Origin of the sequence: Nocardia sp. NPDC004568 (genome assembly GCF_040609955.1) — a bacterium.
Lineage (GTDB): Bacteria > Actinomycetota > Actinomycetes > Mycobacteriales > Mycobacteriaceae > Nocardia.
Window position 1 is genome coordinate 57,672 of record NZ_JBEXLL010000011.1, and the last position, 52,623, is coordinate 110,294.

49 protein-coding genes and 2 pseudogenes (1 of these 51 cut by a window edge) are annotated in these 52,623 nt (G+C 70.3%); 24 read left to right on the top strand and 27 right to left on the bottom strand.

Annotated features, from left to right (window positions below):
- Together ABZV91_RS08450 and ABZV91_RS08455 are read left to right on the top strand one after the other, a co-directional pair.
- Window positions 1–1,007, top strand: the 3' portion of a protein-coding gene (locus ABZV91_RS08450; RefSeq protein WP_355237439.1) for an MFS transporter. Its footprint begins 925 nt before the window's first position; only the last 1,007 of its 1,932 coding nucleotides appear in the window; its start codon lies off the left edge, out of view; the stop codon is at window positions 1,005–1,007.
- Window positions 1,004–1,606 carry a TetR family transcriptional regulator gene (locus tag ABZV91_RS08455; RefSeq protein WP_355237441.1) on the top strand — a complete coding sequence of 201 codons (603 nt, stop codon included), beginning with the start codon at window positions 1,004–1,006 and terminating at the stop codon, window positions 1,604–1,606. The genes ABZV91_RS08450 and ABZV91_RS08455 overlap by 4 nt, the downstream gene beginning before the upstream one ends.
- 169 nt (window positions 1,607–1,775) lie before the next feature.
- On the opposite strand, the gene ABZV91_RS08460 is transcribed toward ABZV91_RS08455, so the two are convergent.
- Genes ABZV91_RS08460 through ABZV91_RS08485 form a run of 6 tightly spaced genes read right to left on the bottom strand, consistent with a single transcriptional unit; the run spans window position 1,776 to window position 8,509 of the window.
- The gene (locus tag ABZV91_RS08460; protein WP_355237444.1) at window positions 1,776–2,951 is read right to left on the bottom strand and encodes a fumarylacetoacetate hydrolase family protein; all 1,176 of its coding nucleotides are present in this window, start codon (window positions 2,949–2,951) and stop codon (window positions 1,776–1,778) included.
- Window positions 2,948–4,075 carry a hypothetical protein gene (locus tag ABZV91_RS08465; protein WP_355237446.1) on the bottom strand — a complete coding sequence of 376 codons (1,128 nt, stop codon included), beginning with the start codon at window positions 4,073–4,075 and terminating at the stop codon, window positions 2,948–2,950. Before ABZV91_RS08465 ends, ABZV91_RS08460 begins: the two co-directional genes overlap by 4 nt.
- Window positions 4,072–5,460 carry an aldehyde dehydrogenase (NADP(+)) gene (locus tag ABZV91_RS08470; protein ID WP_355237449.1) on the bottom strand — a complete coding sequence of 463 codons (1,389 nt, stop codon included), beginning with the start codon at window positions 5,458–5,460 and terminating at the stop codon, window positions 4,072–4,074. The genes ABZV91_RS08465 and ABZV91_RS08470 overlap by 4 nt, the downstream gene beginning before the upstream one ends.
- On the bottom strand, window positions 5,457–5,924 hold the full coding sequence (locus ABZV91_RS08475; RefSeq protein WP_355237452.1) for a MaoC family dehydratase: 468 nt from the start codon (window positions 5,922–5,924) through the stop codon (window positions 5,457–5,459). The genes ABZV91_RS08470 and ABZV91_RS08475 overlap by 4 nt, the downstream gene beginning before the upstream one ends.
- Window positions 5,921–7,270, bottom strand: a complete 1,350-nt coding sequence (locus ABZV91_RS08480; protein ID WP_355237456.1) for an MFS transporter — start codon at window positions 7,268–7,270, stop codon at window positions 5,921–5,923. Before ABZV91_RS08480 ends, ABZV91_RS08475 begins: the two co-directional genes overlap by 4 nt.
- Window positions 7,271–7,294: 24 nt before the next feature.
- Window positions 7,295–8,509, bottom strand: a complete 1,215-nt coding sequence (locus tag ABZV91_RS08485; protein ID WP_355237459.1) for a CoA transferase — start codon at window positions 8,507–8,509, stop codon at window positions 7,295–7,297.
- Window positions 8,510–8,717: 208 nt separating this feature from the next.
- Here ABZV91_RS08485 and ABZV91_RS08490 point away from each other — a divergent pair, with 208 nt between their 5' ends.
- Complete coding sequence (locus ABZV91_RS08490) at window positions 8,718–9,767, top strand: LacI family DNA-binding transcriptional regulator (RefSeq protein WP_355237462.1); 1,050 nt, start codon at window positions 8,718–8,720, stop codon at window positions 9,765–9,767.
- A 248-nt stretch (window positions 9,768–10,015) separates the two neighbouring features.
- On the opposite strand, the gene ABZV91_RS08495 is transcribed toward ABZV91_RS08490, so the two are convergent.
- From ABZV91_RS08495 to ABZV91_RS08515, 5 genes are all read right to left on the bottom strand, one after another.
- The gene (locus tag ABZV91_RS08495) at window positions 10,016–10,945 is read right to left on the bottom strand and encodes a TauD/TfdA family dioxygenase (RefSeq protein WP_355237465.1); all 930 of its coding nucleotides are present in this window, start codon (window positions 10,943–10,945) and stop codon (window positions 10,016–10,018) included.
- Between the two features lie 65 nt (window positions 10,946–11,010).
- A complete protein-coding gene (locus ABZV91_RS08500) occupies window positions 11,011–12,675 on the bottom strand; it encodes an ABC transporter ATP-binding protein (RefSeq protein ID WP_355237467.1) in 1,665 nt (554 codons plus the stop codon).
- Between the two features lies 1 nt (window position 12,676).
- Window positions 12,677–13,387: an ABC transporter permease gene (locus ABZV91_RS08505; protein ID WP_355237470.1), complete on the bottom strand. Its 711-nt coding sequence runs from the start codon at window positions 13,385–13,387 to the stop codon at window positions 12,677–12,679.
- A complete protein-coding gene (locus ABZV91_RS08510) occupies window positions 13,384–14,343 on the bottom strand; it encodes an ABC transporter permease (RefSeq protein ID WP_355237473.1) in 960 nt (319 codons plus the stop codon). The genes ABZV91_RS08505 and ABZV91_RS08510 overlap by 4 nt, the downstream gene beginning before the upstream one ends.
- Window positions 14,344–14,395: 52 nt before the next feature.
- Window positions 14,396–16,027 (bottom strand): ABC transporter substrate-binding protein, encoded by a 1,632-nt coding sequence (locus tag ABZV91_RS08515; RefSeq protein ID WP_355237476.1) that lies wholly within the window; start codon window positions 16,025–16,027, stop codon window positions 14,396–14,398.
- A 636-nt stretch (window positions 16,028–16,663) separates the two neighbouring features.
- Here ABZV91_RS08515 and ABZV91_RS08520 point away from each other — a divergent pair.
- The gene (locus ABZV91_RS08520; protein ID WP_355237479.1) at window positions 16,664–18,040 is read left to right on the top strand and encodes an NAD-dependent succinate-semialdehyde dehydrogenase; all 1,377 of its coding nucleotides are present in this window, start codon (window positions 16,664–16,666) and stop codon (window positions 18,038–18,040) included.
- Between the two features lie 176 nt (window positions 18,041–18,216).
- On the opposite strand, the gene ABZV91_RS08525 is transcribed toward ABZV91_RS08520, so the two are convergent.
- Entirely contained in the window at window positions 18,217–18,870 is a 654-nt protein-coding gene (locus tag ABZV91_RS08525; protein ID WP_355237481.1) for a hypothetical protein, read from the bottom strand.
- Between the two features lie 279 nt (window positions 18,871–19,149).
- Complete coding sequence (locus ABZV91_RS08530; RefSeq protein WP_355237484.1) at window positions 19,150–19,956, bottom strand: SDR family oxidoreductase; 807 nt, start codon at window positions 19,954–19,956, stop codon at window positions 19,150–19,152.
- A 244-nt stretch (window positions 19,957–20,200) separates the two neighbouring features.
- Here ABZV91_RS08530 and ABZV91_RS08535 point away from each other — a divergent pair, with 244 nt between their 5' ends.
- Complete coding sequence (locus tag ABZV91_RS08535) at window positions 20,201–21,022, top strand: maleylpyruvate isomerase family mycothiol-dependent enzyme (protein WP_355237487.1); 822 nt, start codon at window positions 20,201–20,203, stop codon at window positions 21,020–21,022.
- 138 nt (window positions 21,023–21,160) lie between these two features.
- Here the strand turns inward: ABZV91_RS08535 and ABZV91_RS08540 are convergent, their stop codons facing one another.
- Window positions 21,161–21,643 (bottom strand): NUDIX domain-containing protein, encoded by a 483-nt coding sequence (locus ABZV91_RS08540; RefSeq protein ID WP_355237490.1) that lies wholly within the window; start codon window positions 21,641–21,643, stop codon window positions 21,161–21,163.
- 226 nt (window positions 21,644–21,869) lie between these two features.
- On the opposite strand from ABZV91_RS08540, the gene ABZV91_RS08545 reads away from it, so the two are divergent.
- Window positions 21,870–22,076, top strand: coding sequence for a hypothetical protein (locus ABZV91_RS08545; RefSeq protein ID WP_355237576.1), 207 nt, complete (start codon window positions 21,870–21,872; stop codon window positions 22,074–22,076).
- Window positions 22,077–22,142: 66 nt separating this feature from the next.
- On the opposite strand, the gene ABZV91_RS08550 is transcribed toward ABZV91_RS08545, so the two are convergent.
- Window positions 22,143–22,544: a metalloregulator ArsR/SmtB family transcription factor gene (locus tag ABZV91_RS08550; RefSeq protein ID WP_355237492.1), complete on the bottom strand. Its 402-nt coding sequence runs from the start codon at window positions 22,542–22,544 to the stop codon at window positions 22,143–22,145.
- An 83-nt stretch (window positions 22,545–22,627) separates the two neighbouring features.
- On the opposite strand from ABZV91_RS08550, the gene ABZV91_RS08555 reads away from it, so the two are divergent.
- Window positions 22,628–23,509, top strand: a complete 882-nt coding sequence (locus ABZV91_RS08555; RefSeq protein ID WP_355237494.1) for an NAD(P)-binding domain-containing protein — start codon at window positions 22,628–22,630, stop codon at window positions 23,507–23,509.
- 347 nt (window positions 23,510–23,856) lie between these two features.
- On the opposite strand, the pseudogene ABZV91_RS08560 reads toward ABZV91_RS08555, so the two are convergent.
- Window positions 23,857–25,146, bottom strand: a pseudogene (locus ABZV91_RS08560) (helix-turn-helix domain-containing protein); the annotation flags it as partial.
- Between the two features lie 122 nt (window positions 25,147–25,268).
- Between ABZV91_RS08560 and ABZV91_RS08565 the strand changes: the two are divergent.
- Together ABZV91_RS08565 and ABZV91_RS08570 are read left to right on the top strand one after the other, a co-directional pair.
- Entirely contained in the window at window positions 25,269–25,991 is a 723-nt protein-coding gene (locus ABZV91_RS08565; protein ID WP_355237497.1) for a MerR family transcriptional regulator, read from the top strand.
- Between the two features lie 47 nt (window positions 25,992–26,038).
- Window positions 26,039–26,824: an adenylate/guanylate cyclase domain-containing protein gene (locus tag ABZV91_RS08570; RefSeq protein WP_355237499.1), complete on the top strand. Its 786-nt coding sequence runs from the start codon at window positions 26,039–26,041 to the stop codon at window positions 26,822–26,824.
- A gap of 33 nt (window positions 26,825–26,857) precedes the next feature.
- On the opposite strand, the gene ABZV91_RS08575 is transcribed toward ABZV91_RS08570, so the two are convergent.
- The 4 genes from ABZV91_RS08575 to ABZV91_RS08590 form a co-directional block, all read right to left on the bottom strand.
- Window positions 26,858–27,310, bottom strand: a complete 453-nt coding sequence (locus tag ABZV91_RS08575) for a CBS domain-containing protein (protein WP_355237502.1) — start codon at window positions 27,308–27,310, stop codon at window positions 26,858–26,860.
- Between the two features lie 67 nt (window positions 27,311–27,377).
- On the bottom strand, window positions 27,378–27,689 hold the full coding sequence (locus ABZV91_RS08580; protein ID WP_355237504.1) for a DUF3303 family protein: 312 nt from the start codon (window positions 27,687–27,689) through the stop codon (window positions 27,378–27,380).
- A 108-nt stretch (window positions 27,690–27,797) separates the two neighbouring features.
- Complete coding sequence (locus ABZV91_RS08585) at window positions 27,798–29,855, bottom strand: serine protease (RefSeq protein ID WP_355237507.1); 2,058 nt, start codon at window positions 29,853–29,855, stop codon at window positions 27,798–27,800.
- Window positions 29,852–30,697: a BTAD domain-containing putative transcriptional regulator gene (locus ABZV91_RS08590; protein ID WP_355237509.1), complete on the bottom strand. Its 846-nt coding sequence runs from the start codon at window positions 30,695–30,697 to the stop codon at window positions 29,852–29,854. The genes ABZV91_RS08585 and ABZV91_RS08590 overlap by 4 nt, the downstream gene beginning before the upstream one ends.
- A gap of 186 nt (window positions 30,698–30,883) precedes the next feature.
- Between ABZV91_RS08590 and ABZV91_RS08595 the strand changes: the two genes are divergently transcribed.
- Window positions 30,884–31,084 (top strand): hypothetical protein, encoded by a 201-nt coding sequence (locus ABZV91_RS08595; RefSeq protein ID WP_355237512.1) that lies wholly within the window; start codon window positions 30,884–30,886, stop codon window positions 31,082–31,084.
- 204 nt (window positions 31,085–31,288) lie between these two features.
- The gene (locus ABZV91_RS08600) at window positions 31,289–31,948 is read left to right on the top strand and encodes an endonuclease/exonuclease/phosphatase family protein (protein ID WP_355237515.1); all 660 of its coding nucleotides are present in this window, start codon (window positions 31,289–31,291) and stop codon (window positions 31,946–31,948) included.
- A gap of 44 nt (window positions 31,949–31,992) precedes the next feature.
- On the opposite strand, the gene ABZV91_RS08605 is transcribed toward ABZV91_RS08600, so the two are convergent.
- A complete protein-coding gene (locus ABZV91_RS08605; protein ID WP_355237518.1) occupies window positions 31,993–32,193 on the bottom strand; it encodes a hypothetical protein in 201 nt (66 codons plus the stop codon).
- 265 nt (window positions 32,194–32,458) lie between these two features.
- Between ABZV91_RS08605 and ABZV91_RS08610 the strand changes: the two genes are divergently transcribed.
- Window positions 32,459–33,982, top strand: a complete 1,524-nt coding sequence (locus ABZV91_RS08610) for a phosphatase PAP2 family protein (RefSeq protein ID WP_355237521.1) — start codon at window positions 32,459–32,461, stop codon at window positions 33,980–33,982.
- On the opposite strand, the gene ABZV91_RS08615 is transcribed toward ABZV91_RS08610, so the two are convergent.
- Entirely contained in the window at window positions 33,930–34,460 is a 531-nt protein-coding gene (locus ABZV91_RS08615) for an NUDIX hydrolase (protein WP_355237524.1), read from the bottom strand. The two genes, ABZV91_RS08610 and ABZV91_RS08615, sit on opposite strands and share 53 nt — an antisense overlap.
- Before the next feature lie 133 nt (window positions 34,461–34,593).
- A complete protein-coding gene (locus tag ABZV91_RS08620; RefSeq protein WP_355237526.1) occupies window positions 34,594–34,848 on the bottom strand; it encodes a hypothetical protein in 255 nt (84 codons plus the stop codon).
- Between the two features lie 180 nt (window positions 34,849–35,028).
- On the opposite strand from ABZV91_RS08620, the pseudogene ABZV91_RS08625 reads away from it, so the two are divergent.
- Window positions 35,029–35,903 (top strand): annotated as a pseudogene (locus ABZV91_RS08625) (SAM-dependent methyltransferase).
- A gap of 19 nt (window positions 35,904–35,922) precedes the next feature.
- Here the strand turns inward: ABZV91_RS08625 and ABZV91_RS08630 are convergent.
- Genes ABZV91_RS08630 through ABZV91_RS08645 form a run of 4 tightly spaced genes read right to left on the bottom strand, consistent with a single transcriptional unit; the run spans window position 35,923 to window position 40,055 of the window.
- Entirely contained in the window at window positions 35,923–36,819 is an 897-nt protein-coding gene (locus ABZV91_RS08630; protein WP_355237529.1) for a glycosyltransferase, read from the bottom strand.
- Between the two features lie 4 nt (window positions 36,820–36,823).
- Complete coding sequence (locus tag ABZV91_RS08635; protein ID WP_355237531.1) at window positions 36,824–37,711, bottom strand: glycosyltransferase family 2 protein; 888 nt, start codon at window positions 37,709–37,711, stop codon at window positions 36,824–36,826.
- Entirely contained in the window at window positions 37,708–38,658 is a 951-nt protein-coding gene (locus tag ABZV91_RS08640; RefSeq protein ID WP_355237534.1) for a polysaccharide pyruvyl transferase family protein, read from the bottom strand. Before ABZV91_RS08640 ends, ABZV91_RS08635 begins: the two co-directional genes overlap by 4 nt.
- A gap of 5 nt (window positions 38,659–38,663) precedes the next feature.
- Entirely contained in the window at window positions 38,664–40,055 is a 1,392-nt protein-coding gene (locus tag ABZV91_RS08645) for an aldehyde dehydrogenase family protein (RefSeq protein WP_355237537.1), read from the bottom strand.
- Between the two features lie 129 nt (window positions 40,056–40,184).
- Between ABZV91_RS08645 and ABZV91_RS08650 the strand changes: the two genes are divergently transcribed.
- The 11 genes from ABZV91_RS08650 to ABZV91_RS08700 are packed head-to-tail and all read left to right on the top strand — an operon-like array spanning window position 40,185 to window position 52,550.
- The gene (locus ABZV91_RS08650) at window positions 40,185–41,162 is read left to right on the top strand and encodes a glycosyltransferase (protein WP_355237539.1); all 978 of its coding nucleotides are present in this window, start codon (window positions 40,185–40,187) and stop codon (window positions 41,160–41,162) included.
- Between the two features lie 29 nt (window positions 41,163–41,191).
- Window positions 41,192–42,412 (top strand): glycosyltransferase, encoded by a 1,221-nt coding sequence (locus tag ABZV91_RS08655; RefSeq protein ID WP_355237542.1) that lies wholly within the window; start codon window positions 41,192–41,194, stop codon window positions 42,410–42,412.
- Entirely contained in the window at window positions 42,409–43,473 is a 1,065-nt protein-coding gene (locus ABZV91_RS08660) for a UDP-glucuronic acid decarboxylase family protein (protein ID WP_355237545.1), read from the top strand. Before ABZV91_RS08655 ends, ABZV91_RS08660 begins: the two co-directional genes overlap by 4 nt.
- 46 nt (window positions 43,474–43,519) lie before the next feature.
- Window positions 43,520–45,142 carry a carbamoyltransferase C-terminal domain-containing protein gene (locus ABZV91_RS08665; RefSeq protein WP_355237548.1) on the top strand — a complete coding sequence of 541 codons (1,623 nt, stop codon included), beginning with the start codon at window positions 43,520–43,522 and terminating at the stop codon, window positions 45,140–45,142.
- Window positions 45,139–46,632, top strand: coding sequence for an HAD-IIIA family hydrolase (locus tag ABZV91_RS08670; RefSeq protein ID WP_355237551.1), 1,494 nt, complete (start codon window positions 45,139–45,141; stop codon window positions 46,630–46,632). The genes ABZV91_RS08665 and ABZV91_RS08670 overlap by 4 nt, the downstream gene beginning before the upstream one ends.
- Window positions 46,629–47,672, top strand: coding sequence for a glycosyltransferase family 9 protein (locus ABZV91_RS08675; protein WP_355237553.1), 1,044 nt, complete (start codon window positions 46,629–46,631; stop codon window positions 47,670–47,672). The genes ABZV91_RS08670 and ABZV91_RS08675 overlap by 4 nt, the downstream gene beginning before the upstream one ends.
- Window positions 47,669–48,232, top strand: a complete 564-nt coding sequence (locus ABZV91_RS08680) for an SIS domain-containing protein (RefSeq protein ID WP_355237556.1) — start codon at window positions 47,669–47,671, stop codon at window positions 48,230–48,232. The genes ABZV91_RS08675 and ABZV91_RS08680 overlap by 4 nt, the downstream gene beginning before the upstream one ends.
- Window positions 48,229–49,602, top strand: a complete 1,374-nt coding sequence (locus ABZV91_RS08685) for a PfkB family carbohydrate kinase (RefSeq protein WP_355237559.1) — start codon at window positions 48,229–48,231, stop codon at window positions 49,600–49,602. The genes ABZV91_RS08680 and ABZV91_RS08685 overlap by 4 nt, the downstream gene beginning before the upstream one ends.
- A 20-nt stretch (window positions 49,603–49,622) precedes the next feature.
- A complete protein-coding gene (locus ABZV91_RS08690) occupies window positions 49,623–50,312 on the top strand; it encodes an SDR family oxidoreductase (protein WP_355237562.1) in 690 nt (229 codons plus the stop codon).
- A complete protein-coding gene (locus tag ABZV91_RS08695) occupies window positions 50,303–51,253 on the top strand; it encodes a glycosyltransferase family 9 protein (RefSeq protein ID WP_355237565.1) in 951 nt (316 codons plus the stop codon). Before ABZV91_RS08690 ends, ABZV91_RS08695 begins: the two co-directional genes overlap by 10 nt.
- Entirely contained in the window at window positions 51,246–52,550 is a 1,305-nt protein-coding gene (locus ABZV91_RS08700; protein WP_355237568.1) for a UDP-glucose/GDP-mannose dehydrogenase family protein, read from the top strand. Before ABZV91_RS08695 ends, ABZV91_RS08700 begins: the two co-directional genes overlap by 8 nt.
- The last annotated feature ends 73 nt before the right edge of the window (window positions 52,551–52,623 follow it).

Below are 52,623 nucleotides of genomic sequence, written 5' to 3' on the forward strand. Positions count from 1 at the left end.
CACCGGTATCGGCGAAGATTCTCCGCCGATACGGCCCCGTGGCGACCCTGCTCACCGGAACGCTCGTCATGGCCGGTTCTTATGTGGGTCGCGTATTCCTCAGCGCCGATCTCTGGCAGATAGTCGCCGGCTCGGTGCTGGTGGCCGCCGGGACATCGATGACCTACGCCGCCCTTCCCACGCTGATCATGCGCGCCGTTCCGCTGACCGAATCGGCGTCCGCGAACGGCCTGAACACCCTGCTGCGGTACATCGGCACAGCCCTGTCCAGCGCGGTCATGGCCGCGGTGGCCACCATGAGCACGATCCGGGTCGCCGACGAGGTCTTTCCCAGCTTTCGGGCCTTCACCGTACTTTTCTGGGTTTCCGCTGGTGCCTGCGTCGTCACCGCGGTCATCGCGTTGGCCATGACCAGGCTTCGGGAAACGCCGGACGAGAACAACGAGGAACTCGACACATCCGAACATGCGCACGAGGCGGTGGCCGGCGGACGAGTACTCAACCCGTCGAAACGCCCGATCGGCCACGCGGTCGTCACCGTGTTCACACCATCGGCGGAACACGTGGATTGGAGTCAGGTGGACTCCGCGGGCCACTTCTCGGTCGCCCTTCCCGGGCCCGGCCGCTACCTGCTGGTCACCGCAGCCGACGGGTGGACGCCGGACTCCCGTCTGGTGGACGTCGACACCGGTGGCAGAATCGACGCGATCGTGCTGAAGGAACGTTTGATGATGGCGGGCACTGTGGTCGATGCGAGCGGGCCGGTGAGCGGTGCCCATGTGGTCCTCACCCGGCAGACGGGCGAAGCCGTCGGAACGACCCGGACCGGTGCGATCGGAGACTACCAACTGCCCCTTCCGCAGAACGGGAGATACATCATCACCGCGTTCACGAGTTCCTCCTCCACCGCACGCGCGATTACAATCGGGGGCTCGGGCCGTCGGTTCGATATCGAACTTCTCGGACCCTCCGCCCACGTGCGCGCCGACACGGTATCGGCGCGGTGACCCGAGCCAGAGATGCCGCGCTCGCCGCGGCGTCGAAACTGTTCGCGGAGCGTGGGTACCGACAGGTGACCATCCGCGATATCGCGCTGGCCGCGGGGCTGTCGCCCGCGATGGTGATGAAAGCGGTGGGAAGCAAGGAGAAACTCTTCCACGAGGTCGCCGAGGTACAGCCACTCGAACTCGACGGAATACCGCACGAAGAACTCGGCCGGACCCTGGTCCGCAACATCATCGACCGCATGCGAGCCGACGCGGTGGAACCGCTGGGACGCGCGATCATGCTGCGACTCACCGCCCCCGATCCCGAGACGATCCAAGAGAAGTTCACCAGTGGCTACTTCGACGCACTGGCCGAACGGCTCGGCGGCGGCGACGACGCCGAGCTGAGGTCCGAGTTGGCAGTCGGTGCGCTGATGGGCCTCGCCGCCGCGCTGCGAATCTTCGAAGCCCCCCACTCGGCCGCACGTTCCGAACAGGTGGTGCTGCGCTTCGGCGATATGGTGCAGGACCTGCTGGACGGAGACCACGAAGGCAGAACATCACCGCCACATACCCGTCCGGCGGACTCCCGGAGGTCACCGAATCCCTCGCCGCCGTGATCGCCGGCGGTCTGTGGTGGACCGAAGAGCACATCGATCGCTCGGCCCCGGGGTTCACCGACACCGTGGCAGCTGTGGATGTCATCGCCCCGACCGACTCGGCCCGGGACAGTCTCGACCCGGTACGCGGCAATCCCTCCAGGAGTAGGCCGGGCTCGATGCCGGCGTACTACAGCAGCCCCCGGGCGGCCAGACTGCGGAACAGGTCGGCGGTGCCGAACCGCCATGGCTCGCAGTCGTCGCTGGTGCGGACCCGGTTGATCAGGCTCCCCAGGGCCGGCGTGCCGATGGCGACCAGATCGTCGAGGTGATGGGTGAATCCGAGTCCCGGTTCGGCACGGTCCTGAACGGGGGCGAACATGGTGCCGAGGAAGAGCACCACGCCGTCCGGATACTGGTGGTGGCGGCCCATGAGTTGCCGGATGAGGTCCTCCGGGTCGCGGCTGATCTCGGCCATGGACGATTCGGCGCACAGCGTGAATCCGTCGGCACCCCGCACCCGCAGCGTCACCGTCAACTTGCGCACCGTGTCGAGATCGAAGGTCTCGTCGAACAACCGGACGAACGGCCCGACGGCGGCGGAGGCGTTGTTGTCCTTGGCCGCGGTGAGCAACAGTGCCGATCGGCCCTCGAAATCGCGCAAGTTGACATCGTTGCCGAGGCAGGCGCCGACGGCCCGGCCGGCGGACGAGATGACCAGCACCACTTCGGGTTCCGGGTTGTTCCAGGTGGAACGCGGATGAACACCGATATCGGTGGCCGTCCCGACACCGGCCATCGGCGCGGATTTGGTGAAGATCTCGGCGTCGGGGCCCAGCCCGACCTCCAGGTACTGACTCCACCAGCCCTCGGCGACCAATAGCTCCTTGAGCCGGGCGGTTTCGGCGGAGCCCGGGGTCAGCGCGGACAGGTCGGTGCCGACGTGTTCGGTGATCTGCTCGCGCACCCGGTCGGCCAGGGTGGCGTCACCGCGGCAGCGTTCCTCGATGACGCGTTCCATCAGGGAGACCACGAAGGTGACACCCGCGGCCTTGATCGGTTGCAGGTCGATCGGGCCGAGCAGCCACGGGATCCCGGGCCGCCGGAATTCCGGCGGGGTGTGGGCGACGGCTTCGGCGAGCGATCCGAGGTCCGGGCCGTCGCAGCCACGGACGAACGCGGCGGGATCGTCGTATTCGGCCAGATCCCGCACGGTGGCCACCCGCGCCGTGAGATCGATCAGGCGGCCCTCGCGCACCGTGACCACGCAGGGGCCGTCGGCGCACATCACCCGCCCGACGAGAACGGCGCGGTCGTGGTCGGCCGGGAGCAGGGTGTCGGCGGCCGGCGGCCAGGCGATGGTCACGATACGGTCCTCGGGGTCGGGGCCGGCCCGAGGCTGCGCTCGAAACTCTCGTTCACCTCGCGGGTGAGCCGGCCGATGTCGCGGTGGTCGAACAGGCAGGCCCGCACTGCCGCGGCGCCCGCGTTCTGGAAAGCGATGGCGCCCGCGTGCCGGGGCCGGACCCAGGCGTCCTCGATGGTCGCCCGGGTCGCCCGGTAGAAGTCGCGGCTGCCGGCGTTGGCGACGTCGTCGTCCCAGGCGGCGGCGAGCCCCGGCTGTCCCTCTTCGGCGGGAACGAACCGGCGCTGAGCGTCGGCGGACATGAGCCAGCGCACATGGTCGAGCAGCGCGCCGTCCGGGGTGCAGCGGCTACTGAAGGCGATACCCGTGCCGCCCAGGACCGATCCGCGCCGCCCGGCCCGGCCCCGCGGTGCGTCTCCGAAGAACAAGGGGCGCGGGCGACGGGTGTAGTTCACATAGCCGTAGACGTGTGGGCAGAAGTCCGGACCGTCTCCGGCGGCCATACGCTCCAGCAGGGCGATGGGGTTGTCGCTACCCGTGGCGGGCCGGTCCGCGACGAAATGCCGCAGTGTATCGATCGCCTCGTCGAATTCGGACTCGTCGAGGAATATGTCGTTGTCTCCGGGACGGGCTCCGTGGGCCACGGCTATGCCGCACAGGGTGAGGAACAGATGCGGCCCGGAGGTCGGGACCGCCGACTCCACCTGCCCGGCCAGTTCCACGGCCTGCGACCAGGTGTCGGGCACCGGGATCCCGCCGTCCCGGCGCACGCAGACCTGGGTGGCGGCATCCAGCGGCACCGCCCACAGCCGGCCCGCCATCTCGTAGGACCGCAGCGACGGCCCGACGCTCGCGGCCCGCCAGGCGGCCAGTTCGGCGGGTGCGAAAAGCCCTTCGAGCGGTTGCAGCGCGCCGGTCTCGATCGCCTCCCCGACGTGCGGATGATCCAGGACCACCAGGTCGTAGCGTTGCGCGGTCTCCGCGATGGGCGCCGATTCGAACCCCTCGAGCGCCTGGATGTCCCAGCGGATCGCACAGGCGGGGGCGTCCGGGTGCCCGGCCGCCGCCCGCAACGCCCGATAGCCGCGCGGATGATCCCAGGTGAGGCCCGCCCACTCTGTCATCGGCGCAACTCCGCGGGCAGCGTTGCGGCGGGCAGGTTCTGGTAGGCGACCGGCCGCGCGAACCGCAGCGCGGCCGCGGTGCCGACCGAGGTCGAGACGGGCGCGGTGGTGGCGGGCCACGGGCCGCCGTGCTGCTGGGCGTCGCTCACCGTCACCCCCGTGGGCCACTGGTTCCAGATGATCCGGCCCGCGCGTTCGGCGAGCACATCCATGGCGTCGGCGGCCTGCTCGTCGGATTCCTCGGCGCCCTGGACGGTCGCGGTGAGGGTGCCCGCCACGAGTTCCAGTACCGCCAAGGCCTGCGCCGGGTCGGCGTATTCGACGAGCACCGCGGCCGGCCCGAAGATCTCGGTGGTGACGAGCGCCGGATCGGCCAGCACGGCGGGCGCGGTGGTGGTGAGTATCTCGGCGCTCGGCGCATCGGGCGTGGCCGGCCCGGTACGCGCGGTCTCGACCTCCGGATGCCGCGCCACCGCCGCGAGCGCCGCGCCGAATCCGTCGGCGATCCGCGCGTTGAGCATGGGGCCCACGGCGGGCAGGGTCAGCCGGTCGAGGAAACCGCCCAGGTCCGGCACCAGTACGACGCCGGGCTTGGTGCAGAACTGTCCGGAGCCGAGGGCGGCGGAACCGGCGAATCCGGTGACGATCTCGTCGGCGCGGGCAGCCCACCCCGCGCGGGTCACCAGGACCGGGTTGGTGCTGCCGAGTTCGCCGTAGAACGGAATGGGATCCGGACGCGAGACCGCCAGGTCGAAGAGCGCGCGTCCCCCGGCCTCGGAGCCGGTGAAGCCGACCGCGCGGATCCGCCGGTCCCCGATGGCCTCGACCCCGGCCTGTTTTCCTTCGATCAGGCCGAAGAGTCCCTCGGGCGCGCCGGCGTCGCGCAGCCGGTCGGTGACCAGCCGGGCCGTCACCCGGGACAGTTCCGGATGACCCTCGTGGGCCTTGACCACGACCGGGCAGCCCGCCGCCAGCGCACTGACGGTATCGCCACCGGCGACGGAGAAGGCGAACGGGAAGTTACTGGCCGCGAAGACCAGCACCGGGCCGATCGGCACATAGCCGCGCCGGATGTCGGGGCGTGCGCCCATGGGCCAGTCCGGGTCGGCCGGATCCACCCGCGTCTCGAACAGGGTGCCCTGCTCGAGACGGTCGGCGAAGAGGCGGGCCTGGAAGGCGGTGCGCACCAGTTCGTTGCGCAGTCGCGGCAGCGGCAGCGCGGTCTCCCGGTGGGCGAGGTCGGCGAGGTTGCCGGCCTCGGCGTCGAGCCCCCGGGCGATCGAACGCAGCCAGGCCGCGCGCTCGCCCGCCGCCGCGCGCCGGGCCGGACGGCGGGCCAGATGCGCTGCGGCGAGGATCTTCTCGACCTCCGCGATATCGGTCATTCGTTCGGCTCCTCGGTGTGCGGCATACGGTCGACGGCGAGTACGTGTGTGCAGGCCAGCACCGTGTCACCGCGCTGGTTGACGCCGGTGTACTGCTTGGTGACCAGGCCGATCCCGGGGTTGCGGTGTTCGGCGAGATCGACGACCTCGGCGGTCGCCCGCACGGTGTCGCCGGGCCGGACCGGCCGGGGGAAACGGATCCGGTCGTAGCCGTAGGCGACGGCGCGGCCGTTGTATTCGACGGTGAGCCCGACGACCACCCCGAAGGTGAGTACACCGTGGGCGATCACGCTGCCGAACTTCGGCTCGGCGTAGCCGGGATCGGTATGGGCCGGGTGGTGGTCTCCGGTGAGGTCGGCGAACCGGGCGATATCGGCGGTTTCGATGACGCGGGTGCCCCCGTTCGCCGTCTCACCCAGTACGTACTCCTCGAAATACCGGTCCCGGAATTCGGGGGTGGTCATACGTTCGCTCCTTGGAACACCGTGCCGCTCGGGCGGTCTGTCACATGGTTGAAGTGGTCGTCGCTGCTCTGGTCGGCGTCGCTGCGGTAGCGCTTCGACAGGTAGACGGAGATGAACGCGACGGTCGCCATGCACACCATCCACACCGCCACCGGCCACCAGTGCCCGAAGCCGGCGAACATGGCGGTGGCGATCAGCGGGGTGGTGCCTCCCAGCAGCGCGCCACTCACCTCGCGAGCGAAGGCCACCCCCGAATAGCGCATGGCCGGCGGGAACATCTCGGCCAGGAACGCGGCCTGGGCCGCGTAGCAGGTGGCCACCGCGCCGACGAAACACACGACCAGGGCGAGGATGATCAGCGCGGGGACGCGGGTGTCGATGAGGGCGAACATCGGGAACGCCCAGACGATGCCGAACGCGGCGCCGAACAGGAACAGTCGGCGCCGGCCGAACCGGTCCCCTATCCGGCCGAACACCGGCATGAACACCGCACCCGCCACCAGGACCACCGCATTGATACCGAGCCCGGCCATGGCCGCGAGGCCGATATCGTTGGTCAGGTAGCTCAGCGCCCAGACCTGCGGGATGTAGGAGAACCCGGAGAGCATGAAGTTCGAGCCGAGGCTCAGGGCCAGGCGGCCCTTGGCCGTGCGGAACAGTTCCAGCAGCGGGATCTTCGTCTCGTCGGTCTTCGCCTTTTCGAAGCTCTCGGTCTCGGTGACCCGGCGCCGGATGTACAGGCTGATCACCAGCATGACCAGGCTCAGCAGGAACGGAATGCGCCAGCCCCACCGATCGAAATCGTCCCCGGTCAGCCACAGCACGACCTGGAAAGTGCCCAGGCCCAGGGCCGAACCGAGCCAGACGCCCCCGCCCGACCACGAGGCATAGAAACCACGGTGACCGCGCGGCGCCGCCTCCGACGACAGCACGACCGCCCCGGCATACTCCGCGCCGGCCCCGAGCCCCTGCACGATGCGCAGCAGGACCAGCAGAATCGGGGCGGCGAGGCCGATCGAGTGATAGCTCGGCAACAGACCGATGAGGGCAGTCGAGACGCCCATGATGCCGAGCGTCACGATCATGACCGGTTTGCGGCCGATCTTGTCGCCGAGATGCCCGAACACCACACCGCCGAACGGACGGGCGAAATAGCCCACCGCGAAGGTGGCGAACGAGGCCAGCAGACCCGTGGTGGGGCTGGCGTCGACGAAGAAATAGGTGTTGAAGACCAGGGCCGCGGCCGCGCCGTAGAGCGCGAAGTCGTACCACTCGACGAGGCTGCCGACCGCGGAGGCCGCGGCCGCGCGGCGCGCCTGCTGAACCGGTGGGGCGGTTGTAGTCATGAGAGATCTTTCGGTGATGCGTGGTCAGGAGATCCGGGAGACGGCCGGCGACCGGTAGCGATGGACGGTGCCGGCGGATTCGAGCTCGTCGATCCGTTCGGTGCTCACGCCGAGTTCCAGCAGAACTTCCTGGGTGTGCTGGCCGTTGAGCGGCGCCGGCCGGTAGACCTTCTGGGTCTGGTTGCGCAGCCGGAACGCGAAACCGGGGGTCACCACGGTGCCCTCGGTGGGGTGGTCGTATTCGACGAAGGATCGGTTGTGGCGGACCTGCGGGTCCGCCTGCAGTTGGGTGTAGTCGTACACCGGACCCACCCACACTCCGGCGCGGCCGAGCGCGTCCAGCCAGTGCGCGGTGGTGTCCGCCGCGAGGTTCTCGGTGACGAGCGCGGAGATCTCGTCACGATGGGTGAACCCGTCCCGCTCGGCGTCGTACCGCCGGAACCGGTCGTCACCGAACACCTCGGCCAGGGCGTCCATCTCCGCGAAAGAGAGCGCGAGATGACCGTCCGAGGTGGGAAAGACACCGTAGGGCGCCCGGATATAGGAATGCGCGTGGATCTGGTCGCTGGGCTCCTGCGCGACCCCGCCGACGGTGGCCACGCTGATCTCCTGCATCTGGGCCGCGATGATCGAGTCGAGCATATTGATCTCCACGAGCTGGCCCTCGCCGGTGCGTTCCCGATGGAACAGTGCCGCCAGCGCGCCTTCGCACGCCGAGTAGGCGGTGATGGCGTCCGCCAGGAAGAACGGTGCCGGGCGCGGCGCTTCGCCGGTGCGCCGCGCACTCGCCAGCCCGCCGCTCATCGCCTGGAGCAGGACATCCTGCCCGGGCCGGTCGGCATAGGGACCGGTCGCTCCGTAGCCCGACATCGAGACGTAGACCAGATCGGGTTTGAGCGCCCGCAGGGTCTCGTAGTCCACGCCGAGCCGGTCCGCGACGCCCGGGCGGTAGTTCTGCAGGAAGACATCCGCGCCGCGCACCAGCTCGTACAGCAGTTCACGCCCTGCCGGATCCTTCAGGTTCATCGATAGCGAACGCTTATTGCGATTGAGCGAGAGGAACGAGGCATTCACCTCGTTGCCCCGCGCTCCGCCGGCCGAGACGTGGCGTTGCCATTCGCCGCTCACCGGCTCGACCTTGATCACATCGGCTCCGAGATCAGCCAGTTTCTGCGCGGCGAACGGTCCGGCCATGGCGATCGACAGATCCAGTACCCGGATACCGTCCAGCACATTCATCCTGCTTCTCCCTACTTCGGGACCACTGTACGGGTGGTCACACAGTGTTCTGCGCCACGAATGTTAGCGGTAACGTTAGCGGTAACGCAAGGACTTCGGGTGAGCTGGGAGCCGCACGGCTACGAGCCGGTGAATGCGCCGCACCCGAGCGGCCACACCCGGACGGGTATGCTCCGCACACGGCGAGAGACAGGTTTCGGGAGGTGGCGTGGCCGGAGTGGAGCGGCGCCGGCGCGTACGCGCCAAATCGTCCACGAAGTCGGTCACCATGCAGGATGTCGGCCGCGCCGCCGGCGTCTCCGCGCAAACCGTCTCCCGGGCACTGAGTTTCCCCGATCAGGTCTCCGAGGAGACGCGGCAACGAGTCGAACGTGCCGTCGCCGACACCGGCTACCTGCCGAATCTGGCCGCGAGCAGCCTGGCCTCCAACCGCAGCCGCACCATTGCCGCGATCCTGCCGGTCATCTCCACCTCGATCTTCTCCGACACCCTGCGCGCCGCCGCCACCCGGCTGGGCCCCGCCGGGTACCAGTTGATCGTCGGCTACACCGACTATCACCCCGAACGCGAAGAAGACCTGGTGCGCGGGTTCATCCAGCGCCGCCCCGACGGATTCTTCATCGTCGGTACGCTGCACACCCCGGAAACGTTGCGGCTCCTGCGGAGCTACGGTGCGCCGGTCGTGGAGACCTGGGATTGGATCGACGACCCCCTGGACACCCTCGTCGGCTTCTCCAACGAATCGGCCACCGGCGACCTGGTGCGCCACCTCGTCGCCCGCGGTCACCGCAAGCTGGTCTTCGCGGGCACGATCAGCTCCGGAGACGCCCGCGCGGTGCGCCGCCGCGACGGGTTCACCCGCGCGGTCGGCGAACTCCTCCCCGGGGAACCCGTCCGGATCGTGGAACTCCCCGATCGCGATATCTCCATGGACACCGGCGTCGCGCTGCTCGACACCACCCTCGAACGCTTCCCGGAGGCGACCGCGGTCCTGTTCGCCACCGATGTCTTCGCCGTCGCGGCCGTACTCGCCGCGCAACGTCGCGGTATCGCGGTCCCGGAGCGGCTGGCCATCACCGGATTCGGCGATTTCGAGATGTCCCGTCATCTCAATCCGGCCCTCACCACGGTCAGCGTGGATATCGACGCCATCGGCACCCGGGCCGCGGATCTGTTGCTGACCCGGCTCGCCGGCACCGCTGTCGAGTCGGCCATGGTGGACGTCGGGTACCGCATCGTCGCCCGCGAGAGCGCCTGACCCACACCGGCACTTCTTGTCCGCGGTGTGGTGCCGGAAATCGTCATGAAGGGTGGTGCCGCGGTACTCGCGCCGATGGACGCCGCGCTCCGGTAGCAGCGGCACGATGTGCTCGGCGCACTGCGGCAGCGACTCCACGAACACCGTGCAGCCGTCCGCGGCCCCGCGGTACACCCGGCCGGTCAGTTCCTCCGCGACGGACGCGGGGGTACCCCGGGATCAGGTCGGCCGTGATTCGGAGATTCGGCTCATGCGCCGTAGAAGGGCTGCCCCGAGACCGACTCCGACTCGCGTCCGTCGACGCCCTTGGGCACCTCGCCCTCGAGAGTGACCCGGTAGAGCACCCGATCGTGGCCGAGGTGGCCGGCGTCCCCGATCGCCAGATGCGCGGTGGCGCGGTTGTCCCAGAACGCGATACTGCCCGGCTCCCAGCGGAAACGGACCGTGTACTCGGTCTTGGTCGCCTCGGCCCACAGCAGCTTCAGCAGTCGTTCGCTCTGCTCGGGAGTGAAACCGCGGATCTCCCGCGCCCCGCGAGTGAACCCGGGGCTGACGAACAAGGCGCGCTCACCGGTGCGCGGATGAACCCGGACCGCCGGATGGTAGGTGACGAGGTTCGCCTCCTTGATCTTCCGGTCCCGCTGGCTGCCCTCGGCCGCCCGGGCCTGGAACCGATGCTTGATATCCAGCGTGTCGACGAAGTCGCGCAATTCCTTCGGCAGGTTCCGGTAGGCGACGACGAGGTTGGTCCAGGCGGTGTCACCACCGTAGGGCGGCAGGATATCGGCCCGCAGGATCGAAGCGGCCGGCGGATTCACCAGGGCCGTGACGTCGGTGTGCCAGCTGTGGTCGTAGGACGTCCGCTGGCGGCCGAGGTTCTGCTCGTACCGGCGGCTGTCGATGGGCAGGATCTCCGGGAAGCCCTCCGGCGGGTTCTCCTCGTGCGGATGCGCCGGGGTGACCTTGCCGAAGCGCCGGGCGAACGCGACCTGCTCCGCGTGCCCGATCTCCTGGTCGCGGAAGAACACGACCTTGTATTCGTCCAGTGCCCGCTGGATCTCGGCGACGGTCGCGTCGTCGAGGTCCTCGCGCAGGTCGACGCCGGTGATCTGGGCACCGATGTAACCGGCGACCGGAACGACGTCCAGCACCGACGCGGAATCGGGTACAGCCGTCATGACTTGCCTCCTTGGTGTCGAGCGCGGCCGGGACGGACACGCACTGTTTCCTCCGCTGCGAGCTTTCAGCGGAAAGCGCTCTGTGCCAACGGCTTCGGGATGGAATCGATCAAACGCCCGGTGTACTCGGTGGCCGGATTCGAGAACACGTCCTCGGTGGCGCCGTGCTCCTGCACTTCGCCGCGCCGCAGCACGGTCACGGTGTCGGCCACCTGCCGCACCACGCTCAGATCGTGGGAGATGAACAGATAGCTCACCCCCAGTTCGACCTGGAGGTCGACCAGCACCTGCAGGATCTGGGCCTGCACCGTCACATCGAGGGCCGAGGTCGGCTCGTCGAGGACGAGCACCTTCGGACTCGGACTCAGTGCCCGCGCGATGGCCACACGCTGCCGCTGGCCGCCGGAGAGCCGGCGGATTCCACGGGTCAGCAACGACTCGTCGAGTCCGACGAGTCCCAGGACCTCACGCACTCGTGCCTGCCGCTGTGAGCGCGACCCTACCCGGTAGCGCACCAGCGGCTCACCGATCAACTGGGCGACCGAATAGGTGGGGTCCAGCGAATGAAACGGATTCTGGTACACCAGTTGCAGGTCGCGCCGCGCGGTGCGGAGTTGCCGCCGGCCCAGGTGCGAGATGTCCTGACCGGCCACCACCACCCGCCCGGCGTCGGGTTTCTGCAACCGCAATACGATCCGGGCGAGGGTGGACTTTCCCGAGCCCGATTCTCCGACGAGAGCATGGGTCCGGCCGGCCGGGATATCGAAGGACACACCCTTGAGCGCTTCGGTCCGGTGCTTGCCGACCTCGAACGTTTTGCGGATGCCGGACACCGTCAACGCCGTCTCGCCGCCCGGTTGCGCCCGGCGGGCCTTGGCATCGGCGAAGCGGTCGGGGTCGAGGCTCGGGATATCACCGATGAGTGCGCGCGCGTACTGCGATTTCGGGTCACGCAGGACTTGCGCGGACGTCCCCGTCTCCTCGATCCGGCCGGAGTTCAGCACGACGACCTGATCCGCGCGCTCGGCGGCGAGGGACAGATCATGGGTGATCAGCAGTACGGACAGGCTGTGCTCGGCCTTCAGCCGGTCGATGAGGTCGAGGATGGTCTTCTGAATGGTCACATCGAGCGCGGAGGTCGGTTCGTCGGCGACGACGAGGGCGGGTCGCTGCGCGATCGCGATACCGATCAGCACCCGCTGGAGCTGGCCGCCGGAGAGCTGATGCGGGTACGAGTGCAGGGCTCGTCCGGGGTGTGCGATCCCCACCGAGTCCAGCAGTTCGACCGCCCGGTCGTGGAACTCTCCCGGATGCGCGTATTCGGGCCGGCCGGAGGTGCGGAATGCCTCGAAGATCTGGTGGTCGATCCGGCGGACCGGGTTCAGCGAGGAGGTCGGGTCCTGCGGGACGAAGCCGATCTCGCGGCCGCGGATGCGCCGAACCTCGCGTTCACGCAGCCGCAGGACATCGCGCCCCCGGAACTCGGCGGTACCCCCGACCGCGACCCCGTGGTCCAGCAGCCGGAGAATCGCGTTGACCACCGTCGATTTCCCGGACCCGGATTCGCCGACGATCGCCACCGTGCTGCCGGCGCGCACGTCGAACGACACTCCGGAGACAGTCGGTGTCTCCAGCTTCCCGCTGTAGGCGACCGCGAGGTCACGGACGGCGAGCAGGGGCACCGGAGCCGGAATCGGCTCGGTCCCGAGCCGCAGATCTGTTGCTGTCATCTCACCTGTTCCTGCCGAGGTGCTTGCCGATGTGTCCGAGCGCCAGCACCGACCGGTACACATTCGGCAGGACGTGCCGGAAGAGCACCACCACCCGCCCGCCGCCGATCAGCTGTGCCGACTCGATGTACGCGATGTTCTGCACCCGCAGGGTCTCCGATCTGATCAAGCGGGCGAACACGGCCACCGCCGAGATCCCGACCGCGATGGCCGCGTTGACACTCGCGAAGCCCAGCGACACCACCACGATGACGGCCAGCAGGAAGCCGGGAATCGCCAGCAGGGCGTCGATCACCCGGCCGAGGATCGCGTCGACCGTCCGCCCGAAGAATCCCGCGACGAGCCCGACGACGCTGCCCGCGATCAGGCCGATGGCCACGGCCAGCAGTGCGGTCAGCACGGCCGATCGGGTGCCGTAGATGACCCGGGTCAGGATGTCGCGGCCCAGCTGATCGGTCCCGAACAGGTGATCCCAGGAGGGCGCCCGGAAGTTGTCGGCGGTGACCCCGAGGTAGGGGTCCTGGTCGGTGAACGCGCCCGGCGCGACCGCCCAGGCGATGATCACCGCGACCACGCCGACGGCCGCGATCGTGTAGACAGAGCGCAGCTCCGATAACGCCGGCCGCAGCCGGACGAGCGGAGTCGTGTAGATCGCCACCATATTCTTCGGCCTTCCGTCGATACTTCTCCGTGCGTCCGCGGCGGTGGTCATCTCGCGGCCACCGCCGGTCGCAGCCGTGGGTCCAGGGCGGGATAGACCAGGTCGACCACGAGATTGATGGCGAGGAACAGCGCCGCGGCCAGCACCACGGCGGCCTGCAGCACCGGAACGTCCTGCTCACCGACCGCCTTCTCCACGACGCTGCCGACACCGGTGCGACCGAAGATCGCCTCGGTGATGATGGATCCGCCGAGCAGGTCGCCGACGATGATCGCCGCGATGGTGGTGGTGGGTATCGCGGCGTTGGGCAGCAGATGCCGCGAGAGCAGTCCGAATCGGCCGATGCCCTTCGAGATCGCCACCGTGGCGTACTGCTCCGCGCGGGCGCTGTCGAGCGCGCTGATGAGCACCTGCGCGATGGGTGCCGACGCCGGGATCGCCAGCGTGACCGCAGGGTAGACCAGTGCGTCCGCGCTCCGGAAATCGCTGAGCACGAAAAGCCCGAGCTGGAAGGAGAACACATCGATGACGACCAGGCCGATGAGGAAATTGGGCACCGACAGGAACAGCGACGGGAAAGCACGCAGCAGGCCGCCACCGAACCGGCTCGGCAGGAAGAACACGCCGACCGCGAGAGCGAAGGCCAGCATCACCGCGAAAGCGAACGCCGTCCCCGCGAGTTGCAGAGTCGAGGGAACACCCGACCACAGCAGCGTCGAGACCGGCAGATTCGAGGCATAGGACAGGCCCAGGTCACCGTGCGCGAGACGCTCGAGCGCGACCCAGAGCTGCTCCCACGCCGGCCGGTCCAGCTTGAAATAGACCAGCATCTGCGCGATCTCGTCCTCCGTGTAGCCGTACTCGGGGTTGCCCAGCCGGCCGGAGACCGGGTCACCCGGCAGCAGCGTCACGATGACGAATACGACGACGTAGACGAGTAGGACCGTCACGACGGCCTGGCCGATCCGGGCCAGGACATACCGTGTGTAGTGCGACAACTCCCTCATTCCTCACTGCTTCCCATCCGGACCGGAATTGGGCCGAAAGCTCCGCGGCCGCTCATGTGTCGAGCCACGCGTCGTAGAAACTGATCAGGCCCAGCCCGTCGACGTGCAGATCACGGAGGCGGTCGGCGGCGCCCCAGGTCTGGCGGAATTCGTGCACCGGGATGTAGAAGGCGTGGTCGATGACGTATTCCTGCACCGCTTTCGACGCCTCGATGCGGGCCTGCTCGGATTCGGCCTGAATCAGGGTGTCCAGCAGGGCGTCGAGTTCGGCGCCGGGGGTTTTGAACTGGTTCGCCTGCGAGCTGTGCCACCACCGCCACATCTCGGTCTGGCTGCCGGCCAGCCAATGGTTCTCGTACAGCGGCACATCCGGCTGCGCCGTCACGGTGCTGTAGTTCGAGAAATCGGTGCCCTCGATTCGCAGCCGCACCCCGATCCGGCGCCACTGCTGGGCGATCAGCTGCAGATCCGCCTCGGAGGTGGTGATGAAGACCGAGGGGTAGATCAGGAAACTCAGCTGCGCACCGTTCTTGGTGCGGTATCCGTCGCGGTCACGACCGGTCCATCCGGCCTCGTCCAGCAGGCGCTCGGCCAGGGCCGGGTCGTAGGCGAATCTGTCGCGCAGATCGAGTGTGCCGGGGACGATCTCGTTGAAGGTCGACTTGGCCTCGGTCCAGGCACCGCTGGGATAGTTCGTCGCCAGGATGTCGCGCCGGTCGATCCCGTGGGTGAGGGCCCGGCGGACGCGGATATCGTCCAGGTGCGGGGCCGTCAGGCGCAGCTGCAGGCCCCACACGCTGCCGAAGAAGGTCGGGGCGATCAGCCGGTACCCGTCGGTGACGAACGGCTCCTCGGTCGGTTGTACGTAATGGATCAGGTCGACCTGCCCGGAGAGCAGGGACCCCGATCGCAGCGACGGCTCGACCACCTGCTGTACGGTCACCCGCTCGAGATACGCCGGACCGTCGTGCGACGCGTCGCCGCGCGGCCACGCGTAGTCCTCGCGCCGCCGGAGCACCACCTCTTTGCCGGGCACCCACGACTCGACCACGAACGGGCCGGTGCCGTGGATGGTGCCGAGATCGGACTGCGTGTCCAGGCCCGCCTCGATGGTCGCCGGAGCCAGGATGCCGACGGTCGTCCAGGCTCCGAGCTTCTGGATGAAATCGCCGAAGGGCGCGGTGAGCCGTACCCGCACCTCGTACTCGCCGACCGCCACGGCCTCGGCGTAGCTCGTCGGGAAATACGCGGCGCGCGGGATACCGCGCCCTTTGTCACCCCTGCCCAGAAGGTTGAGGTTGGCCGCCACCGCCGCCGCGTCGAGCCGCTCGCCGTTGGAGAACGTGACGCCCTGCCGGATCGTCAACCCGAACTCGGTACGCGCGTCGTTCTGCGTGAACCCGGTGGCCAGATGCGGCCGGAACCGTCCTCCGGCATCGTAGTAGAACAGGCGCTCGACCATCTGGTTCCAGACCTGCGCCACATGCCACGACCCAGTGCTCTGCTGCTGATAACCGTCGATCAGCTTCTCGTTGAGATAGGTGATCGTCCCGCCCGGCCGCGGTACCGAACTCGCCCGCGCGGCCTCCGGTGCGGTGCGGCCGGCGCACGCCGCCAGCAGGCCGGCGCCCGCCAGCGCGGCACCCAGACCCAGGAATCCGCGTCGCGCGAGTTCGTATGACATATGGCACCTTTCGGCCTTACGGCGAAAAATTGCCCTCGGCGCCCAGCGCACGCCGCGAACCAGAAAGTTGAGGGGACAAGCGAATTGCGCCGTGCGGAGGAGAATCCGCGGAATCAGGCGCGACAGCGACAACGCGAATGGCGACAGTCGCGCTGGCGCGCACCGGCAGTCGCAGGGAGTTTCGTGGTCATGGATACCAGCGTGCCCGGCCGGATCGTGGCAACCAACACAGTTCGGCTACAGGATTGCTGAACAGAAACTTACATATTGCGGGAGTAAAAGCCCGATGGCCGTCTCACCTGCGCAGAGAAATCCAGGCCGGAAAATCAATGGACGGAATCGTGGCGATTTCTACACTCGTCCTCCCGGACCGGACCGGCGGACGGCGCCGAGGGCGCCGATACGGCCGAGGTGTCGATGGTAGTCGGGGTGGCCGGTGTCGATACCATGGTCACGGCTGCTCCTGGCGCGCTGACGGTGCGGCCGGTCCGGCGGGTGGCGCCGGACGAGCGTGCCGGGCCGACGGCGCCCGGTGAGGGCGCCGGAGCGAATAGCGACGGCGCAGGTCACGAATTGTTTCGAAATAACGAATTCGACGGTCCTGTGGCGTCGGGCACGCATCCGTAGCATCGTGACATGAGTACTTATGTGACGACGAACCCGACCACAGGTACTACCGAACAAGAATTCCCGGGCCTGCCCGACGACCAGATTTCCGTCGTCGCCGAGCGCGCGGCCGAGGGATTCGAAGAATGGCGCCATACCCCGGTGGCCGACCGCGCCCGGGCGCTCTCGCGCACCGCGGACCTGTACGAGGAACGCGCGACCGAGCTGGCCGCGGCGATTACGAAGGAAATGGGCAAACCGGCGCAGGAGGCGGCCGGGGAAGTACAACTCGCCGCCGATATCTACCGCTGGTATGCCGAGCACGGCCCCGATCTGCTGAGCACCGAGCGACTCGACCCCCAGGGCGCCGCGGAATCGGTGGTCCAGACCTTGCCGATCGGGCCGCTCGTCGGTGTGATGCCGTGGAACTACCCCTACTACCAGGTGGCGCGGTTCGCCGCGCCGAACCTGCTGCTGGGCAATTCGATCATCCTGAAGCACGCCTCGATCTGCGCGGCTTCGTCGAAACTCATGGCCGATCTGCTGCACGAGGCGTCGGTCCCCGAGAACGCGTATATCAACGTGTACGCGAGTTCGGCTCAGATCGCCGAACTGCTGGCGCATCCGGCGATCCGCGGAGTATCGCTGACCGGCAGCGAACGGGCGGGGGCCGCGGTCGCGACCGAGGCGGCGAAGAATCTGAAGAAATCCGTGCTCGAACTAGGCGGTTCCGATCCGTTCATCCTGCTCGACACCGACGATATGGCGGAGACGGTCCGGATCGCCGCCCGGGCGCGTCTGTCCAATGCCGGTCAGGCGTGCAATTCGCCGAAACGCTTCATCGTCCTGGACGACCTCTACGACGACTTCGTCCGGGGGCTGGTGGCCGAGTTCGAGCGCGCGGTCGTCGGTGATCCCTCGGATCCGGAGACCGAGGTGGGGCCGTTGTCCTCGGTCACCGCGCGGGATACCGTCGCCGACCAGATCAACACCGCCGTGCGGCAGGGGGCGACGCTGCACACCGGCGGCGAGCCGTTGGCGGGCGACGGCGCCTTCCTCGCCCCCGCCGTTCTCACCGGTATCACCCCGGAGATGGACGCGTACTCGGAGGAGATCTTCGGCCCCGCCGCGATGGTCTACCGGGTATCGACGGCCGACGAAGCGGTACGCCTGGCCAACGATGTCGAATTCGGCTTGAGCGGGTCGGTGTGGAGCACCGGTACCGCACGAGCCGCCGAGGTCGCCGATCGGCTCGACGTCGGGATGGCCTATATCAACGAGCACGGGACGACACTGCCGGGTCTGCCGTTCGGCGGGGTGAACCGTTCCGGTTACGGTCGCGAGCTGGGCCGCTGGGGAATGGGCGAGTTCGTCAATGCCAAACTCCGCCGGACCGCCACCCACTAGTCACGTCTGCCGGCCGCCGGAGGCGACACCGGCCTGGTGGACATCGGCGGCCGGTACGCGGCGCGGAATCGTGGACCCCGGACCACGTTCCGCGCCGCCGCCGTTCGACAGCCGGGCCGTTCGCGGCTTTCGTGCTTACCGCCGGTACGGTGGTAAACGAACGCCGCCGGGCGGGCTCACAGGTGCGGACTCGCCCACCGGACGAGCTTCTCGGCGGACAGGCCCCATGCCTGGACAGCCGAGTTCGGGACGAATGTCGTGATCTCCGGCATATCGTCGAAATCCGGCACCGCGGCGAGAAGATGCAGATAGCGACCGTCTTCGAGCGGAGTGGAGAAAGGCTGATCGGCGGCGTCCGGCTCGGCCTCGAACATCAGCTCGGGCTCCGCGGCGAGCCACGGCTCCAGCAGCTCCTCGACCTCCGCGAAGGAGGCCAAGGTGAGCCAGTCCCGTTGGGGCTGCGCGGTGGAGAACTCGTCGATCGCGACGAAGCACAGGGACGGCCACTCGTCGATATCGCTCGCCCGGCATCGGCCGGCCAGCTCGGTGAGGTCGAATTCGTGTAGTTCGGGTTCCGGCGCGCCCGCGGCCAAGGTGACATGGCCGGCGGCGATGTTCTGGCCGTCGGCGCCGAAGCACCCCGCGGCCTCGTCCACTTCCTGGGCGAACCTGACGTACTCGTCGGGGGTGAAGAAAGCACACCAGCCGGGGACCGAACGGTCCGCTTCGCCCATACCGGATACCTCTGCGCGCCCGGCCTCGGCGCGCTCGGTCGTGCCGGTCCGGTCCTCGGTCTTGTACGCCTCGGTGCGGTCGTGCTCGTGCGCCATGTACAACCTCATAATCTTCTGTCCGGTGGTTCCGGGGACAGATTCTGCAAGGCAGGACCGACACTTTCGCCGGTGACGATGATCGCCCGCGCGGCGCGTACCACGGATATCGGCAGCCCGTTCGGATCGACGAGGTGCCGGTCCCCGCTCGGTCAGCGCGCTCACGCCGCACCCGTCGGCCGAGTGCGCGGGCGCGGTCGAGGCGGGATATCGATGCCCAGGAGGCGATGCGCGGGGCTCATGCCTCCGAGGGGCCGCGCCGGTGCTACCCGGCGCAGGTCAGACGGTCTTGCAGAGACCCGCGTCGACGAGGACCGCCGACCCTGTGGTACTCGCCGACCGGGGAGAGGACAGCAGCACGATCGCGTCGGCGACTTCCTGCGGGTCGATGAGCCGACCCGTGGTCAAACGCATCTCCTCGGCCGCTCTCCGGTTCAACACGGTCTCGCGATCGCTGCCGATCGCCGCGGCGAAGACCTCCGCGGCCCCGCCCTCATCGGTCCACCACGGAGTGCGCACCGGCCCCGGCACCACCGTATTGACCCGGATGCCCCGCGGCCCGAACTCCTCCGACAGCGCCTGGGTCAGGTTGCCGACCGCCGCTTTCGCCGCTCCGTAATCGACGTTGACTCCACTGGCGACCAGGGCGTGGGTCGAGGTGACGTTGACGATGGCGCCGCCACCACGCTCGAGCAGCAAGGGCACAGCCGCGCGTACCGCCCGTACGGTGGACATGAGGTTGAAATCCAGCATCGCGGCCCAGTCCGCGTCGGTGAGTTCGGTGAACGAGAAGCGCGGCAGCACCGCGCCGGGCGGCGGGCCGCCGACATTGTTCACGACCACGTCCAGCCCACCGAAAACCCGCTCCGCTTCCGCGATCGCCTGACCCGGCCCCCGCGGTGTCGCCAGATCGACCGCGATGTGAACCAGGCGGTCGTCGACCAGTTCGTCGAGCTCCGGGGTGCGGCGACGCGACGCGGCGACCACCAACGCACCCTCCGCTTTCAGCGTCCGGGCGGTGGCGAGCCCGATGCCCTTCGATGCTCCGGTAACCACCGCGACCATATTCCGCAAACCGAGATCCATGCCGCCCAGCTTTCCGCGCGCAGACGCATCACCGCTGGCGGATTCCGGACGCCGCATCCCCGCCGACAGCCTTCGTTCCGCCCAACAGCGCCGGCGGGCCGCGCGGCAGCCCGGCACCCGGCGTCGGCACCGGCTGCCCCGGTCCGGGCGGCTCTTCCTCCGTGCAGCCACACCGGAAGCGCTTCAGTCCGGCAACTCGAAATTCGGTGGCTCGGTGATCCCGGGACCGGTTGACTGCCCAACCATGATCCCACTCGATACCCGCCCACTGTTCCGGCGTGAAAGGCAGGCGCTGCTCGTACTGCTCCGGTCGTTGGACCCGGCCGATTGGGCGAAGCCGACGGTGTGTCCCGGCTGGAGTGTGGCCGACGTGACCGCGCACATCCTCAACGACTACCTGCGGCGGATCTCCGGCAGCCGGGACGGCCACGGTGGGGCCGTGTTCGCCAACGACGAGACCCTGCCGGACTACTTGGCGCGCGTGAACGGGGAGTTCGTGGGTGCGATGCGTCAGTGCAGCCCCCGGGTGCTCCTCGATCTGCTGGACCACCTGGGGCCCGAGCTGGATCGGGTCTGGGCGGCGACAGTGGATCTCGCCGGGCCGGCACGGCTCGATGTGTCGTGGGCGGGGCCCGGTACCAGTCCGGCCTGGCTCGACATCGCCCGCGAGTACACCGAGTTCTGGGTTCATCAGCAGCAGATCCGCGATGCGGTGTCCCGACGTGGTGCCGACGATGTCGCGCTGACGCGCCCGGTGCTCGTGACTTTTCTGCACGCGGTGCCGTGGGCCCTCCGTGACCGGGTCCGGCCCGGTGGGACGGCGGTGCGATTCGAGATCATCGGTCCGGCGGGCGGTTGCTGGTCGGTGGTGTCCGACGGCACGAGCTGGGATCTGACGGCGGCGCAGGCCGAGGAGCCTGCCGCGGTCGTGCGCATGGACCAGGACGCGGTCTGGCGGCTGGCGACTCGCGGAATCACTGTCGAGGAGGCGCGTCAGCGCTCTACCTTGCGGGGCGACCCGGAACTGACAGAATCGGCGACGACACTGCTCGCCGTGGTCGCCTGAGTCGACGGCCGGCGAGAGCGCACACCGGCCGGGTGGAACCGGGCGATCCCCCGTCGGTCATCGGACCGCGTGACAGACGCGGTGTTCCGCGGATCGGCGGTTTCGTCGATCCGGGCTTTGCCGCCGTCGGGCGGCTGCTCACCCGGGTCCGACCTCACGAAGTCGGTCGGCGAGTCGGGTCAGCACCGGCCGCTGGCCGGCGCTCAGCTTGTCGTGGGCGGTGGCCAGATCGAACCATTCGGCCCGATCGACCTCGGGAAAGGTACGGTATTCGCCCGACCGCGGCGGCCATTCCATATCGAATGTCCCCGGTACCACCAGACCCGGGTCGAGGTCGCCTTCGACCGCCCAGACCGTCACCTGCTTCTTGCTCCGGCCGCTCCCGTAACTCACCTCCCCCAGGGCGATCCACTCGCCGTCGGGCACCGGCACTCCCAATTCCTCGGCGAATTCGCGGCCCGCGGCGGCGCGAGCGTCCTCGGTCTCCGGCTCGTACTCACCCTTGGGGATCGACCACGCCCCCGAATCCTTACGCGCCCACAGCGGCCCGCCCATATGCCCCAGCAGCACGTGTGCCTCCGGCTCACGACGAAACAGCAGAACTCCGGCGCTGTACCTCATGGCGTGCAGTCTGCCGGACTCCGCGTCGGCATCGGGAACCGGCGAGAACGGGCACCGGCCTGACTCGAGCCGCCTCAGCGGGTCGCCGCGCCGCGACACCAACACCCGCCCGATCGGCCGCGCAGAGGACGGTTACCCGAATACGGCGGCTTTCCAGCGGCCGGTCGGGATATGGGCGGCAACGCATCGAGTGGAAGAGGCGCATAATGAAAACAGGAAGGTCGTCATGCGAGCGATGCAGAGTCTGCTCAATCTGGTGTTGGGAATCGTCACGGCCGTGCTCGGCACGGTGGTCGGATTGCTCGCGGCGGTGGTGTGGCTTCTCGGTGCGGTGCTGTGCGCGACGATCCTCCTGATTCCGCTGGGGCTTCCCGTCATCAAGCTCGGCAGCCGTCTGTTCGGCCTCGCGCGACAGCTGATGCATCTCCCCTGAAACGCCCGCTACGCGCTCTCGAACCGGATACCCGCCGACCGCGCCGGACCTTCGGCACGTTCCCGATCAGCGCGAGGCCACGGGCCGTTCGAGCGCGGTAAGCAGTTTCGCGCGGTCCTCGGGGGAACCGGTCCACTTCGCGTCGTCCTCGACGATATCGGCCAAGGCGCGGAACACCACATCGAGCAACCCCGGAAAACGGGCCTGCAGATCCGCGTAGCGCAGACGCATCACCCTGGTGCGGCCGGTGACGGTCGTCCGGGTGATGCCGGCTTCGCGGAGGACCCGGTAGTGGTGCGAGAGCGTGGACTTGTGCAATTCGATGTGCCGGCCGAGTTCGCCGCAGTTCTCGCCCTCGTCGGCGGCCAGGCAGGCCACCAGCTGGAGCCGGATCGGGTCGGACAGCGCGTGCATGACGGCCGCCAGCTCGAGGTCGGCGGTATCCGGGTGCGACAACTCGGCGGGCACGAACGCGTCTCCTTCCACCACTTGACAGTTTGAGAATCATACAACAATCATTGTTGGACAATCTTCAAACAGTAGGAGGCAGCATGTCCGGTGAAGCACGAACACCCGTCGCGGTCCTGGGGCTGGGGCTCATGGGTTCGGCGATCGCGCGGGCCTTTCTGGCCGCGGGGCATCCGACGGTGGTGTGGAATCGCACCGGGGCGAAAGCCGACGCGCTGGTCGAACTCGACGCCACCCGTGCGGCGTCGGCGGCCGCGGCGATCGAGAACGCTCCCCTCGCCGTCGTCTCGCTGCTCGACGACGACGCCGTGGGCGCGGCATTGCGCGAGGCGGGTCCACGGCTGCGCGGGCGGGTGCTGGTGAACCTCACCTCCTCGACTCCCGAGCAGTCGCGACGCCGGGCGGAGTGGGCCGGCCGGCACGGTGCCGAGTACGTGGACGGCGCCGTCATGGCGGTGCCGCAGGGCCTCGGCACCCCGGACGCGCTACTGCTGTACTCGGGCTCCGAAAGCGGTTACCGCACAGCGGAACCGGTGTTGCGCGCGCTCACCGAACAGGGCACCTACCTGGGCGCGGACCATGGGCGCGCCGCCGCCTTCGACGCCGCGCTGGTATCGGTGTTCTGGCTCTCCCTCTTCGGGGTGTCCCTCGGCATCGCACTCGCCGAGGCCGAAGGGGTCAAAGGCAGCGAACTCGTCCGGTTCACCCCGGCCGTGGTCGGGCTGCTGCCCGATATGGCGGCGCACACCGCCGCCCAGGTCGAGGCGGGACACTATCCTGGCCACGACACATCGATTTCCTCGGCCTACACCGCATTCGCCACACTCCGCGAGGTGGTCGCGCGCCACGGGATCGACACCGGCGTGCTCGACGCGACGGGCGAGGTCTTCCGGCGGGCCCTGGCGGCGGGCCACGGGGCCGACGGACTGGCCCGTCTGGTTCCGACACTCGCCGGCAGCCGGTGAAGAGCGCCGCCCGACCCGACGCGGCAAGCCCGTACCCGGCCGCCACCCGCCGCCTCCCGGACGATACGCCCCGGGAATGCGGGCGCGCGGCGCGCGCCGAAGCGGCCCGGACGCTCACCTGGCGACCCGGAGCATCCTCGGGTCCGTGCGCGACCGGACCCGGTCACCGGCCGGGGGGCCGGTGCGGGTACGCGGACCCGAGGATGGAGGTCGATGCCCGGAATCCGCCGCCCGGGAACGCGACTGATCTCGGAGTCGTCGCCGGTACGCTGCGACCTTTCGCGGTCCGCCCCCGTCTCCGTGGCGGCGACGGAACCCGTCTCGTAGGCGCTGGCGACGAGCGCGGCCCGGAGGTGCCACAGATCGTGGGCGCTGGCGGGGTCCAGACCGGTGTACCGGGCGATCCGGCGCAACCGGTAGTCCAGGGTGTTGGCGTGGATACTCAGCGCACGAGCGGTGCGCCGGCGATCGCGATCGTTGTCCAGATACGTGGTCAGGGTGTGCAGCAGGTCGGCGTGCGGCAGGAGCGGTTCCAGGGCGCCGGCCAGGCGCGTGCGCGCGGGTCCGGGCCGGATGATCTGGTATTCCACGGCCAGGTCGGCCAGCCGGTACAGCCGGGCGGGCCGGCGCAGCCGCTGGGCGAGATCGAGCAACTCGTGCGCGCGGCGCGTCGCGTCGGGCACCTCGTCGTGCCGCGCGTGGACCACCGTGGCCAGCAGCGGTCCGCGCACCGCGCTCTGCAACCGGTCGAACAAGCGGGTGACCGCGAGATCATCGTCCGCCCGGCCGGGAAGCAGGATCGTGCCCCCGGTTTCGCTGAGCCGTGCCAGCGGCATATCGTCCCGGGCGAGTGCGGCGCGCACCCGGCGCAGCGCGAGCGCGGGTCCGTGCCTGCCGTCGCCAGTCCCGCCCGCCGCGTCCGTGAAGTCCAGTGCCAGCACCGCGTAGCCGGTCACCTCCCGGAAACCGTTCTCACGTGCCGTCGCGGCGGTGTTCGTCCCCGAGATCAGCGCGGCGGTCAGCGTCGCGGCACCGGCGGAGCGCGCGAGGGTATGGGCGCGGAACTCACGCAGGTAGGCCCGGGTGAAGGTGGTGATGACGCGATCGAGCACCTCGCCCAGACGTTGGCCGACGACCACCATCGCCGGACCGTCGGCGGCGCGTGCCCGCCCGGCCAGCAGATCCAGCACGAACCGGAACCCGCGGTGGATCGCGTGCTGGACCGCGTCCAGCGCGACACCCGCCGCGGCCCAATCCTCGATCGTGCGATGCAATCGCGCGGGCACCTCTCCCACGGCGCCGTCCTGGAGTGCCGCGGCCACCAGGTCCAGGCATCCGGCCACCACCTCGGCCGCGTCACGCCGCCCCACCCCGCACGGCATCAGCGCCGCCGGTTCGGCCCCGCCCTGGTCGTGCGCCAGGTGGTCCAGTAATTGCTGGGACAATCGGTGACCACGGTGCAGATGCCCGACCGCGGGTATCCCGGCGATCTCCAGTTCCCGAGTTGCGTAAGGGCTGCCCGTCAGCACCGACCCAGACCTCCTCTGCCGACATGTACCCGGAGCCGCCCAGAGCGCCCGGGGACACGTCCATATCAGCAAAAACTGTAACCGACGGTGAGACGCACCACAACGCATGCCTTGTTCCCCCGGTCGGCAGCGACAAATGCGAGCCGACTATCGATTCGAATCAGCATCTACTGAGACAGTGTGGTTGAGTTGGCCATGATTCGGTCGGCGGATCGGTGCGCAGGAGGACGATGACGACTCAGCCCACACAGGAATACCGGGTCGCGGAACTGGCCGAAACGGCCGGTGTGGCGGTGCGGACCATCCGCTACTACCAGGAGCGGGGCCTGCTCGACGCCCCGCGGCGGCAAGGCCGCCACGCCTACTACAACAACACCCATCTCGAACGACTGCGGCTCATCGCCGACCTGCTCGCGCGCGGCCACAGCCTCGAAGGCATCGCCGACCTGCTCACCAGCGCCGAGCGCGGCGGCGGAGTATCCGAACTCCTCGGATTCGAATCGGCGGCCGCGGAAGCGTGGGGCGACGGCGAGGTCACCATCGACCTCGAGCAGATGCTGATCCGCTTCGGCGACCAGGCCACCCCGGAGGCCATATCCGAAGCCGTCGAGCTCGGCTACCTGCGCATCGAGGACGACCGATTCGTCTACTCCAGCGGCAGGCTGCTCGAGGCCGCCACCGCGTTCGTCGCCACGGGTATCCCGCTGCGCTCGATCCTCGCGCTGAGCTGGGAGCTGGAAGCGGCCTTCGACCGGATGGCCTTCGCGTTCGTCCGGGAGTTCCGGGCCCACCTGCTCGGCCGGGTGCTGGAGAACCCCTCCCCCGAACGGGTCGACCAGCTCGCCGAGGCCCTCGCCCAGCTCCGCCCGCCGGTCCGCCTGGTCGCCGACGAGCTGCTGGCCCGCGCCATGGACCGCCGGATCCACGCGGACCTGCCCGAGGTCTCCCAGTAGTTGAGCCGGGCCGCCGGCGCCGACCTCCCGCCGGAGGGATCCGCCCCGTGATCGAATACTTCCTCGCCGCGGCCGTCGTCGCGGAGGCCGCCGGCCTGGTCGGACTGTGGCGGTTGCTGGTCCGCAGCCGCCGCGAGGTGGCGGAACTGCAACGCAAGCCGGACACGCGCCGGCTGTTGATGGACGGCGGCCGCGAAGCCGTGAAGACCGTCTGGCAGACCGCGAGCCTCGTCCGCGCGAAAGGTTTTCGCGCCGCGGTACTCAGCTCGATCGAGGACCTGGCCGGCTGGGCACAGGTCGAACGGCCCGATCTGGCCCGGTTGACCGCCGAGGGCACTGTGGTGATCGCCTTCTCCGATATCGAGGGGTCGACCGCGCTCAACGAGCGGCTGGGCGACCGGGCCTGGGTCGCACTGCTCGGCCGGCACGATCGGCTGATCCGCCGCTCGGTCGCCGCGCGCGGCGGTCATATCGTGAAGAGCCAGGGAGACGGTTTCATGATCGCCTTCGGCGACGCCGAGCAGGCGGTGCGATGCGGCCTGGAAGTCCAGGCGGCGATCGGCACCATCGCCAGAGCCGGGGGCGGTGTGCGCGTGCGAATCGGTATGCATATGGGCAGATCGGTGCGGCGCGGCGACGACCTCTTCGGACGGAACGTGGCCATGGCCGCCCGGGTGGCCGGTCAGGCGCACGGCGGCGAGATCCTGATCAGCGAGGAGGTCCGCGACGTCGTGGCCGCCACTCCGGATATCGCCGTCGCCGCCGCGCGCGAAGCCGAACTCAAGGGGTTCCGCGGCACTTTTCGCCTGTATGCCGTCGCCCCGGCGGACTGAGATCCGACCGGGCCCGGCGCGCGGACACGCCGGTCAGCTCGCCGAGGGCTGCGCCGGTACCGGCAGCTTCTGCTCGCAGACCTGTCCGACGAATTCGCCCGTCGTCGCCGCGGGCAGATGCCGCGCGATATCGGCCTCGGTGACGATCCCGATCAGGCGGCCTTCCTCGGTCACCGGGAGCCGCCGCAACTGGTACCGCTCCATCATCGACAGCGCGTCGGCCACGTCGATATCGGCGGCCGTCGTATGCAATTCGTCGGCCTGGGCGAACTCCCCGGCGGTGGAGGTCGCCGGGTTGTGGCCGAGCGCCACGCAGTTCACCACGATGTCCCGGTCGGTGACGATCCCGACCGGCCGTCCCTCGCCGTCGCAGATCGGCAGGGCGCCCACATCGCGCTGCCGCATCTGCTCGGCGGCGGTGGCCATGGTGTCCCGCACGCCGATACTCACCACTGCCGGATGCATGATGTCACGCACTGTGGTCATACTTCCTCCTGGTTTCGAGGTCGTCGCCTGTCGTTCATCAGCGGCTCCGGCAGCGGGCGGCGCGGCGCTACCCGATCGACTCCCGGAATGTCGCGCCTTGTCGGAACGCCTGCGCAACATCGGCGAGTTCGGCGACCGGGTGGATCTGGTACTCGGCGATCATGCCGAATTTCTCGGGAGCGTCGAGAAGATCCATCGGGTTGTCGGTCTCCACCACCGCGAATCCACCGGTGCCGTCGAGCCTGCCGACCATCTGGTGATAGGTCACCCCGTCGGCCGGTTTCCAGCTTCCGAACACTTGCAGAGCACGCTGGATACTCGCCTCGTTCTCCGCTGCGGAGCCGTTCCAACGATACGTCCACGAAACCACGTATTTCATCTGTCCTCCCAGAGATGTTCCGAAGATGTTGTTCTCGTGCAGGGCGGCCCGCCCGGAAACGCGAACCGCCGCCGGACCCACCTCCTCTCCCGCGACTGTTCCGGCCCCTCACGTCGCGGCGATACCGCTGTGGACGGCCTGCGCGACGGCCGGATGGGCGAGGTATTCGGCGATGCTGTGCGCGCGTTCCCGGGGATTGTCGACCGGGATCTCGCGCAACTGGCCTTTCCAGGCGTGCCGTAGCGGGCAGCCGATGGTGATCGGGTCGACCGCCGCCCAGGCATTGAGCCAGTCGCCGACCTGTTCCGGCCGGTGCGGGCCGCGGACCAGGAGTTTGCCGTTGACCGCGTCCAGTCCGAGCGGACTGCCGAGGGTGACGAGGACGGTGACGTCGACCTCGGGCCGCAACACGGTGAGCAGGTCCATGGCGACCGCGGTACCCAGACTGTGGCTCACCAGGGTGAGCTGTCCCGATTCGGGGACGGTTTCCAGGACGCAGTCGAGGACGGCGCGGCGGGTCGGTTCGTCGGCGAGATAGGTGGCGACGTCCCGGAAGACCTGGGCGATCACGAGGTCGTCCAGATCGCTGCGGGCGGCGAGCCAGCTCAGCTGGCGCTGCAGTCTGCTGACGAGCACGCTGCCCAGCGCGCCCAGGCCTTCCGGTTCGGCGGGGTGCGGCGGCTGCTCGTCCTCGGGCAGTCCCGCGTCCACGGCCGCGTCCCGCAGGATCTGTTCGTAGAGGTCGCGGGCCGGGGGTGCGGCCGGCGCCATGGCCAGGGCGTGATCGACGGCCATGGTCTCGGGCGCCAGCTCCGCTGTTCCGGGCGATGTCAGCAACGCGGCCAGCCGGTCCCCGTAGAAGGGGAAGTACACCTCGGCCGGATCCCGCGGAGCGAGCCCGGCGAGGGTGAGCCCCTTGTTGAGCCCGGCGGTCCACTCGCGGCGCAGCAGTTCGGGATCGCGACCGTGCTGGCTGCGGCCGTGCAGGAACAGCAGGTGCCGGGTGCCGCCGAAGGCGTCCGGGCGGGCCGGCAGTCCGCGACGTGGTCCCGCGTCCGCCTGCGGCGCCGGAGCCGGGGCCGCGGTGCGTTCCTCGACGGGTGCCGAGACGGTGACCGGCGCTCCGTCGGCGAGCCCGGAATCAGGCCCGAGTTCGGCGAAGTACTCCCGGTGGCGCGCGGACCGCGGCAACCCGGCCAGATAGGCGAGGATGACACTGATGCGCACCCCCTCGTTGGCGGTCCAGGCGATCGCGTCGTCGCCGTCGTCCTGGCTCCACAGGGTGCCGTCGCGGCGCAGCATCCGCCCTTGCTCGTCGGTGCGCGGCACCCCGGAGTGATGCAGCGCGACGACCTCCCACTGGTCGTTGAAGACCGGGGATCCGGAGTTGCCCGGTTCGGTATCGGTCGAATAGTGCAGGAAATGCTCGAGCTGGAGATCGAGCTGGTTGCTGCGGATACCGATCTCCTTGAGCCGGCCCATCGGGTGACCGATGATGTTCATGGCCTCGCCGACGACGATCTTGCCCTGATCCGCGACCAGATGGTTCCACCAGCCGACGATTTCCGCGGGCGGCCTGCCGTCGGCCCCCGGACGGACGGGTACCAGCGTGAAGTCGAGGTGCTCGTCGGTGACGAAGAAGTCGGGGTCCAGCCGGAACCGCAGCGGCAGGCACGGTTCGTTGTCGACCGTCGCCTCGACCCCGAATTCGACGAGCGCCTGCTCCACGGTGTCCCGGTCGGGAAGGACGTGGTTGTTGGTCAACAGCAGTCTCGGCGAGACCAGGAACCCGGTGCCCTGCGGGATCTCGCGACCGTTGCTGCGACGCGAGATCCGCGCCACCGAGGCCGCCGTCCGCGCACCGCGGGCCAGGAAATTGGCCGGTTGCAGTTCGTTGCCGGCACCGATGATCCGCTCCAGGGTGGTGATCCGATCGGCGGGCTCGGTCCGCCCGGCTTCGATCATGGCCGCGACCGGCATCTCACCGGTGACCGCGAGCCGTTGCGCCCGGGCGCTGATCTGCTCCGGGGCATCGACGACCGGGCTGTCCTTCCTCTTGCGGCGCTGCTCGATATCCGCGCGCCTGGTCTCGGTCGCCAAATACCGTGTGGCTGCGGCGCGGATCTGGTCCAGCCACGCCGCACGGATCGGTCCGCGAAGATTCATGATCCACCCGCCTGAGGAGTCGGCCGCGCAAGTCCGGTGTCACCGCAGTCTGCGCAGGTGGGTGTCACGCTGCCGTCACCGCGGCGGTCGAGCACGCGGTTTCCGCCGGCGGGTACCGGCCGGGTGAGCAGCCCGGTCAGCTGGGGTGACGGCGGTACGCCGAGCTCCCGCTGGATCAACCGATGGAAGGCGGCGTACGCCTGTCGTGCCTCCCCGACATTGCCCTCGGACAGGTGCGCCTCGATCAGCGCCCGCTGGGCGCTTTCGCGGATCGGGTCGGCTCCGACCGCGAGCAGCGCCGCCTCGACGCCCTCGGCGCACCGGCCCCGGGTGCACAGTTGCCTGCTGAGGTTCTCCAGGGCGTGCAGCACCCGATGCCGCAAACGTTCTCGTTCGAAGAGCGCCCAATCGTCGTACCAGCCCGGCAGCAGATCGAGCGCGGCATCGATACACGGGTCGAGTACCAGGTCCCCCGCCCCGGCCGAGCCCAGGATCAGCCGGCGCGCCCACGCACTCACCTCCTGCACATCGACCCCTACCTCGGCGCGCAGCATCACCGAGACCTGGTCGGCGGCCACCAGGTCCAGCCCCGCCGCGCGCAACCGCCACAGCGCCGACCGCAGGTTCCCCGAGGCCCGCCGCTCGCCGACACCGGGCCACAGCAGCCCGGCCGCGTGGCAGCGCTCCACCCGGCCCGGACGCAAGGCCAGCAGCGCCAGGAGTCGTTTACCGCCCTCGGCGACCTCACGATGTTCTCCGCCGACCGTGACGTACGGTCCGCCGAACAAATGCAGATACGAAGCGACGCTTTTCGGGCCACTCCGCCGGCTCAGAGTGTCCATGGCCTCAGCTCACTGTTCGTTCGTGATAGCAGAAGAGAATAATTCGCACCCGTCACCGGCCCGTCACAGCGCTCGCGACCCCGGATACCGATTCGACCACCATCACGGGACACTGCCCGGCCCCGCTCGGCCGGCGCCGGCCACACCGCAACGCACCGGTGACACCCGGTGCGCGACGCTGGACCGATGAGGTCGCGCCCATCGCCGTACGGCCTGTGCCTGGTGCGGCTCGAATCACAGCCCCCGCACACAGTGATCGCGGTCGTCACCGACTACCGCGGAGTGCCCGGCCTGGAACACCGCCGCGAATTCCTCGACGACGTCGCCGGAGCCACCGAAGCGGTCCGCGCCTATCTGCTCGCCTTCGCCGCGGAGGCCGGCGAATGACTTCCCTGCCCCATCCCCGATCGAACCCGTCCTCGTCGCCGGCGGGCCGGGCGGGTACCGAACGCCCGCTCCCGCTCTCCCGAATCCGGCGGTGAGCCACCAGAACCGGAAGGAGCCCCGCCATGCCGACCGAGCACCTGCGGATCGCCGCGTACAACACCGAGAACCTGTTCTCCCGGCCACGGGCCGCGCTACCCGCGAGTGATGTTGATCGACGGTAACGACAGCCGCGGGATCGACGTCGGGATACTCGCCAAGGACCAGTACCCGATACACGATATCCGCTCGCATGTGGACGACGGACCGTTCGACAACCGGATCTTCAGCCGCGACTGCCCCGAATACCGGTTCGACCTTCCCGAGGACAGCGGCCTGGCGGGAGAGTCGCTACTGGTCCTGGTGAACCACTTGAAGAGCAAATTCGGCCGCGATCAGGCCACCAGCGACAAGCGCCGCCGCCGGCAAGCCGAGGAGGTCGCCCGTATCTACCGGCAACGACGCGACGACGGCGCCGAGCACATCGCGGTCCTGGGCGACTTCAACGACACCCCCGACAGCGCCCCGCTGCAGCCCCTGCTCGCCGATACCGACCTGACCGATATCGCGGCGGCACCCGACTTCGACGACGGTGATCCCGACGAGGACTGCCCCGGCACCTTCGGCAACGGCACGAAGAACAACAAGATCGACTACCTGCTGCTGTCACCGAGCCTGTTCGAGCGCACCACGGGCGGCGGCATCTTCCGCAAAGGCGTCTGGGGCGGCACCCACGGCACCCTGTTCCCCCATTTCGACACGATGACCAGCAAGGTGCACGCCGCCTCCGACCACGCCGCCGTCTACGCCGATATCGACATCTCCTGAGTGGGCCGCTGCCGGACACACCGCCGAGCCGCCGGCCGGCCGGATCACGCCGCCGACAGCGAGGCGAGCAGACACCGCAGGGTCGGCGGATACTGCATGGTGCATACCGCACCGGCCGCACGGGCACTCGCGGGCTCCGCCGCCCGAGTCGGCTCGAGCGGTCCCGCCGCAGACGCGGTCGCGGTGGCGACGGGCGCCGCTACCAGGACCAGGACGAGGATTCCGCCGCGCACAGCGTGACGCATGATGTTCCTTTCCGAGCGACGGTGCGACCGCCGACCCTCCGGAGAGAACATAATGCCGATCGGCGCATTTCCGACAGCCCCGACAAGCACCGGCACCGAGGAACCGCGCCGCGGGACACCGCCCGACCCACCCTCACCGGCACCGAACGGATTGCGACGCCGGGTTCGGGGCATTCCCGGACAACCGACTACATCCGAACAGTTCCGGTGCCCGGCCGCACGATCCGCGGCCGGACCGGGACGTCACTCGACAGCGGGAGGTGTTGTGTCGTCTGTCGACCGGCACGACGGAAAAGCCGTAACCGGCGCGGAGCAGCCCGGCGGCCCGGCTCGGTCCCGGGTCGCCACCGAACGGTTCGCCGTCCGCAGCGCCGCGGCATTACTCGCCACGATGAGCGCCGGCCTCGGCTTCGGAGTGCTCACCGCGCTGGTCCGCGTGCGATGGCAACCGTTGCAGGACGCGGATCAGGCGGTCGCCGACCGGGTGACCGCCGTCCTCGCCGAACACTCGGTCCTGCGCGATATCGTCATGGCCGTCACCGAGTTCGGCGCGACGCTCACGCTGGTCGGGGTCCTCGCCGTGGGTGTGGTGTGGCTGCTCCTGCGCCGTCTCCCGCGCCTGGCCGTCCTCGTCGTACTCACCGGTGCGGGCGGGTTGATCCTCAACCCCGTCGTCAAAGAGCTCGTCGCGCGGTTACGGCCCGTGGTGGGCACCCCGGTCCACCACACGGACGGATGGAGTTTTCCCAGCGGGCACGCCATGAGCTCCCTGGTGTGTTACGGCATTCTCCTCCTGGTTTTCGCGCCCGTCCTGCACACGAAAGCCCGGCGCGTGGTCTCGGTATGCGCTGTCCTTCTCGTGGCGGCTGTCGGGCTCAGCCGGGTAGCGCTGGGTGTGCACTACCTCACCGATGTCCTCGCCGGCTGGCTGCTCGGGTCGTTGTGGCTCGCCGCGGTCACCGTCGCGTTCCACCGCTGGCGTGGTGACGCCGGACTCGGCGCCACCGGTCCGCTACCCGGAGACGTGGCGGCGGACGACCGCGACGACCTGCGGCCGGTCCCGGAGCGGCACGCTCCCACGATGCCCCACCCGTGGCGCGGGCTCGGCGAACTCGCGGTCGCATGGGTCCTACTCGCCGGACTGCTCATCGGGATGGGCACACTGGTGCGCGCCGCCGGAACCGGCAACCCGCTCGCCCGATGGGATCACGGTGCCGTCGCCGCGCTGGCCACCCATCGCGGGCCCGCTCTCACCACCGTGCTCGACGTGTTCGGCGAACTCGGCAACACCACCGCGGTTGTCACCGTCGCCCTGATCATCGCCGTACTCGCGGTGGCCGTGCTCCGCAGCCGCCGGCCCGTGCTGTTCCTCGGAGTCGCGCTGCTGGGCGAGATCACATTGTTCCTCGCCACCGCCGCGATCGTCGACCGCCCGCGTCCCGACGTCACCCCGCTGGATCCCGAACTGCCACCGACCGCGAGCTTCCCCTCCGGCCACGTCGCCGCGTCGCTGACCCTCTACGCGGGCAGCGCCGCACTGCTGTGGTCTTCCACCCGCCGCCGGCCCTACCGGCTGCTCGCCGCCGCACTGTTCCTGATCCCCGCCCTGGTGGCGGGGCAGCGACTGTACGCGGGCGCGCACCACCCCACCGACCTCCTCGGCTCGGTCCTGCTGGCATCGATATGGACCGCCGTCGCCTGGTGGGTCGTCCGGCCGGTGGCCGGCCCCGCCGCGGCTACTCGCGAAGTTTCAGCAGCAGGTAGGCGGCCATGGACGGACCGTCGGTGAGCACCCCGGCGCGCAGCATGGCCTCCACCTCCGACGCGGGGAACCACCGCTGGCGCATATCCTGCTCGGTGGATTCCCGGTTCGGTTCGCCGGGCGTCAGCTCGGTGGCGAGGAAGACGTGACAGCCCTCCCCCGTCATCGCGTTCGCGCAGTGCAACCGCCCGAGCCGCTCCAGCCGGCCCGCCGTGAACCCCGTCTCCTCGGCGAGTTCGGCCGCGGCCAGCTCCTCCGGGCTGCCGGTGACCCCCTCCGGGAAGGCGCCGGACGGGAACTCCCACGACCGGGCCCGTACGGGATAGCGGTACTGCTCCACGAGGTGGAAACCGTCGTTCTCCCAGGGGATGACGAGCGCGAAATCGGGTTTGTCGATCACCGAGTAGAGCCCGGGCGAACCGTCCGCGCGCTCGATCCGGTCCTCCCGCAGCGACAGCCACGGGTTCCGGTAGACGACTCTGGACGACAGCGTTTTGATGGACACCTCTCCAGTGTTACGCCCCGGCGGCAGCGCCGGGTCCCGGCCCCAGATGGGGGCGCCCGGCCACCGGTGTCCGAACATCCGTGCCGGTCGCGGTGCGGCGGAGGGCCGGCCGCCCCGGGACATCCCCGCGGCGTCACAGTGTCGGCGCGTCACTCCAGCAGGTCGGCTTCGAGCCGGTCAGTGCGCACAGGGCGTTGAGTACCGCTTCCAGGAGATAGCCGGATCCGGACGACGATCCCGAGTCGATCGGGGTCGCCGCAACACCGGCGGGAGCCGGATGGCCGGGAAGGGCGGAGGCGGCCGGTGTGCCGGTCACCGCAAGTGCCAGCCCGGCGAAAAATATGGTCAGCGTTCGGCGAAGTCGCCGCGCGTTGGTTTTCGTTGCCATGGTGTCCGACTATCGTGGCCGCGCTCGCGGTTGACAAGCCCCACGATACGGGGCCGCGCGTCGACGCCGGCAACGGTGTAATCATCAGTCGCCGTTGGCAACACAACCATAAATACTGTTGCCGTGTTACATTCGAAAGGGCCCCTCGGGGGCGACCGTTCGGTATGTGATGGAGGCGCGATGACGATCGATACCGCCCTCTCGCTCGGTGTTCGGCCGGTCGGCGCGGACACCGACCGGCCCAGCATCCCCCGCGTCTACGACTACAGTCTGGGCGGGAAGGACAACTACGAGGTGGATCGTTCCGCCTTCGAACGGATCCGGCGAATAGCGCCCCGGCAGGGCGATGTCCACATCGTGAACCGGCGCTGGCTCACCCGCGCCGTGCGATCGCTGGCCGAGGGCGCCGGTGTCCGGCAGTTCCTGGATCTGGGCGCCGGACTGCCCACCCGCGATCCCCTCCATGTCGTCGCGCAGGAATGCGGGCGCGGCGACGCGGAATTCGTGTACGTCGACAACGATCCGCTCTGCGTGGCCCACGGCCGGGCGATGCTGGAACGCACCAGAACACCCATTACCTACCCGGCGATCTCACCGATCCCGCAGCGACAGTGGCGAAGGCGGCACACTACCTGAACCTGCGGCAGCCGGTCGCGGTCCTGCTGGGCGCGGTACTACACCACCTCGGCGACGACGACGATCCGGCGGGCATCGTGTCCCGGTACATCGACCTGCTCCCGGCCGGTTCGTACGTGGCGATCACGCACTACTGCGACCCCGGCCCCGGTCGTCCCGAACTCCACGAGCTGGCCCGCGAGCTCGAACAGGCCCATGTCGCACAGGAATTCGGCTCGGGGCGGTACCGGAGCCCGGAGAGCATCCGCGAGCTCTTCGGTGCGCTGGACCTGGTGGAGCCGGGACTGACCCCGCTGGACGAGTGGTGGACGCAGGGACCCCCGGTCCGTGCGGCGGCGCCCGAAGAGCGCCTCATCCTGGGCGGTCTCGGGCGCAAGCCCGGGCGTCACCTCGCACCGCTGCGGCTCGTGCGCCGTTGAGACCCCCGGGGCCCGGACCTCAGCCCACATAGCGGCGAGCCGGGGATCGGCGTTGCGACTCCTCCAGCCGGACGAGACCTTCCTCCACCCGCGGCGGCACGACCTTGCGCTCCCGCAGCACCCAGGGCAGTCCGCGCAATGTCTCCAGCACGGCCGCGGCGGTCGCCCGGTCGGCCGGAGCGGAACCGAGCACCACCGCGGTCCGGCGGGCGGCGCTGCGTATCGGGCGGCGCAACCACAGCGTCCACAGTGTGTTGCGGATCCCGAGCCCGCGGCGGCGCGTCGAATCCCTTTTCCCGGACGGGGCGTGGTGGATCACCATGTCCGGGATCCAGCACATCCACCAGCCGTGGGCCGCGAGGTCCAGGGCGAGCAGTTCCTCCTCCCCGCCGAACCACAGCCGCGGCGAGAAGCCGCCTACCTCGGTGAACGCGCTCACCCGGAAGGCGGACAGCCCCGCCATGATGCCGAGCAGGGCCGGCCCCGGTAGCCACTCCGGGCCGGCGACCGGGGAATCACGCAGTTCCGGTGTGATCGGGTCCTCGCGTAGATCGGGCGCGACGAGGCAGCGACCGGTTACCGAGCCCAGGCCCGGGTATTCGTCGAGCAGGTCCGCGGCGCGGCTCAGTGCGCCCGGCTGCCACTGCGTATCGTCGTCGCAGAACGCCACGTACGGTGTGCGCGCCCGCCGGACCGCGATATTCCGGGCCACCGCGCCGAGATTCTCGGAAGCGCGGATGAGTTCGACCGAGGGGAACCGCGCCGCCACCGCGTCCGCGGTGCCGTCGGAGGACGCGTTGTCCACCAGCACGATCGGTGCCGCGTCGGGCAGGGTGGTCATATGCGCCAGCGTTTCCAGCAGTTGGGTGCGTCGGTCGCGGGTGATGATGACGACCGTCATCCGCTCGGTGGCCATCGGCTCACGTCCTTCCCTCGGCGAGTTCGAGAATCCTGGCCCGGCTCTCCACCTCCGGCGGCAGCCGGCGCCGCTGCGCCAGCGCCCACGGCAGCCGGCGGGCCACCCCCGCCATCGCCAGCAGCGCCCCGGGATCGCGTGCGGCCCGGCCGAGCAACCGGGCGGTTTCGGCCGCGCACTGCCGTATCGGACGCCGCATCCAGGTGATCAACGCGTTGTTGCGCTGTTCGGCCCGGCGGCGCCAGGCCGGCGGAGGACGACATGTCGAGGGATGGTGATGGGCCCGCACCGCGGGCACATAGCAGAGGTGCCAGCCGTGCGTCGCCAGGTCCAGTGCCAGCAAACGTTCTTCGGCACCGAAATGCAGGAGCGTACTGAATCCGGCGGCCTCCCGGTACGCGTCCCGGCGCACGATCGCGGCGCAGGCGAGGAAGCCGAGCACCGAGGGACCGGGCAGTTCGGCGGCATGTCCCAGCGGGCTGGCCGCCATCCGCTCGTTGACCGGATCGTCCCGGTGGTCGCCCCCCACCAGCGTGCGCCCGGCGACGAGGCCGAGCCGCGGGCACCGGTCGAGTACCCGCTCGGCTTCGGTGAGCGCGTCACCGGCCCACCACGAATCGTCGTCGCTGAACGCGATATACGGGGTCCGGGCGACGGCGACGCCGAGATTGCGCGCCGCCGCCCCGAGATTGCGGTGCAGCCGGATGACCTGCACCCCCGGGAAGCTCTGGGCTCGCCCGGTGGTGTCGTCGTCGGAGGCGTTGTCCAGCACCACGATCGGCGGACGCGGTCGCAGCGCGCACAATTCGGTGAGAGTACGCGCCAGCTCACCGGCACGATTGCGGGTCGCGATCACGACCGTGGTCTTCGGGGTGTCACCGGGCAGGCTCATACCGGTCCTCCCCCGAGCAACTCGCTCAGCAGCTCGCCGGTCAGTGCGTCGGCCGCAGGCAGATTCCGGCGCCTCGCCCGCTCCCGCCCGGGTGGCGACAGGCACCAGGTCCACCAGTGGTCCAGAGTGTCCGGATCCGCGGCCCGTTCCGCGGCCACGAGCGCGGGCCAGCCCAGCGCTGCCGCCTGGGCCGAGACCTTCCCGCCACCCGCAACGGGATCCACCGCCAGCACCGGGGTCCCGGCACGCAGCCCGAACACCAGGCCGTGCAGCCGGGTGGTGACGACGGCGTCGAGGCGGGAGAAGACCGAGGCGAGCTGGTCGGGCGTGGCGCAGTGCTGCCAGTCGTCGGTGGCCAGGCGCGTATCGAGCGGCACCCGGGCACAGTCGAGGCCGGCCAGCCAGCGCCCGAGCGCCTCGTGCACCGGGCGATGCCGGCGCGCGTCACCGTATTCGGTCTGCCCGGGCGCGAGCACCACGCCCGCGACCGCGACCCCGGCCGTGGTCGCCGATACGGAGAGATCGGGCCGGCTGGTGCTGCGATCGTCGCGGGCCAGTACCCGGTGAAAGCCGGTGACCGCCGCGTCGGCAGGGTCCACGACGGTGACGCCGACGGCGATCCGCCGGCACTCCGCGTACCGTTCGTGCAACGCGCGGACCTGGTCGCCGTGGATGGGCCCGCAGACGAAGACGAGATGCGAGTAGCGGTCGGCATCGGCCTCGTCCAAATGCAACGCCTCGGCCCGGAACCGCGGGCTCCAGGCCGTATCGTGCGGGATCCCGGCGGCGGTGAGGCGCTCGCTCACGTGGCGCATGCTGAGCACATCCCCGGCCGTCGCCTCGCCGTGCACGAAGCTGGACCAGCCGGTCACCAGCACCCGCGTGGCCGGCGCCCGCTCCGCCGGGCCGGGCGGCGCCGTGGGGATCTTCCGCGCGGCGGCGGCCACCGGATTCACCGGGGCGCGGAGTTCAGGTGGACGACCTTGGTCTGCGTCATCTCGTCCAGCAGTTCGGGTCCGTACCCGTAGCCGGTCCCGCTGGCGCCGCGGGGATGCGCCGCGCCGCCCGGCGCACCGCCGAATACCGCGTTGATCTTCACCGTGCCCACCGGCAGTTCCCGCCAGGCACGCTGGGCATGCGACATCGACGAGGTGAGTACCGTCGCGGCCAGTCCGTAGTCGTCGTGGGCCGCTTCGGCGAGTCCCTGGTCGAAGGATGCGACCACGCGGACCGGCGCGACCGGCCCGAAGGTTTCCTCGCGCATGACGCGCATCTCGGGGGTACAGCCGGCCAGCACGGTGGCCGGGTAGTGCGCCCCGGCGCCGTCGGGCACGGCACCGCCCGTACGGCACTCGGCGCCGGCGGCGACCGCCTCGTCCACCTGGGCGTGGACCAGGTCGCGATGGCGCCGGTCGACCAGCGGCGCGGCGGTCCGCGACTCGGCTGCCGCCACCAGCGCGGCCAGGAACGGCTCCGCGATCGCCTCGTGGACGAAGATCCGCTCGACCGACACACAGATCTGGCCCGAGTTCGCGAAGGCGCCGAGCGCGGCCTGCTCGGCGGCCCATCCGGGGTCCACCCCGGCGTCGACCACCAGCGCGTCGTTACCGCCGTTCTCCAGCAATGCCTTCGCGCCGGTCGCGGCCGTACTCCGGGCGATCGACCGCCCGGTCGCGGTGCTGCCGACATGCGCCACGACATCCACATCGGCCCGGGCGGCCAGCGCGGCACCGACGGCGCCGTGGCCCTGGACCGTCTCCAGCACTCCCGCCGGGAGCGCGCGGGCCAGCAGGTCGCCCAGCAGCGCCCCGGTGTGTGGGGCCCGCTCGCTCGGCTTGTACACCACCGTGTTGCCGGTGACCAGGGCGGCGCCGAGCAGTCCGCACGACACCGCGACCGGATCGTTCCACGGCGTCAGCGCGACGACGACACCGCGCGGCTCCCACACCATGAAGTCGGTCGCGTCGGCATCCCCCTGCAGACTCTTTCCGCGGTGCACCGGACCCAGCTCGGCATACTGCTCGAGCGTCGCGGCGCCGGCCGCCACGCCTTCGGCCCCCTCGGCGCGCGGGCGACCGGTTTCGGCTTCGGCGGTGGCGGCGAGTTCCGCGAGGTTTTCGCGCACCAGGGCGGCACTCGCCCGTAATGCGGCGGCACGTTCGGCGACCGGGGTACGCGCCCACCCGGACCGCGCCCGGCGGGCCGAGGCGACCCGCCGGTCGAGTTCGGCGGCCCCGGTCACGGGCACTGTGCCGACAGTGGCGCCGGTGGCGGGATCACGGATCTCGATCGTCTCGGTCACCGACGACCGCGGGGGTTCTGTGACTGTGCTCGATCGGCTCATACCGGCGCGCTTTGCCCGGCACCGGCGATTCAAACCCGGCTCGGCGAGTCGACACGCCGAGCCGCCCGGTAGATGCCTCCCTTACGCACGCTCCTGTTTGAACCGGCTCGAACAGGTAAGAGCTAGCGCATGGCGGACACGGCGAACCGGCTCGACATTCTGGTCTGGCACGTGCACGGCTCGTGGACCGGCTCGTTCGTCCGGGGGAGACATCGCTACCTGCTGCCGGTGGTGGACGGCGGCGGGCCGTGGGGCCGGGGCCGGTGCGGGCGCGACTGGCCGTCGGCCCGGGAGATCCCGGCCGGGGAACTGCGCGAGACCGCCCCCGATGTCGTGGTGTTACAGCGACCCGAGGAGATCGGTCTGGTCGAACGCTGGCTCGGCCGCCGCCCGGGTATCGACATCCCGGCGGTGTACGTCGAGCACAACACACCGCGCCCGCACGCGGCCACCACCCGGCATCCACTGGCCGACCGCGCCGATATCCCGCTGGTCCACGTCACGCATTTCAACGAACTGATGTGGGACAACGGTCACGCGCCCACCCGGGTCGTCGCACACGGCATCGTCGATCCGGGCGCACGTTACACCGGAGAGATCCCGCACGGCGTCGCCCTGATCAACGAACCGCTCCGGCGAGGGCGGATCACCGGGACCGATCTGCTGCCGGCCTTCGCCAGGGCCGGTCCGATCGATCTGTACGGTATCGGTGCCACCGGATTCGGCACCGAAATCCCTACCGCGCATCCTGTCCGGGGTATCGCCGATCTCGACCAGGCCTCCCTCCACCGGGAGATGGCGCGCCGGCGCGTCTACCTGCACACGGCGCGCTGGACCTCGCTCGGCCTGTCCCTGCTCGAAGCCATGCAGCTCGGGATGCCGGTGGTCGCCCTGGCGACCACCGAGGCGGTCCGCGCGGTCCCCCCGGAGGCGGGTGCGCTGTCCACCGATATCGCGGCGCTCATCGCGCGATTCCACGAATTCCTCCACGAACCCGATCTGGCGGTGCTCGCCGGGAAATCGGGACGGCAGTACGCACTGGAGCACTACGGTCTCGACACCTTCCTGCGCCGCTGGGACGGTCTGCTCGCCGAGATCACCGAATAGACCGCGCGCCGGATCGGAAAGGCGGAACCATGAAAATCGCGATGGTGTCCGAACACGCCAGCCCGCTGGCCGCGCTCGGCGGCGTCGACGCCGGTGGCCAGAATGTCCATGTCGCCGAACTCGCCGCCGGAATGTCCCGGCGCGGACACGATGTCACCGTCTACACCCGGCGCGAAGAGGCCGCCGCACCCACCACCGTGCGCACCGACCAGGGATATCGCGTGACCCGGGTGCCGGCCGGCCCGCCGGAGATACTGCCGAAGGACCAACTGCTCCCGTTCATGGACGAATTCGGGGAGTTCCTCCGGCAGGACTGGCAGCGGGAGCAACCCGATGTGGCGCACGCCCATTTCTGGATGTCCGGTCTCGCGACGCTCGCGGCCGCACCCACGCTGGGCATCCCGGTGCTGCAGACCTTTCACGCGCTCGGCGTGGTCAAACGCCGCTACCAGGGCGGCGCCGATACCAGTCCGCCGGCGCGGGTGGGGCTGGAACAGGGTATCGCCGATCGGGCCGACCGCGTGATCGCCACCTGTACCGACGAGGTGTTCGAACTGGTCCGGATGGGACTGCCACGGGCCCGCACCTCGGTGATCCCGTGCGGCGTGGATCTCGACCGGTTCACTCCGGACGGTCCGCGCGCCGACCGGTCGGCGCGGCACCGGATCGTCAGTGTGGGACGACTGGTGCCGCGCAAGGGTTTCGATATCGCGATCACCGCGGTGGCGCGGCTGCGCGATACCGAACTCGTCCTGGTCGGCGGACCCGACGACGGGCGGCTCACCGACAACCCCGAAGCACAACGGCTCTCGGCGCTGGCCGGCGAACTCGGCGTGGCCGACCGGGTGCACCTGCTGGGTCAGGTACCGCGGACGGAGATGCCGCCGCTGCTGAGATCGGCGGATGTGGCCGTGTGCACCCCCTGGTACGAACCTTTCGGCATCACCCCGCTGGAAGCCATGGCCTGTGGGGTGCCCGTGGTGGCCGCCGCGGTGGGCGGGCTCACCGACACCGTCGTCGACGGTGTCACCGGCAGGCTGGTGACACCGCGGGAACCCGGCGAACTGGCCGACGCGATCGGCGGCCTGCTGGACGCGCCGCGGACCAGGGCGGATTTCGGACGCGCCGGGCGCGACCGGGTGCGGGCGCGTTATTCGTGGGAGCGGATCACCGCGGAAACGTTGCGCGCCTACCGGCGGGTGGTCGCCGCGGCGATAGGCAGCGAACCCGGCCGGGAGGAGGCCCGATGACGGCGTTCACTCCGGATCCGGAAGCCGGCCGGGACGCGCGCCGGACCGGGTCGTTCCAGCGGGCGCTGGTCACCGGCGGCGCCGGCTTCGTCGGGTCGCACCTGTGCGAACAATTGCTCGACGCGGGCACCTCCGTGGTCGCGCTCGACAATTTCGTCACTTCCGAACCGGACGATATCGCCGGACTGGTGGACCGGCCCGGCTTCGCCCTCGTGCGGCACGACGTGACCGAATCGTTTTCCGGGCTCGGCCGGTTCGATGTCGTGTTCCATCTCGCGTCGGCCGCCTCGCCGCCCGATTATCTGCGGCTGCCGATCGAGACGTTGCGGGCCGGTTCCCTCGGGACCGACCACGCGCTCGAGCTCGCCCAGCGCTGTGGCGCCCGGTTCGTGCTCGCGTCCACCAGCGAAGTGTACGGCGACCCGGGAGTCCACCCCCAACCCGAGGGCTACTGGGGCCATGTCAATCCGGTGGGGCCGCGCAGCGTCTACGACGAGGCGAAGCGGTATGCCGAGGCATTGACCATGGCGTACCGCCGGGAGCGCGGAGTGGATTCGGGAATCGCCCGGATCTTCAACACCTACGGCCCGCGGATGCGGGCGGACGACGGCCGCATGGTGCCCACGTTCATCGCCCAGGCGCTGGCCGGCGCACCGTTGACCGTGGCGGGCACCGGCGAGCAGACCCGGTCGCTGTGTTACGTCGAGGACACGGTGCGTGGACTGCTCGCGCTGGCGCGCAGTGGTCATCCGGGACCGGTGAATATCGGCAATCCCCGCGAACTCTCGGTACGGTCGCTGGCCGAGGAGATCCGCGCGGCGGCCGGGAGCCGCTCCGCGCTGGAATACATCGACGGTGCCATCGACGATCCGCAGCGTCGCTGCCCGGATATCTCCCTGGCCCGGCACGCTCTCGGCTGGCGACCCATGGTCGAGCGGAGCGAGGGACTGCGCCGCACGATCGACTGGTTCGCGGAGCGGACCACGCCGGTGGACGGCTCGCCGCGCCCGGTAACGAAACGGCAGACCGGTTTGGCGGTGAATTCCACGGGTAGCGCGTAGACGATCTCGCGGTACGAGCCCGTGACCCCACAGGAAAGGCGGCCCGGTGCGTATTCTCGGTGTCAACGCGATATTCCACGACCCCGCGGCCGCGCTCGTCGTGGACGGCGAGATCGTCGCCGCCGCGGAGGAGGAACGGTTCACCCGGCGCAAGCACGGCAAACGGCCGGTGCCGTTCGCGGCCTGGGAGATGCCGGAGCAGGCCGCGGCCTGGTGTCTCGAGCGCGCGGGTCTACGGCCCGATCAGCTCGACGCGGTGGGCTACTCCTACGACCCCGCGCTGGTGGACCATTCGCTCGGCGGTCTCGACCCGTCGAGCGAGGAGCTCCGTACCGACTACGCGCGGCGGGCGCCGGCCTTCCTGCGTGCCGCGCTCCCCGGCCTCGACCCCTCGATCGTGCGCTTCGTCCGGCACCATATCGCCCATGCCGCCTCCGCGGCGCTGGCGGCCCCGTTCGGCGATACCGCGGTCCTGGTAGCCGACGGACGCGGTGAGAGCAGTTCCTATCTCGCCGGGGAATACCGGGACGGCAAATTCGTCGAACACGCCGCCCAGCGGCTGCCGCATTCACTCGGCCTGATGTACGAGGACCTCACCGAACACCTGGGTTTCGCCCGCTCGAGCGACGAGTACAAGGTGATGGCGCTGGCCTCCTACGGCACGCCGCGCTTCCTCGACGAATTCCGGGAACTCGTGTACACCACCGGCGACGGCGGATTCCGGACCGAACCGGTGGACTGGGCGCGGTACGCCCCGGCGGTGACCGGCGGACGGCTCGGCCCTGACCACGCCGATCTCACCGCCAGTGCGCAGCGGCGACTCGAGGAGGTGCTGCTGGAGCTGACCGGGTGGCTGCACGATCAGACCGGGCAGCAGGATCTCACCCTGGCCGGCGGTATCGCCCTCAACTGCGTCGCCAACACCCGCCTGCACGCCGAAGGGCCGTTCGAACGGATCTGGGTCCAGCCGGCCTCGGGTGACGCGGGCACCGCACTGGGGGCCGCACTGCAACTGGCAGCCGAGTTCGGGGAGCGGGCCGGGCCGATGCGCCGCGCCGACCTGGGGCGCGAGTGGACCGACGCGGAACTGGAATCCGTCCTGCGGACGGCGAACCTCCGGTACACCAGGCCGGCGGATGTGGCGGCCGAGGTCGCGGCGGCGCTCGCGGCCGATCAGGTGGTCGCCTGGTTCCAGGGACGGGCCGAATACGGTCCGCGGGCCCTCGGGTACCGGTCGCTGCTCGCGCATCCCGGCCGGGCGGCGAACCTGGAACGCCTCAACGATGTGAAGGGCCGGGAACAGTTCCGGCCGGTGGCGCCGATGGTGCGGGCGGACCGGGCGGCCGAGATCTTCGGCCGCGGACCGCTACCCAGCCCGTACATGCTTTTCGTGCACGATGTGGCGCCGGACTGGCAGGACCGGATCCCGGCGGTGACCCATGTGGACGGCACCGCGCGAGTCCAGACCGTCGACCCGGCGGACGACCCCCTGACGGCCCGTATGCTCACCGAATTCGACCGCCGCACCGGCGTGCCGGTGGTCGTCAACACCAGTCTGAACACCGCGGGCCGTCCGATGGTCGATTCCCCGCGCGACGCGCTGGAATGTTTCGGTTCCGCCCCGATCGATGTGCTGGCCATCGGTCCGTTCCTGGTGCGTCGCCGGTGAACCGCCTCGACTACAGCATCGTCGTGCCGACCACGGGCCGGGACAGTCTCCGGCTGCTGCTGGCAGCCCTGGAGACCGCGACCGGGCCGCGACCCCGGGAGATCGTGGTGGTGGACGACCGGCGCGAGGGCGACGAACTCGCACTGCCTCGCGGCGGCGCACCGGTCCGGGTCGTCCGGTCGGGCGGGCGTGGACCGGCGGCCGCGCGCAACGCCGGGTGGCGGCACGCCACGGGGTCCTGGATCGCTTTCCTCGACGACGATGTCCTGGTCGCTCCCGATTGGCCGGACCGCCTGGCCGCGGACCTGCTCGGGCTGTCCCCGGACACCGCCGCGTGTACCGCCCGTATCGAGGTCCCGCTGCCGGCACACCGTCGTCCGACCGACGACGAACGCGGCACCGCGGGGCTGGCCACCGCCCGGTGGATCACCGCGGATATGGCCTATCGGCGGTCCGCGCTGCTCGCGGTGGACGGTTTCGACGAACGATTTCCCCGGGCCTACCGCGAGGATGCCGATCTCGCGCTACGGGTCTGTCTCGCCGGTTACGCCATCGCGTCCGGGCAGCGGGTCACCGTTCACCCGGTTCGCGTCTCCGGTCCGCTGGCCAGCGTGCGGGCCCAACGCGGCAACGCCGACAACGCCCTGATGCGGCGCAAATACGGCGCGCACTGGCGGCGGCGCGTCGGCGAACGGCGCGGTCTGCTACCCCGGCACGCGCTCACCACGGCGACGGGCGCGGCGGCCCTGGCATTCGGCGTGACCGGCCGACCCCGAGCGGCGACGGCCTGTGCCGCGGCATGGGCCGCGCTCACCGGCGAGTTCGCGCTCCGGCGCATCCTGCCCGGCCCGCGCACTCCGCGCGAGATCGCGCGGATGGTGGTCACCAGCGCACTCATCCCCCCGGCCGCGTGCTGGCATCGGGCGCGCGGCGAACTGCGTCATCGCCGCGCGACCCATCCCGCCCCGCACGCTCTGCTGTTCGATCGCGACGACACCCTGATCGTGGATATCCCCTACCTCGCCGACCCCGCCGGGGTGCGGCCGGTGCCGGGCGCCGCCGACGCCCTGCGTCTGGTCCGGGCGGCCGGAATCCAGCTGGGTGTGGTCAGCAATCAGTCCGGTGTCGCGCGCGGACTGATCAGTCCGGGCCAGCTGGCCGCGGTCAACGACCGGGTCGAGGAATTGCTCGGGCCGTTCGGCACCTGGCAGGTCTGTGTACACGGCGAAGACGACGGTTGTGTCTGCCGCAAACCCGCGCCGGGTATGGTGCGGCGCGCCGCGGCCGAACTCGGGGTCGATATCGACCGCTGTGTACTGATCGGCGATACCGGCGCCGATGTGGCCGCCGCGCTGTCGGCCGGGGCCCGGGCCGTCCTCGTACCCACAGCGCGGACCCGCCCCGAGGAGGTACGGCACGCGCGGGCCGCGGCGATGGTCGCGCCGGATCTCACCGAAGCGGTCCGGATGGCGATGGCGGGGCCGCTGTGACGGGCCGGGTCCTGGTGGCGCGGATGGACAACGTCGGCGATGTCCTGCTGGCGGGGCCGTGTATTCGCGCGGTCGCGGCACACGCCGAATCGGTGACGCTGCTGGCCGGCCCACGCGGGCGCGCGGGCGCCGACCTGCTGCCCGGTGTCGACCGCGTGCTGACCTGGTGCGCGCCCTGGATCGATCCAGAACCCCCGGCGGTGACCGCGACCGGCATCGACGCCTTCGTCGCGGAACTGCGCGGCCTGCGATTCGATCGCGCCTTGATCCTCACCTCGTTCCACCAATCGCCGCTACCGCTCGCGCTGGTACTGCGGATGGCCGGGGTCCGCTGGATCGGCGCGATCTCCGAGGACTACCCGGGTTCACTGCTGGATCTGCGGCACCGCGTCAGCGGCGACCCGCCCGAGGCCGAACGCGCGCTCTCGCTGGCCGCCGCGGCCGGGTTCCGGCTCCCGCCGGGTGACGACGGCCGCTTGGCGGTGCGCGGTCCGCTACCGGACGTCGGCCACCTCACCGGCGACCCCGGATATGTCGTCGTGCATCCCGCCGCGTCGGTCCCGGCTCGCCAGTTGTCCACGGCGCGGTCGGCGGCGGTCGTCGCCGCGCTCGCCGACGCCGGGTACCGCGTGCTCGTCACCGGCGCCGCCGCCGATCGCCCGTGCACCGGCCGCGTGGCCGGCGATCGCGCTCGTGATCTCGGCGGCACGACCACCCTGCCGGAACTGGCCGCGGTACTGCGCGACGCGAGTGTCGTGGTGGCGCCCAATACCGGACCGGCCCATCTGGCCGCGGCCGTGGGAACCCCGGTCGTCTCCCTGTTCGCGCCGGTGGTCCCCGCGGCCCGGTGGGCGCCCTACGGCGTGCCGGTGGCGATCCTCGGCGACCAGGAGGCACCGTGCCGGGACAGCAGAGCGCGGGAATGTCCGATCCCCGGACATCCGTGCCTCGAGTCGGTTTCCCCGGACGACGTCGTCCTGGCGGTGAAAGAACTCAGCGCAGGCGGGTGCGCCGGTCTGCAGACAGGAGGTGTGTCGTGATGGAGGAGCATTTCGCGGCTCTGTGCCGGGCACTGCAACGCGCTGACGCGCACGCGCCGGAAATCCATCGGTGGGGGCGCGAACTTGCCACGGTGTTCCGCCACGACGGCCGGCTGCTCGCCTGCGGTAACGGGGGCAGCGCGGCCGAGGCCCAGCATCTGACCGGAGAACTGGTCGGCCGTTTCCACCACGAGCGGCGCCCGCTGTCGGCGATCGCGCTGCACGCCGACACCTCCGCGGGGACCGCCATCGTGAACGACTACGGGGGGCACGAACTGTTCGCCCGGCAGGTCCGCGCCCACGGCCGGACCGGCGACGTACTCGTCCTGCTGTCCACCAGCGGCACCAGCCAGAACGTGGTGGCGGCCGCGAAAGCCGCACACGATATCGGGGTCACCACCTGGGCCATGACGGGACCCGCGCCCAATCCGCTGGCCGCCCTGAGTGATCGGGCGATCGCGGTGGAGGCACCGAGCACCGCCACCGTGCAGGAAGTGCATCTCGCGCTGGTGCACACGCTGTGCGCGGCGCTCGACGAAGCGCTGGGAATTCCGGCGTGAAACCGCTGATCGTCCTCGGTGACAGCCTGCTCGATGTCGATATCGACGGCGACGCGACCCGGCTGTGCCCCGAGGCACCGGTCCCCGTGGTCGACGTCCGGAGCAGGCGGCTGCGGCCGGGCGGCGCTGGATTGGCCGCGATCCTCGGGGCCCGGTCGGCGGCCGAGGTCGTGCTGGTCACCGCGATGGCGGACGACGAGGGCGGGCGCAGCCTGCGGCGGCTGCTCGACCGGGAGGTCGAGGTGGTACCGATGGTGTTGCGTGGCGAAACGGTACGCAAGACCCGCGTCCGCGCGGGCGGCCAGTCACTGGTCCGGCTGGACACCGGCGACGGCACCGCGGAGGCCGGGCCGCTCGACTCCGCGGTCGTCCGCGCCCTGCGCGCGGCCGGAGCGATCCTGGTCGCCGACTACGGTCGCGGAGTCGCCGCGCATCCCCGGATCCGGCGGCTGCTGAGCGAGCTCGCCCCGACGGTGCCCGTGGTGTGGGATCCGCATCCGCGCGGGCCGGCGCCGGTCCCGGGTGCCGCGCTCGTCTCGCCGAATATGAGCGAGGCGCGGCAGTTCGCGCCCGGGTACGCCGAGCCGGACGAACTGGCGAAGGTGCTCCGCGACGAGTGGACCGCGGATTCCGTCGCCGTCACGCTCGGCTCCGCCGGGGCCGTCCTGGCCAACGGTAAGCGGCTGGCCACGGTGCCGGTGCCCGGCGAGACCCGCCTCGGGGCCGCCACCCACGACACCTGCGGGGCCGGGGATCGCTTCGCCTCGGCCGCGGCGGCGGCCCTGCTGGAGGGCTCGACGGTGGCCGAGGCCGTGGGCCGGGCCGTGGGCGAGGCCGCCGGCTTCGTCGCCGGCGGCGGGGCGGCCGCCCTGTCGTGCGACGACCCACCCGAACCCCTGAGCACCGCTCGCCCCGAGCACGGCGGATCGGCGTTCGAGGTGGCGGCGGCCGTCCGGGCCCGCGGGGGCCGGCTCGTCGCCACGGGCGGCTGTTTCGATCTGCTGCATCCCGGCCATATCAGCCTCCTGCGCCGGGCCCGCGCCATGGGCGACGCGCTGATCGTCTGCCTCAACTCCGACGACTCGGTGCGGCGGTTGAAGGGACCGAGCCGCCCGATCGTGGCCGCGCGCGACCGGGCCCGATTGCTCGGCGAATTGGCCTCGGTCGACGCCGTCACGATCTTCGACGAAGCCTCCCCGGCCGCCCTGCTGGAGCGACTGCGCCCCGATGTCTGGGTCAAGGGCGGTGACTACGCCGAGGCGGATATGCCCGAAGCCGGTGTCGTCCGTGAGCACAGCGGCGAGATAGCGCTGATCCCCACGGTCCGTGGCTATTCGACAACTCAGCTGGTCACCCGGTCCCGCGGCTGACCCGAGAACGAAGGAGTGCGATGCGAAATCCTGGAAACATCCTGATCACCGGCGGCGCCTCCGGTCTGGGCGCCGCGGTCACCGCCGCGGTACTCGAGCGCGGGGGCCGTCCCCTGGTCATCGACCGGGACCAGCCCGAGACGACAGTCGACTTCGTCCGGGCCGACCTGGCCGACACCGCCGCCGCCGACAATGCGGTGCGCGAGCTCCTCGACACCGCGGACGGCCGGATCGACGGTGTCTTCACCGCCGCCGGCACCGACGCCTGCGGACCGCTGGACCAGGTGCCCGCCAAGGATTGGGAACGGGTGATCCAGGTCAACCTGCTCGGCACGGTGGCCGTGGTCCGCGCGACGCTGCCCACGCTGCGGAAACACCGGGGCACGGTGGTCACCTGCGCCTCCACCCTCGGTCTCCGTGCCGCGAGTGACGCCACCGCCTACTGCGCGTCGAAATTCGGCGTCATCGGTTTCACCCGGGCGCTCGCCGCCGAAACCGCCGGGGAAGTGGGGGTGACCCTGCTCGTGCCCGGCGGGATGCACACGGCGTTCTTCGATGGACGCGACGAGAAATACAAACCACCCCCGGACGCGAAATTGAACCGGCCGGCGGATGTCGCGAACACGGTGCTGTTCGCACTGGGCCAGCCGCCCGGATGCGAAGTCCGCGAACTCGTGGTCTGCGCGTCGGAAGAGGGGTCGTGGCCCTGAGCGCCACCACTCTCGTACTCCGCGCGCTCGGCCTGGGCGATCTGCTCACCGCGGTACCCGCGCTCCGGGCGTTGCGCGCCGCCCGTCCGGACGACCGCCTGGTGCTGGCCGCGCCGGAACCACTGCGTGGGCTGGTCGATCTCATCGAGGCGGTGGACGAGTTGCTGCCGACGCCCGGGCTGGGAGCGCTGCCCCGGCCGCCCGAACCGCCGCGGCTGGCGGTCAACCTGCACGGCCGGGGCCCGGAGAGCATCCGCGACCTGGCGGCGACCGGCCCGCACACACTGCTGACCCATCACCATCCGGATTTCCCGGACCGCCCGGGGCCGGCCTGGCGTACCGATCTGCACGAGGTCGACCGCTGGTGCCGGCTGCTGGAGTACGCGGGTATCCGCACCGATCCCACCGCACTGCGGCTGCGTCCGCCGCCGGTGCCCACACCTGTGCCGGACGCGGTCGTGATCCACCCGGGCGCGGCCTATCCGGCCCGGCGCTGGCCGCCCGAACGTTTCGCGCGCGTGGCCCGCGAACTCGCCGCCGACGGCCGCCCCGTGGTGGTCACCGGCTCACCGGGTGAGGTGCCGCTGGCCCGGGCGGTCGCCGGCCGCGCCGGGCTGCCCGGCTCCGCGGTGTACGCGGGCCGTACCGACACGGCCGGGCTGGCCGCGCTGGTCGCCGGCGCGGCGCTGGTCGTCTGCGGCGATACCGGCGTCGGGCATCTCGCGACCGCGTTCGGCACGCCGTCGGTGCTGCTGTTCGGTCCCACCTCGCCGGGCACCTGGGGCCCGCCGCCCACCGCGGCGCGTCATATCGCGCTGTGGGCGGGGCAGCTCGGCGATCCGCACGGAAACCGTCCGGACACCGGGTTGCTCATGGTGCGACCCGAACGCGTACTCGGCGCCGCGGCCGAGGTCATCGGAAAGGGGACCCGTCATGGGTAGTCGTGTGGGTGTGGTCGGTGCCGGATATGTGGGGCTCACCAGCGCCGCCTGCCTGGCCCACCTGGGTCATCACGTGGTGTGCCTGGACAACGACGCGAGCAAGATCGAACAACTTCGTGCGGGCCGGGTCGCGATCGTGGAGCCGGGGTTGCCGGAATTGGTCCGGGCGGGCCTCGACGAGGACCGGCTGTTCTTCACCACCGACCCGGAGTCGCTGGCCGAGGCCGAGGTGGTCCTGCTGTGCCTGCCGACCCCCCGCGGCGACGGCGGAGCGGCCGATCTGGGTGTGCTCGATACCGCGCTCGAGACGCTGTCCACCGTCCTGCGGCCGGACTGCACCCTGGTCACCAAATCCACTGTGCCGGTGGGGACGGCGGCGCGGCTGGCCGACCGCCCCGGCCGGGCCGGAACCGCTGTGGTGAGTAATCCCGAATTCTTGCGGGAGGGCCGTGCGGTACAGGATTTCCTGCGCCCCGACCGCGTGGTCATCGGCGCCGCGGCGCAGGACGCGGAAGCCGCCGACCGGGTCGAAGAACTGTACGCGGGAACGGGCGCCGCGGTCCTGCGCTGCGATACGGCCGGCGCGGAGCTGGCCAAATACGCCAGCAACGCGTTCCTGGCGGTGAAATTGTCGTTCGTGAACACGCTGGCCGAGTTGTGCGAACGCGTCGGCGCCGAGATCACCGAGGTCACCGGCGCGATGGGACTGGACGACCGGATCGGGCCGGATTTCCTCGCACCCGGACCCGGCTGGGGCGGTTCCTGCCTGCCCAAGGACACCCACGCGCTACTGCGCGCCGCGGAATCGGCGGGTGTGGACTTCGCCATCCTGCGCGATGCCGTGCGCGCGAACGACCGGCAGCAGGCCATGGTGCTGCGCAAGGTGCGGCGCGCGGTCACCGGCTCGGTCGACGGTTCGCTGGCCGGGGCCCGCGTCGGCGTGCTCGGTCTCGCGTTCAAAGCCGGGACCGGAGATCTGCGCGACTCCCCCGCGGTCGCGGTGGCACGGCAACTGTGCCGGCACGGCGCCACCGTGACGGCCTTCGACCCGTGTGTTCCCGTCGGCACCGACGGTCTGAGTCCGGTCGCGGTGGTCGCCGACCCTTACCTGGTCGCCGACGGGGCCGCCGCGCTCGTGATCCTCACCGAATGGCCCGAATTCCGCGCCCTCGACTGGTCGCGGCTGAAGGCCGCCGCCGCCCGGGCCGTGGTGGTGGACAGCCGGAATCTGCTGGACCGCGACGCCCTGCACGGCGCCGGTTTCGAGGTGGTGGGTATCGGCACCGGCGCCCGGTGAGCGGTGTCGCCCGGACCTCCGCTCCACGGACGACCGGGCCGGGGCCGCGCGGCCCCGGCCCGGTTGCTGTCCG

What these genes read in the sequence shown, in the direction of transcription:
- ABZV91_RS08590 (WP_355237509.1), bottom strand. Translation starts at nt 30,697, where the DNA reads ATGGACACTCTGAGCCGGCGGAGTGGCCCGAAAAGCGTCGCTTCGTAT.
- ABZV91_RS08530 (WP_355237484.1), bottom strand. Translation starts at nt 19,956, where the DNA reads ATGGATCTCGGTTTGCGGAATATGGTCGCGGTGGTTACCGGAGCATCG.
- ABZV91_RS08470 (WP_355237449.1), bottom strand. Translation starts at nt 5,460, where the DNA reads ATGACCGATATCGCGGAGGTCGAGAAGATCCTCGCCGCAGCGCATCTG.
- ABZV91_RS08500 (WP_355237467.1), bottom strand. Translation starts at nt 12,675, where the DNA reads ATGACAGCAACAGATCTGCGGCTCGGGACCGAGCCGATTCCGGCTCCG.
- ABZV91_RS08575 (WP_355237502.1), bottom strand. Translation starts at nt 27,310, where the DNA reads ATGACCACAGTGCGTGACATCATGCATCCGGCAGTGGTGAGTATCGGC.
- ABZV91_RS08525 (WP_355237481.1), bottom strand. Translation starts at nt 18,870, where the DNA reads ATGGCGCACGAGCACGACCGCACCGAGGCGTACAAGACCGAGGACCGG.
- ABZV91_RS08600 (WP_355237515.1), top strand. Translation starts at nt 31,289, where the DNA reads ATGTTGATCGACGGTAACGACAGCCGCGGGATCGACGTCGGGATACTC.
- ABZV91_RS08660 (WP_355237545.1), top strand. Translation starts at nt 42,409, where the DNA reads ATGACGGCGTTCACTCCGGATCCGGAAGCCGGCCGGGACGCGCGCCGG.
- ABZV91_RS08580 (WP_355237504.1), bottom strand. Translation starts at nt 27,689, where the DNA reads ATGAAATACGTGGTTTCGTGGACGTATCGTTGGAACGGCTCCGCAGCG.
- ABZV91_RS08540 (WP_355237490.1), bottom strand. Translation starts at nt 21,643, where the DNA reads ATGAGGTACAGCGCCGGAGTTCTGCTGTTTCGTCGTGAGCCGGAGGCA.
- ABZV91_RS08485 (WP_355237459.1), bottom strand. Translation starts at nt 8,509, where the DNA reads ATGAATGTGCTGGACGGTATCCGGGTACTGGATCTGTCGATCGCCATG.
- ABZV91_RS08520 (WP_355237479.1), top strand. Translation starts at nt 16,664, where the DNA reads ATGAGTACTTATGTGACGACGAACCCGACCACAGGTACTACCGAACAA.
- ABZV91_RS08565 (WP_355237497.1), top strand. Translation starts at nt 25,269, where the DNA reads ATGACGACTCAGCCCACACAGGAATACCGGGTCGCGGAACTGGCCGAA.
- ABZV91_RS08650 (WP_355237539.1), top strand. Translation starts at nt 40,185, where the DNA reads ATGGCGGACACGGCGAACCGGCTCGACATTCTGGTCTGGCACGTGCAC.
- ABZV91_RS08515 (WP_355237476.1), bottom strand. Translation starts at nt 16,027, where the DNA reads ATGTCATACGAACTCGCGCGACGCGGATTCCTGGGTCTGGGTGCCGCG.
- ABZV91_RS08645 (WP_355237537.1), bottom strand. Translation starts at nt 40,055, where the DNA reads ATGAGCCGATCGAGCACAGTCACAGAACCCCCGCGGTCGTCGGTGACC.
- ABZV91_RS08465 (WP_355237446.1), bottom strand. Translation starts at nt 4,075, where the DNA reads ATGACAGAGTGGGCGGGCCTCACCTGGGATCATCCGCGCGGCTATCGG.
- ABZV91_RS08475 (WP_355237452.1), bottom strand. Translation starts at nt 5,924, where the DNA reads ATGACCACCCCCGAATTCCGGGACCGGTATTTCGAGGAGTACGTACTG.
- ABZV91_RS08690 (WP_355237562.1), top strand. Translation starts at nt 49,623, where the DNA reads ATGCGAAATCCTGGAAACATCCTGATCACCGGCGGCGCCTCCGGTCTG.
- ABZV91_RS08505 (WP_355237470.1), bottom strand. Translation starts at nt 13,387, where the DNA reads ATGACCACCGCCGCGGACGCACGGAGAAGTATCGACGGAAGGCCGAAG.
- ABZV91_RS08655 (WP_355237542.1), top strand. Translation starts at nt 41,192, where the DNA reads ATGAAAATCGCGATGGTGTCCGAACACGCCAGCCCGCTGGCCGCGCTC.
- ABZV91_RS08700 (WP_355237568.1), top strand. Translation starts at nt 51,246, where the DNA reads ATGGGTAGTCGTGTGGGTGTGGTCGGTGCCGGATATGTGGGGCTCACC.
- ABZV91_RS08635 (WP_355237531.1), bottom strand. Translation starts at nt 37,711, where the DNA reads ATGAGCCTGCCCGGTGACACCCCGAAGACCACGGTCGTGATCGCGACC.
- ABZV91_RS08585 (WP_355237507.1), bottom strand. Translation starts at nt 29,855, where the DNA reads ATGAATCTTCGCGGACCGATCCGTGCGGCGTGGCTGGACCAGATCCGC.
- ABZV91_RS08620 (WP_355237526.1), bottom strand. Translation starts at nt 34,848, where the DNA reads ATGGCAACGAAAACCAACGCGCGGCGACTTCGCCGAACGCTGACCATA.
- ABZV91_RS08495 (WP_355237465.1), bottom strand. Translation starts at nt 10,945, where the DNA reads ATGACGGCTGTACCCGATTCCGCGTCGGTGCTGGACGTCGTTCCGGTC.
- ABZV91_RS08555 (WP_355237494.1), top strand. Translation starts at nt 22,628, where the DNA reads ATGTCCGGTGAAGCACGAACACCCGTCGCGGTCCTGGGGCTGGGGCTC.
- ABZV91_RS08510 (WP_355237473.1), bottom strand. Translation starts at nt 14,343, where the DNA reads ATGAGGGAGTTGTCGCACTACACACGGTATGTCCTGGCCCGGATCGGC.
- ABZV91_RS08535 (WP_355237487.1), top strand. Translation starts at nt 20,201, where the DNA reads ATGATCCCACTCGATACCCGCCCACTGTTCCGGCGTGAAAGGCAGGCG.
- ABZV91_RS08480 (WP_355237456.1), bottom strand. Translation starts at nt 7,270, where the DNA reads ATGACTACAACCGCCCCACCGGTTCAGCAGGCGCGCCGCGCGGCCGCG.
- ABZV91_RS08595 (WP_355237512.1), top strand. Translation starts at nt 30,884, where the DNA reads ATGAGGTCGCGCCCATCGCCGTACGGCCTGTGCCTGGTGCGGCTCGAA.
- ABZV91_RS08545 (WP_355237576.1), top strand. Translation starts at nt 21,870, where the DNA reads ATGCGAGCGATGCAGAGTCTGCTCAATCTGGTGTTGGGAATCGTCACG.
- ABZV91_RS08605 (WP_355237518.1), bottom strand. Translation starts at nt 32,193, where the DNA reads ATGCGTCACGCTGTGCGCGGCGGAATCCTCGTCCTGGTCCTGGTAGCG.
- ABZV91_RS08630 (WP_355237529.1), bottom strand. Translation starts at nt 36,819, where the DNA reads ATGGCCACCGAGCGGATGACGGTCGTCATCATCACCCGCGACCGACGC.